The organism is Alteromonas portus, from assembly GCF_005117025.1.
Taxonomy (GTDB): Bacteria; Pseudomonadota; Gammaproteobacteria; order Enterobacterales; family Alteromonadaceae; genus Alteromonas; species Alteromonas portus.
The window spans coordinates 461,372-519,042 of record NZ_SWCO01000005.1 but is presented as its reverse complement, the minus strand read 5'-3'; the positions used below and the strand labels follow the sequence as shown (position 1 = coordinate 519,042).

At 42.7% G+C, this 57,671-nt stretch carries 53 protein-coding genes (1 of these 53 cut by a window edge); 24 read left to right on the top strand and 29 right to left on the bottom strand.

The genetic code is table 11. From position 1 onward, the window contains the following. Nucleotides 1-540 carry the 5' portion of a TonB-dependent receptor gene (locus tag E5672_RS10210; RefSeq protein ID WP_240692206.1) on the bottom strand. The gene continues 1,542 nt to the left of window position 1, outside the view, so only the first 540 of its 2,082 coding nucleotides appear in the window; its start codon is at nucleotides 538-540; its stop codon lies off the left edge, out of view. A gap of 129 nt (nucleotides 541-669) precedes the next feature. After that, nucleotides 670-3,924 carry a VPS10 domain-containing protein gene (locus E5672_RS10205; RefSeq protein WP_136782097.1) on the bottom strand — a complete coding sequence of 1,085 codons (3,255 nt, stop codon included), beginning with the start codon at nucleotides 3,922-3,924 and terminating at the stop codon, nucleotides 670-672. 427 nt (nucleotides 3,925-4,351) lie between these two features. Between E5672_RS10205 and E5672_RS10200 the strand changes: the two genes are divergently transcribed. After that, on the top strand, nucleotides 4,352-6,334 hold the full coding sequence (locus tag E5672_RS10200) for a tetratricopeptide repeat-containing diguanylate cyclase (protein ID WP_161569387.1): 1,983 nt from the start codon (nucleotides 4,352-4,354) through the stop codon (nucleotides 6,332-6,334). Between the two features lie 87 nt (nucleotides 6,335-6,421). Here E5672_RS10200 and E5672_RS10195 read toward each other — a convergent pair whose 3' ends face one another. From E5672_RS10195 to E5672_RS10185, 3 genes are all read right to left on the bottom strand, one after another. Beyond that, nucleotides 6,422-7,309 (bottom strand): SDR family NAD(P)-dependent oxidoreductase, encoded by an 888-nt coding sequence (locus tag E5672_RS10195; RefSeq protein ID WP_136782095.1) that lies wholly within the window; start codon nucleotides 7,307-7,309, stop codon nucleotides 6,422-6,424. A 464-nt stretch (nucleotides 7,310-7,773) separates the two neighbouring features. After that, complete coding sequence (locus E5672_RS10190; protein WP_136782094.1) at nucleotides 7,774-8,160, bottom strand: hypothetical protein; 387 nt, start codon at nucleotides 8,158-8,160, stop codon at nucleotides 7,774-7,776. After that, nucleotides 8,099-8,482 (bottom strand): hypothetical protein, encoded by a 384-nt coding sequence (locus E5672_RS10185; protein ID WP_136782093.1) that lies wholly within the window; start codon nucleotides 8,480-8,482, stop codon nucleotides 8,099-8,101. The genes E5672_RS10190 and E5672_RS10185 overlap by 62 nt, the downstream gene beginning before the upstream one ends. Before the next feature lie 14 nt (nucleotides 8,483-8,496). Here E5672_RS10185 and E5672_RS10180 point away from each other — a divergent pair, with 14 nt between their 5' ends. The 8 genes from E5672_RS10180 (at nucleotide 8,497) to E5672_RS10150 (ending at nucleotide 15,276) form a co-directional block, all read left to right on the top strand. Beyond that, a complete protein-coding gene (locus E5672_RS10180) occupies nucleotides 8,497-8,922 on the top strand; it encodes a hypothetical protein (protein WP_136782092.1) in 426 nt (141 codons plus the stop codon). 307 nt (nucleotides 8,923-9,229) lie between these two features. Beyond that, nucleotides 9,230-9,547, top strand: coding sequence for a hypothetical protein (locus tag E5672_RS10175; protein WP_136782091.1), 318 nt, complete (start codon nucleotides 9,230-9,232; stop codon nucleotides 9,545-9,547). 141 nt (nucleotides 9,548-9,688) lie between these two features. Next, nucleotides 9,689-10,159: a hypothetical protein gene (locus E5672_RS10170; RefSeq protein WP_136782090.1), complete on the top strand. Its 471-nt coding sequence runs from the start codon at nucleotides 9,689-9,691 to the stop codon at nucleotides 10,157-10,159. Nucleotides 10,160-10,331: 172 nt separating this feature from the next. Next, nucleotides 10,332-11,285, top strand: a complete 954-nt coding sequence (locus E5672_RS10165; protein WP_136782089.1) for a YihY/virulence factor BrkB family protein — start codon at nucleotides 10,332-10,334, stop codon at nucleotides 11,283-11,285. 177 nt (nucleotides 11,286-11,462) lie between these two features. After that, the gene (locus E5672_RS19865; RefSeq protein ID WP_167483135.1) at nucleotides 11,463-11,690 is read left to right on the top strand and encodes a hypothetical protein; all 228 of its coding nucleotides are present in this window, start codon (nucleotides 11,463-11,465) and stop codon (nucleotides 11,688-11,690) included. A 40-nt stretch (nucleotides 11,691-11,730) separates the two neighbouring features. Continuing rightward, the gene (locus tag E5672_RS10160; protein ID WP_136782088.1) at nucleotides 11,731-11,949 is read left to right on the top strand and encodes a hypothetical protein; all 219 of its coding nucleotides are present in this window, start codon (nucleotides 11,731-11,733) and stop codon (nucleotides 11,947-11,949) included. Nucleotides 11,950-12,209: 260 nt separating this feature from the next. Next, a complete protein-coding gene (locus E5672_RS10155) occupies nucleotides 12,210-14,720 on the top strand; it encodes a marine proteobacterial sortase target protein (RefSeq protein ID WP_136782087.1) in 2,511 nt (836 codons plus the stop codon). Continuing rightward, nucleotides 14,713-15,276 carry a class GN sortase gene (locus E5672_RS10150; RefSeq protein ID WP_136782086.1) on the top strand — a complete coding sequence of 188 codons (564 nt, stop codon included), beginning with the start codon at nucleotides 14,713-14,715 and terminating at the stop codon, nucleotides 15,274-15,276. The genes E5672_RS10155 and E5672_RS10150 overlap by 8 nt, the downstream gene beginning before the upstream one ends. A 25-nt stretch (nucleotides 15,277-15,301) precedes the next feature. On the opposite strand, the gene add is transcribed toward E5672_RS10150, so the two are convergent. After that, nucleotides 15,302-16,303 carry an adenosine deaminase gene (gene add / locus E5672_RS10145; RefSeq protein ID WP_136782085.1) on the bottom strand — a complete coding sequence of 334 codons (1,002 nt, stop codon included), beginning with the start codon at nucleotides 16,301-16,303 and terminating at the stop codon, nucleotides 15,302-15,304. A 304-nt stretch (nucleotides 16,304-16,607) separates the two neighbouring features. Between add and E5672_RS10140 the strand changes: the two genes are divergently transcribed. After that, entirely contained in the window at nucleotides 16,608-17,510 is a 903-nt protein-coding gene (locus E5672_RS10140) for a hypothetical protein (protein ID WP_136782084.1), read from the top strand. Nucleotides 17,511-17,713: 203 nt separating this feature from the next. Here the strand turns inward: E5672_RS10140 and E5672_RS10135 are convergent, their stop codons facing one another. Next, nucleotides 17,714-18,355, bottom strand: a complete 642-nt coding sequence (locus E5672_RS10135; protein WP_136782083.1) for a peroxiredoxin-like family protein — start codon at nucleotides 18,353-18,355, stop codon at nucleotides 17,714-17,716. A gap of 265 nt (nucleotides 18,356-18,620) precedes the next feature. Between E5672_RS10135 and E5672_RS10130 the strand changes: the two genes are divergently transcribed. The 3 genes from E5672_RS10130 (at nucleotide 18,621) to E5672_RS10120 (ending at nucleotide 20,154) form a co-directional block, all read left to right on the top strand. Next, entirely contained in the window at nucleotides 18,621-19,169 is a 549-nt protein-coding gene (locus E5672_RS10130) for a YaeQ family protein (RefSeq protein ID WP_136782082.1), read from the top strand. Beyond that, nucleotides 19,169-19,477 (top strand): hypothetical protein, encoded by a 309-nt coding sequence (locus E5672_RS10125; protein WP_136782081.1) that lies wholly within the window; start codon nucleotides 19,169-19,171, stop codon nucleotides 19,475-19,477. The genes E5672_RS10130 and E5672_RS10125 overlap by 1 nt, the downstream gene beginning before the upstream one ends. 266 nt (nucleotides 19,478-19,743) lie before the next feature. Next, on the top strand, nucleotides 19,744-20,154 hold the full coding sequence (locus E5672_RS10120) for a hypothetical protein (protein WP_136782080.1): 411 nt from the start codon (nucleotides 19,744-19,746) through the stop codon (nucleotides 20,152-20,154). A gap of 90 nt (nucleotides 20,155-20,244) precedes the next feature. Here the strand turns inward: E5672_RS10120 and E5672_RS10115 are convergent, their stop codons facing one another. After that, nucleotides 20,245-20,703 carry a retropepsin-like aspartic protease gene (locus E5672_RS10115; protein WP_136782079.1) on the bottom strand — a complete coding sequence of 153 codons (459 nt, stop codon included), beginning with the start codon at nucleotides 20,701-20,703 and terminating at the stop codon, nucleotides 20,245-20,247. 333 nt (nucleotides 20,704-21,036) lie between these two features. Here E5672_RS10115 and E5672_RS10110 point away from each other — a divergent pair, with 333 nt between their 5' ends. The 3 genes from E5672_RS10110 (at nucleotide 21,037) to E5672_RS10100 (ending at nucleotide 23,623) form a co-directional block, all read left to right on the top strand. Then, nucleotides 21,037-21,405 (top strand): hypothetical protein, encoded by a 369-nt coding sequence (locus E5672_RS10110; RefSeq protein WP_136782078.1) that lies wholly within the window; start codon nucleotides 21,037-21,039, stop codon nucleotides 21,403-21,405. A 167-nt stretch (nucleotides 21,406-21,572) separates the two neighbouring features. Beyond that, nucleotides 21,573-22,247 carry a nitroreductase family protein gene (locus E5672_RS10105; protein WP_136782077.1) on the top strand — a complete coding sequence of 225 codons (675 nt, stop codon included), beginning with the start codon at nucleotides 21,573-21,575 and terminating at the stop codon, nucleotides 22,245-22,247. A 203-nt stretch (nucleotides 22,248-22,450) separates the two neighbouring features. Beyond that, nucleotides 22,451-23,623, top strand: a complete 1,173-nt coding sequence (locus E5672_RS10100; RefSeq protein ID WP_136782076.1) for a sugar efflux transporter — start codon at nucleotides 22,451-22,453, stop codon at nucleotides 23,621-23,623. Nucleotides 23,624-23,632: 9 nt separating this feature from the next. On the opposite strand, the gene nei is transcribed toward E5672_RS10100, so the two are convergent. Continuing rightward, entirely contained in the window at nucleotides 23,633-24,454 is an 822-nt protein-coding gene (gene nei, locus E5672_RS10095; RefSeq protein ID WP_136782075.1) for an endonuclease VIII, read from the bottom strand. Nucleotides 24,455-24,657: 203 nt separating this feature from the next. Then, the gene (locus tag E5672_RS10090; RefSeq protein WP_136782074.1) at nucleotides 24,658-25,782 is read right to left on the bottom strand and encodes a zinc-binding dehydrogenase; all 1,125 of its coding nucleotides are present in this window, start codon (nucleotides 25,780-25,782) and stop codon (nucleotides 24,658-24,660) included. 576 nt (nucleotides 25,783-26,358) lie between these two features. Between E5672_RS10090 and E5672_RS10085 the strand changes: the two genes are divergently transcribed. Then, nucleotides 26,359-26,952: a hypothetical protein gene (locus E5672_RS10085; RefSeq protein WP_136782073.1), complete on the top strand. Its 594-nt coding sequence runs from the start codon at nucleotides 26,359-26,361 to the stop codon at nucleotides 26,950-26,952. Nucleotides 26,953-26,957: 5 nt separating this feature from the next. Here the strand turns inward: E5672_RS10085 and E5672_RS19800 are convergent, their stop codons facing one another. Further along, nucleotides 26,958-27,119 (bottom strand): hypothetical protein, encoded by a 162-nt coding sequence (locus E5672_RS19800; RefSeq protein ID WP_161569386.1) that lies wholly within the window; start codon nucleotides 27,117-27,119, stop codon nucleotides 26,958-26,960. On the opposite strand from E5672_RS19800, the gene E5672_RS10080 reads away from it, so the two are divergent. The 5 genes from E5672_RS10080 (at nucleotide 27,113) to E5672_RS10060 (ending at nucleotide 34,555) form a co-directional block, all read left to right on the top strand. Further along, nucleotides 27,113-27,838, top strand: a complete 726-nt coding sequence (locus E5672_RS10080) for a transposase (RefSeq protein WP_136782072.1) — start codon at nucleotides 27,113-27,115, stop codon at nucleotides 27,836-27,838. The genes E5672_RS19800 and E5672_RS10080 overlap by 7 nt on opposite strands. 141 nt (nucleotides 27,839-27,979) lie before the next feature. Further along, nucleotides 27,980-29,974: a RecQ family ATP-dependent DNA helicase gene (locus E5672_RS10075; RefSeq protein WP_136782071.1), complete on the top strand. Its 1,995-nt coding sequence runs from the start codon at nucleotides 27,980-27,982 to the stop codon at nucleotides 29,972-29,974. 308 nt (nucleotides 29,975-30,282) lie between these two features. Then, on the top strand, nucleotides 30,283-31,110 hold the full coding sequence (locus E5672_RS10070; RefSeq protein ID WP_136782070.1) for an SAM-dependent methyltransferase: 828 nt from the start codon (nucleotides 30,283-30,285) through the stop codon (nucleotides 31,108-31,110). A gap of 14 nt (nucleotides 31,111-31,124) precedes the next feature. After that, nucleotides 31,125-31,328, top strand: coding sequence for a hypothetical protein (locus tag E5672_RS10065; protein ID WP_136782069.1), 204 nt, complete (start codon nucleotides 31,125-31,127; stop codon nucleotides 31,326-31,328). 17 nt (nucleotides 31,329-31,345) lie between these two features. Next, on the top strand, nucleotides 31,346-34,555 hold the full coding sequence (locus E5672_RS10060; RefSeq protein ID WP_136782068.1) for a tetratricopeptide repeat-containing hybrid sensor histidine kinase/response regulator: 3,210 nt from the start codon (nucleotides 31,346-31,348) through the stop codon (nucleotides 34,553-34,555). 62 nt (nucleotides 34,556-34,617) lie between these two features. On the opposite strand, the gene E5672_RS10055 is transcribed toward E5672_RS10060, so the two are convergent. From E5672_RS10055 to E5672_RS10040, 4 genes are all read right to left on the bottom strand, one after another. After that, nucleotides 34,618-35,313, bottom strand: a complete 696-nt coding sequence (locus tag E5672_RS10055; RefSeq protein WP_136782067.1) for a GGDEF domain-containing protein — start codon at nucleotides 35,311-35,313, stop codon at nucleotides 34,618-34,620. Further along, nucleotides 35,310-35,846, bottom strand: a complete 537-nt coding sequence (locus E5672_RS10050; protein WP_136782066.1) for a hypothetical protein — start codon at nucleotides 35,844-35,846, stop codon at nucleotides 35,310-35,312. Before E5672_RS10050 ends, E5672_RS10055 begins: the two co-directional genes overlap by 4 nt. A gap of 146 nt (nucleotides 35,847-35,992) precedes the next feature. After that, nucleotides 35,993-36,445 carry a DUF3010 family protein gene (locus E5672_RS10045; protein WP_136782065.1) on the bottom strand — a complete coding sequence of 151 codons (453 nt, stop codon included), beginning with the start codon at nucleotides 36,443-36,445 and terminating at the stop codon, nucleotides 35,993-35,995. 130 nt (nucleotides 36,446-36,575) lie between these two features. After that, complete coding sequence (locus E5672_RS10040) at nucleotides 36,576-37,766, bottom strand: PQQ-dependent sugar dehydrogenase (protein ID WP_136782064.1); 1,191 nt, start codon at nucleotides 37,764-37,766, stop codon at nucleotides 36,576-36,578. A 511-nt stretch (nucleotides 37,767-38,277) separates the two neighbouring features. Here E5672_RS10040 and E5672_RS10035 point away from each other — a divergent pair. Together E5672_RS10035 and E5672_RS10030 are read left to right on the top strand one after the other, a co-directional pair. Next, nucleotides 38,278-39,456 (top strand): alpha/beta hydrolase-fold protein, encoded by a 1,179-nt coding sequence (locus E5672_RS10035; protein WP_136782063.1) that lies wholly within the window; start codon nucleotides 38,278-38,280, stop codon nucleotides 39,454-39,456. A 92-nt stretch (nucleotides 39,457-39,548) separates the two neighbouring features. After that, nucleotides 39,549-41,057 (top strand): serine hydrolase domain-containing protein, encoded by a 1,509-nt coding sequence (locus E5672_RS10030; RefSeq protein ID WP_136782062.1) that lies wholly within the window; start codon nucleotides 39,549-39,551, stop codon nucleotides 41,055-41,057. A gap of 68 nt (nucleotides 41,058-41,125) precedes the next feature. Here E5672_RS10030 and E5672_RS10025 read toward each other — a convergent pair whose 3' ends face one another. The 14 genes from E5672_RS10025 to gcvT all read right to left on the bottom strand — a co-directional run bounded on the left by E5672_RS10025 (nucleotide 41,126) and on the right by gcvT (nucleotide 57,589). Then, nucleotides 41,126-42,652 (bottom strand): aryl-sulfate sulfotransferase, encoded by a 1,527-nt coding sequence (locus E5672_RS10025; RefSeq protein ID WP_136782061.1) that lies wholly within the window; start codon nucleotides 42,650-42,652, stop codon nucleotides 41,126-41,128. Nucleotides 42,653-42,997: 345 nt separating this feature from the next. Beyond that, nucleotides 42,998-43,237: a HipA N-terminal domain-containing protein gene (locus tag E5672_RS19995; protein ID WP_240692205.1), complete on the bottom strand. Its 240-nt coding sequence runs from the start codon at nucleotides 43,235-43,237 to the stop codon at nucleotides 42,998-43,000. A 130-nt stretch (nucleotides 43,238-43,367) separates the two neighbouring features. Next, nucleotides 43,368-43,691, bottom strand: coding sequence for a helix-turn-helix transcriptional regulator (locus tag E5672_RS10015; protein WP_136782060.1), 324 nt, complete (start codon nucleotides 43,689-43,691; stop codon nucleotides 43,368-43,370). 517 nt (nucleotides 43,692-44,208) lie between these two features. Next, the gene (locus E5672_RS10010) at nucleotides 44,209-44,556 is read right to left on the bottom strand and encodes a hypothetical protein (protein ID WP_136782059.1); all 348 of its coding nucleotides are present in this window, start codon (nucleotides 44,554-44,556) and stop codon (nucleotides 44,209-44,211) included. Nucleotides 44,557-44,565: 9 nt separating this feature from the next. Further along, nucleotides 44,566-45,486, bottom strand: coding sequence for a viperin family antiviral radical SAM protein (locus E5672_RS10005; protein WP_136782058.1), 921 nt, complete (start codon nucleotides 45,484-45,486; stop codon nucleotides 44,566-44,568). 11 nt (nucleotides 45,487-45,497) lie between these two features. Next, nucleotides 45,498-45,716: a ParE family toxin-like protein gene (locus tag E5672_RS20130; RefSeq protein ID WP_420809572.1), complete on the bottom strand. Its 219-nt coding sequence runs from the start codon at nucleotides 45,714-45,716 to the stop codon at nucleotides 45,498-45,500. Between the two features lie 191 nt (nucleotides 45,717-45,907). Next, nucleotides 45,908-46,483: a hypothetical protein gene (locus tag E5672_RS10000; protein ID WP_136782057.1), complete on the bottom strand. Its 576-nt coding sequence runs from the start codon at nucleotides 46,481-46,483 to the stop codon at nucleotides 45,908-45,910. Continuing rightward, nucleotides 46,480-47,400 (bottom strand): hypothetical protein, encoded by a 921-nt coding sequence (locus E5672_RS09995; RefSeq protein WP_136782056.1) that lies wholly within the window; start codon nucleotides 47,398-47,400, stop codon nucleotides 46,480-46,482. Before E5672_RS09995 ends, E5672_RS10000 begins: the two co-directional genes overlap by 4 nt. Next, a complete protein-coding gene (locus E5672_RS09990; protein WP_136782055.1) occupies nucleotides 47,390-50,107 on the bottom strand; it encodes a CHAT domain-containing protein in 2,718 nt (905 codons plus the stop codon). Before E5672_RS09990 ends, E5672_RS09995 begins: the two co-directional genes overlap by 11 nt. 840 nt (nucleotides 50,108-50,947) lie before the next feature. After that, a complete protein-coding gene (gene thyX, locus E5672_RS09985) occupies nucleotides 50,948-51,673 on the bottom strand; it encodes an FAD-dependent thymidylate synthase (protein ID WP_232367992.1) in 726 nt (241 codons plus the stop codon). Nucleotides 51,674-51,698: 25 nt separating this feature from the next. Next, on the bottom strand, nucleotides 51,699-52,616 hold the full coding sequence (locus E5672_RS09980) for a dCTP deaminase domain-containing protein (RefSeq protein ID WP_136782053.1): 918 nt from the start codon (nucleotides 52,614-52,616) through the stop codon (nucleotides 51,699-51,701). A 423-nt stretch (nucleotides 52,617-53,039) separates the two neighbouring features. Next, a complete protein-coding gene (gcvP, locus tag E5672_RS09975) occupies nucleotides 53,040-55,949 on the bottom strand; it encodes an aminomethyl-transferring glycine dehydrogenase (RefSeq protein WP_136782052.1) in 2,910 nt (969 codons plus the stop codon). Nucleotides 55,950-56,068: 119 nt separating this feature from the next. Next, a complete protein-coding gene (gcvH, locus tag E5672_RS09970; RefSeq protein WP_014950360.1) occupies nucleotides 56,069-56,458 on the bottom strand; it encodes a glycine cleavage system protein GcvH in 390 nt (129 codons plus the stop codon). Nucleotides 56,459-56,509: 51 nt separating this feature from the next. Continuing rightward, complete coding sequence (gcvT, locus tag E5672_RS09965; RefSeq protein WP_136782051.1) at nucleotides 56,510-57,589, bottom strand: glycine cleavage system aminomethyltransferase GcvT; 1,080 nt, start codon at nucleotides 57,587-57,589, stop codon at nucleotides 56,510-56,512. Between the last annotated feature and the right edge of the window lie 82 nt (nucleotides 57,590-57,671).

Genomic DNA, 57,671 nt, shown 5'->3' with positions numbered 1-57,671 from the left:
TTCAATGTGTAAATTAACTGCACCACCAATCGCCCCGGAACCTAGGTAAGTGGAAGCGGCGCCCGGTAATACGGATGCTGACGCAATAAAATCAGGTGGAACAAAGCCAATACTTGAGCCTGCCCGCCTGTCGCTCACAATAGGTACGCCATCTAACAGAGTTTGAATTCGCCACCGAGAATACCCTCGAATACTGATACTTTGTATTTGCCCTCCCTGCCCATTTAACGACACAGAAGGGGACTGAAGCAGAACGTCATTGGTGTGCAAAGGCGATACTAAACTGCGCTTATCAAACTCATATTGTGGGAAAATGCGCGAAAGCGTTTCGTCATAGTAGGGGCGTATGGCTGTTACGGTGTAGCGCTCAAGTTCATTATTCGGTTCACTTTGTGCAAAGCTTGGTACAGACAAAAGGGATAACGAAAGCGCCGACCAAACCTGCGACAAACGGAAAATTGGAAGAGTAGTAGATACAGGTTTGCCTGATGGGCGTTTAACAAAAGCTGAAGAATTTGATGCAAACAAAAAAGAAAACAATGACGGTCTCGCTACGCGATACATACAAGGAAAAATCGATATGTACCGAAAAGTTGGTAAAAACAAAAAGTGAAAAGCGCGGCAGTAAATCTACTGCCGCGTGTTAGGTACAATGCTCCCCAGTGACCGCTATTTCGCGATTACAGGCAGACCAGCAGTCCATGGACCACCCGCATCAAGCACTGCCTGCTGCAGCTTCGGTACAGCGGTGTTTTGCAAAGTGCCGATGCGCGTTACTACGCCATCTAAACTGTCTTTTGCATAGCCAAGCTGATCCTTGTGCTGCTGTGTCGGACCGTAAGAAGAGCCTAATGCCGAACGCGCATAGCGCAAGCGACTCATAATGTTCGCCGGCTTAATCCCCATTTTGTCGCGAGATTTCAGACCGAAGAATGCTCTATTTACGGCATTAATTTCTTCTTGAATAGCAGCAAATTGCGCCTCTAGTTTAGCAACATCATTAGGCGTGCGGTCAATAGCGGTACGCAATAAGCCCATTGTATCTTCAAGCTGCGTTAACACTGTCGTTGAAGAGAGTGCACGTTTTTGAGCACTGCTTACGTCATTTGAATAAGCAGCTATTTCCTCATAAGTCGCACCCTCAAGCGCGCCCTGATAGATAGGCTGTAGTTCAAACGAAACAGCTTCAGAAAGTGGCGTTACCTTAGCATCAACGCGCTTAAATAAAGTAGCGGTATAGGTGCCTGGCAGTGCCATTAAACCTCTGTCCTTACTTTCTTTATCAGTAAGCGGCGTTGTTGACGTATGCTTCATATCCCAGGTGATGCGATGTAAGCCTTTCTTCACTTTACCCTCTACACGCTTTATAACGTCGCCTTCGCTGTCTTTTATTTCAACGTAAATAGCGGGTGCCGCTTCTTGATTTTCTGCCTCAACGGCCTCCCAGCTTGGATATTTAGGGTATTTCTTGTCTTCAATTAGCTTTTTCTCTGCTTCCTGGCGTTTTTCTTTTGCCGTAAGCAAGCTGTCTTTCAGATAATAAGTAAACGTTGCACCGTGCTCAGGGTTCTCGGCCACAAAGCGATCGTCACCGTCGGAGTCTGTGTGATTGTCATCTAATTGGAACCACTTAACCGGACGGCTCGGGGCAAACAAAATAGCCTCTTGCTGCATCGACTTTTCAGTTAACGAACGCAGTGGCGCGTAGTCATCAAGAATGTATATCCCACGACCAAACGTGCCTGCAACTAAATCGTTCTCACGACGCTGAATTTTCACGTCTCGGGTTGAAATGGTCGGCATACCACCGTCTAACTCAACCCAGTCTTTGCCTCCATCTACCGAGAAAAACACACCGAACTCAGTACCGATAAACAATAAGTCTTTGTTTACGTGGTCTTGCACAATGCGCCACACCAGGTGCTTTTCAGGTAAGTCATCGGCCAATGAAGTCCAACTTTTGCCTAGGTTAGTCGACTTGATCAGATAAGGCTTGTAGTCACCATATTTATGATTATCAAGCGCCACGTATACCGTATTGGGGTCAAACAAATCTGCGCGAATATCGTTCACATAAGAATTGGCTGGAATGCCCTTAATGTCATCTAGCTCAATCTTTTTCCAAGATTTACCACCGTTTGTGGTTACTTGAATAATACCGTCGTCGGTACCCGCCCACAGTATATTTTCGTCAACCGGGCTTTCAGCAAAGTTAGCAATGGTGTGAAATTCGGTCATGGCGTACAGATCCCAACCGGCTTCCACTGACCACGTACGCCCCATTAGCGGCGAATGCATGCGATTGCCATTTTTAGTCAGATCGCCCGACACCGCCGTCCAGCTATCACCGCGGTCATCGCTTCGCCAAACCCGCTGTGAAGCAAAGTAAATACGCGCCGGATCATGAGCTGAAACATTTATCGGTGCATCCCAGTTGTATCGTTCTGCCGGGTCTCCAGGCAGCGGTTGAGGCTTGATATAAACCCCCTCGCGAGTCTTCATATCAATGCGAGTTAAATTACCCTGCTGCCATTGCGAATACATAATATCCGGGTTGCCGGGCTCTGTCGCAGGGCCATGCCCGTCGCCACCTAGGGTTAAGAACCAGTCTTTGTTCTTTATTCCTTCCTCTCGCATGGTGCGCGAAGGACCGCCTTGGGTAGAGTTATCCTGTGCGCCTGCATAAACCTTATAAAACGGCTTAGAATCGTCTGGCGCTACTTTATAAAATTGCGTAAGTGGTAAGTTCGCCATAAAGCGCCAGTTCGCCATTCTGTCGTGAGACATATAGATACCACCGTCAGACCCCATCAATACAAAATCTGGGTCTGTAGGATGGAACGCCATGGCGTGATCGTCTACATGCTTGCGCTTCGTATTAATAGGCGTCCACGTTTTACCGCCATCATCCGACACTTTACTGTAGTTACTGGCAATATAAACACGGTCAAACTGATGTTGGTCAGCGAAGATTTCCTGATAGTAATGAGGGCCCGTTCCACCGCCTACTTCATCTGACAATTTAGTCCAGCTAGCACCTTGGTCGGCTGAACGGTAGAAGCCACCACCGCGATTATCGGTTTCAATGGTGGCATAAATCACATCTGGGTTCATGGGTGATATGGCCATACCAATTTTACCCATGTTGCCTTGCGGTAAACCTGTTTTAAGCTCGGTCCAGGTTTCGCCGCCATCGTTAGAAGTATGAATACCAGCGCCTTCGTTAGTGCCCACATAAGCGCCAATTGAACGCTGGCGTGCCCAGGTTGCAGCATATAGTTTGTCGGGGTTACGCGGGTCTATAAGTAATGACGTTACTCCGGTCCATTTATCAGCTGGCTTTAGTACCTGCTTCCAAATTTCGCCACCATCGGTGGTTTTATACAAACCGCGCTCGCCGCCGCCACTCCATAGTGGACCTTGGGCAGACACCCATACAATATCTGGGTTAGTTGGATGGATAATAATATCTGAGACATGCTCTGACTTCTTCAGCCCCATATTTTTCCAGGTTTGACCGCCATCTAACGACTTATATACCCCGTCGCCAAAGCTGATGTGACGACCGCCGTTATTTTCGCCCGTTCCCACCCAAATAATATTTGAGTTGCTTGGCGCAATGGTTACGTCACCAATAGAATAAACCGGTTGATCGTCAAAAATAGGCTTCCACGTTGTGCCCGCGTTAGTGGTTTTCCAAACCCCACCCGAGCCGACCGCAGTGTACCAAGTAGACGGGTTGTTCTGGTCAATTGCAATATCGGCAATACGGCCCGACATGTAAGCAGGCCCAATGTTTCTAAGCTCCATGGCTTTAAACGTTGAACTGCTAAAAATACCGCCTTTATCGTCTTTGTCTGCGTAGGTGGGTGAGCATGAAAGAGCAATTGATACCGCAACTGCCGCTTTAAGAAGCTTCTTCATTATTATTATCCAATGTGTGTTGGTAGAGCATCGTGCTCTGTTTAATTTATAGTAATACCAGTTATAGCATTACTAACAAATGCTTGAAGTTACAATGTAACGCACGACCAACAGCACAATACGAAAGTTAAATACATGCAGCGCGTAACTTACAGCAATCACCACTTTGTCAATAAACAGCGTAACTCATAAGAATTTGAGATAAACGCAATATTAATGAACTGGGAAATTGATACTTGTATTTAGACTTTTTTATTTTTTAGTATGAAAAAACACTGACTGTTGTTTTCAACATTAAACAATTCAAAATATGCACAAGAAGGGCAGTGTTAGAAATTATTTGCTGATACACTGTATGCTTCGCGAGCATTATCCTATAGTTAGTGCACGTTATATCCAGTTAGATAATGGTAGTGATATAGTTTCCGTGAGATTGGTTTCAAACCGCTTTTTTTTCCTAATATTTATGCTGTTACTCGGTGTACCGCTAGAGGTGGGCGCATCCCTTCCTGCGCCAGAAAAACAGCGCAATACCACTTATTCCAACGCTGTTAGCATTGAATCACTTAGAGAACGAGCTTTAGCCTTGTATAAGAAGGGCGACTACAAACAAGCCATCTCAACCTTTCTTGCGATTTCTAAAATATTAGAAGACCAAGCTCAAGAGGCCGATTTATCAACCCTAGGCAGAACATATACTTACATTGCTCAATCTTATAAAAGACTTAAGCTGCGCGAGGAAACAGCGGCTTTTTATAGAAAAGCCTTGGCCACCTACAAACGTATTGATAGTAAACGTAATATTGCACGCACCCTAAATACCTTGGCGGAAGCTGAGCGCTACCTTGGTAATTTGGATACTTCATTGAATTTAGTCATGGAAAGCTTACGTATACATGGAACTATTGACGATGAAGAAGGCAAAGCCAAAGCGCATATGGGCGCGTCGATTATTTTGCGTCACATAGAAAATTACGAATTGTCGCTTGAGCATTTGAAGCTGGCTTATGCCTATTTCAAGCGCGAAAATAATGCCGTAGGAACTGCGAAAACAGCGAACGAAATAGCTCACCTTTATGGACGTTTAGCTTCTTTTGAAGAAGCAAAGTCGTTTTATGAGGTCGCCCTGCAATATCCCGCAGATCAACTTCCTCCCGCTACCATAGCGACAGCTTTGCGAGAGTTGGCAGAAATTGAAGTAATAGCCTCGAACTTTCAAAAGGCTCGTAGCTACGCAAAGCGTGCCATGGCTATTTACGAGACGTTAAACGCCCCCGAAAAGAAAACCGCTGTTTTTAGGATCATTGGTGATTCTTATCAAGGTGAAGATAACCTCAACCAGGCTATTTACAATTATCAGGCTAGTTTGGATATTGCTAATCAACTTGATAACGACTTGTTTAGAGTGAAGGCGCTTTTGCCAGTGGGTAACGTTTACTTAAAGCAAGACTTAGTTAAGAGTGAACGTGCTTTCAAAACCGCGCTGACGTTTTCTAAAGATTTAAAAAATAAGACATATCGCTTGGCTGCATTGAAAGGGCTACGCGAGGTATATACTGCCACAGGTCAATTCCAAGATGCCCTTGAGTTTGCTGAAAAAGAGCTGGCATTAACCGAGCAAATACAATCTGAAAACAGTGATAAACTTCTTGAAATAGCCAAAGCGAAATTGCTGTCATTCAAGCTCGAAAATGAAGTAGAAGCGTTGAAGGAGCAGACTCGTTTAGACGAGTTAGAAATTGCCAGGAAAAACAACGAAATTGAAATCTCGCGAAAAGAACAACAAATAGCCAACCTTCAGCTTTCAAAAGAGCGATACGCTAAAATTATGTTATCGCTTATAGTCATTGTTCTGGTAACCATTGCTCTGGCTTTATATCGAAGCTACGTAACGTCACGACGTAAAAATGAGAAGCTTCATTACCTTGCCACACATGACTCACTTACCGAATGTTTTAACCGACGCTACCTGTTTGACTCATTAAGAAGTCTTTTCGCACAAGCACCTGCCTCACACTCTGGCTGCCTTGTGATGATAGATATTGATCACTTTAAAAAAATAAATGATGACTTCGGTCATAACGTAGGAGACGACGCTCTTAGAGGCGTTGCGCACGTACTGCGCCAGAACATTTCCGACGGCGATGTTTTGGCTCGTTTCGGCGGCGAAGAGTTCTGTATGGTATTGCACAACACTTCGCTAGAAGACGCCATGGCCGTGAGTGAAAAAGTGCGTGCACAAATGGAAAACCATACCTTCGGAAAGATAAAACTAACCTGCAGTATTGGTGTTACTTCTCTAGCATTTGGCGCTTCATCTCCCACAGAACTTATAGAGCAGGCAGATAAAGCGCTTTTCTTTTCAAAAGCAAACGGACGCAACCAAGTTAATGCTTATAGCGCTACTTAGGCAACTTTCATCGGCACTGCTTAAGCAGCCTGCCCCCACACTCCACCATTATTATCATCAAGGTGGTTAAATTAACAAACAAACCTCTTAAAACGTAACAATGTCGTCGTCTTTTAAATGTCCTACCACGGTGCTTGACTCTGCATCTTTAAATGCTTCATCAATGGCTTTAAATCTAGCCGTAGTCACCTTGCGATAGTTTGGGTGGGTATAAATATATGTTTGTTTTGATTTCAGCGCCTCTATTACACGCTCTGCTAGCATCGAGGCAGCAATACCCGACTCTACCGCTTTAGTTGCTGCTTGGGCGCCAGCTTTAAGCTTCTCTTTATCAATGCGCTTTTCCGCCGCCAAAGCATATTTTTGTTGCCTGTTTCTATACGACTCATGAATACGGGTTTTAACGAATGCTGGGCATAGTACTGCGGTATGAATACCGAAGGGTTTTAGTTCCGGCACCCAGCTTTCTGTCATCGACACGACCGCCGCTTTTGATGCACAGTAAGCTCCCGCATATGGCATGCCCATCATACCTGCCATTGACGCCACGTTTAGTACCCATCCACCCTCTCCGTGTTCTTTTAGCGCGGGTACGCAAGCTTGAGCACCATAAAGTACGCCCATTACGTTAACGTCCATCACCCAGCGCCAAGTTTCATGCTCTGAATCTTCCACTTTACCCGGCGTGCCGCCCACACCAGCATTATTGATAACCATATGTACCTTGCCAAATTTCTCTTTGGCATTTGTTACTATGTCCTCCCACTGAGAGTAATCAGTAACATCTAGGGCACAAGTCAGTACTTCAAAACCTTGTTCGCGTAAACCCTTGCTAGACTCGGTTAAAGCCACGTTATCAATATCACCCATAACAATATTCATGCCCTGCTTCGCAAGCACTTCTGCCAACGCTAGCCCTATGCCACCAGCGGCACCAGAAATGATGGCGGTTTTACCCGCAAATTCATTAGACATCCTACTCTCCTATTATTGTTGTAACGCCGCAGGCTTGTTGCGTAGAGCTTCTAAACAAACCAAAAAGAAAGATTCTTTCGTCTAGTTAACTGACACCTACGTCAGCAATACAGCGCTTGTAGTCACAAATAGATTAGGGGGAAACCAACGGGGAACATACTTTATTTGGCTAATTTAGAATGCTTCACGAAATTGATAGGTGGTTTGACGATAATAGTAGTAACCAACAGATATAAAAATGTATGAAGATATCGATTTAAGTTGCAGTATGGAAAGCTGGCGACGATAAAGGGCAGCGTGTTCACCGCCCTCTATCTGGGTAAAAAAATTTGAGACCTTTTTATTTCGCAGGCATCACATAAACTTCTCGAACACATGCCAATTCATCTGCGTTTACGTGAACTAGCTAAGAAGAATCTAGCTCAAATCTAATCTGGCAGCGGCACCTAAAAAACGGGTAACTGTCAGATCAATGGTGGGAAATCATCAAAAGCATGGACAGTGGTGTGCTCCGGTAAGTGAAGTACACCTTCTCGTAATGCCTCAATGACTATCGGTATAGCCATTTGCTCACAGACAACACCTTTAGTTCGTTGTCTGTATTCATTCAACCATTTTTTAAATAACGCTGACTCTCGTGAGTCTGGGGATAAATTAACTTCAGATTGCTCCCACAACAGCATATGGCGGTATGCGCTTGTGACATCGTTAGCTAATTCAGTTGGTGGCATTAAAGTTTGTAGCTCTTCATAATTTCGAATGATATCGACCCAGTGTAAAGACGCTTTTTCAGTAGAAGTAAGAACATGGTTTAAAGCAGGGGGGATAGCCGTTACTTTGAGCCTGTTCATATAGTTGCTCAATGAACGTCGAAAGAGAAAGTACTTCTGGCGCATCGACGACGAAAGTACCTTTTTCTCTCATAGCGGCCAGTACAAGTGATTCAGACCTCTCTTTAGCTAGTCGATTGTTGGGGTGATTATCGCGCTCATTCTTATTCCTCGATATAAATAGAAATTCTATGAGGTGAAAGTGACAGTTGGGATAAGCCAAGCAAAAAACGCCTTTAGTCACCCAGTCGTTTTGCAAGTTGAGCGTAAGCTTTGTAAGCATTCCGTAAATGGCAATGTAGTTATCGTACTGCTGTGCAATATTTGTACTGGAATTGTTCACTATAGGGAATCATTATGAATCGTTTTTTAATCTTATTTATCTTATTGTCTGGCTGCTTAGCGACTTGTTCAGTGTATGCTTGCTCATCAAACTGTGTTGATGTTCAGATGTCGGGTAATATTATGACTGTTACTGGTTATAATGCGAAAGGTGAGGCTGTTTACATCAAAACTGTATCGATTGCTGCCACCGATAGTTCAAGTATTAATGCGCTGTCAACGAGTGATGAGTTGGCAAGTTCAACATCTACTGGGTCTGATTCATCTTCTTCAACGACCATGTTAGCAAATGGTGGTAAAGTAGTGGCTACCACCTATTCATTCACAACAACCACAAGTATTGTAATAGTAACATTTACTGCAATATATGATGCAAGCGGAAATTTGCTGTCACTTGATGTAGATAGAAAAGAATACTCCAGATTTGAAATGGCACGCTAAGTCGAGTTGTGAAGTTACTCTAGAAAATCAGTGAGGCCTGTTTTTAAGCATTCTACATCAACCTCACTTTTAAGCTTCACAATTAATTACCAAAGAAAAGAGCCGAAATTAGAGTCCTGAGTTTGGTTTTTTTTCGTTAATACTATTTGCTGCTCAATCAGAATGCAGACTAAGTATTCTGATGATTTCTTCTAGGTATTCGGCGAGAAGCACTAATCATCCGATTCTATTAAATGATTTGTATGATGTGCCAATACCGATTCAAAAATTTCGGTAATAAAATTCTGGCCTAGTTGGTGCGGAGACATTGGAAGAAGCCTTAGATTTCCTACTGTCACCTAACTGCCGCGACTATGAATATGACGTAGAACAAGCCAAAGAGAAGTTAGCTAACGATAATTTCAATAGCACTGAGGTGATAATTCAAAGTTTCGCTAAACGTTTCAAAAATTACGACCGGGAACGTTTGTTACTCATTGTCGAACTGGCGTTTAATGAAGGGTGGGAGTCAGCAAAAAAATCAAAAAAACGAACAGGCAGCCCACGTAAAGAAGCACTTAACCAGTCTGATTTATATAATAGGTTACTGCCCTTACCTGGCGAGAATCAGCTAGACAATGAATAGAGATGTAAAGAGCTTGTATGTTGCATCCAAAAGACATCTACAGATAGTGTTAAAGTAAAAAATTCAAATTCACACATGATAAGTATAATTATCATGCGTGAATATAAGCAGTGAATTATTGTTGATAAAGAGAAATCATTAATGAAGAAAGTAATATTTAGACGAACACTCTTTAACTCAAATCTAGTTGTGCTGTTAATTACATCAGTAATAGGTGTTTTTTTCTATGCTTTAAGTAATGAAATACCCGAAGAGTTAATATTTAAAGTATGGGTCGTTATCTGGGCGACACCATTTATTTGGGTTTATGTTATTTTTGAAATTTATACGGTCTCGAAATATCCTCGAGAAGTATCTATTGATGCGAAGCAAGAGTCATTACTTTTTGGGGATGATATTGCCCTTTTTCAGTCTAATATTTCTTTTGGCTTGATAAAGCAGACAATGGGCAATTATTCGTTGTACATTGAAGTGGTATCCGGCCAGAAATATAACTACAAGCCCTATTATAGTGCGGTAATCAATTCAATAGAGTTACAAGAAATTCTTAAACATTTTCCAAAAATTAAAGTAGTAACTGGTGAATCGACCACCCTCTTACAAAAAACATAAACCACTGTTTTAGATACACTTAATAAAATATGAACGAGCTAATCTTTATCGAATAACACAAAGATTATTTGCACTATCCATGAACGATTTACAAAGAGGGTTAAGCCGTCTTCTTCATTTTTATGTATGAAAGAATACAGACGCGTACTTGTCGAGAAAGATTCGAGGAATTATGAGCAAGGGACGATTCAGCCACGCAAAATCTGCATTCGAGCTTTCACTGAGAAGCTGGTGGAGCATAATAAAGCGTATATTCACTAGCCTTCAAAAAGATAACATTCCCCTTATTGCTGCGGGCGTTGCTTTCTACTGTCTATTGGCAATATTTCCGTTACTAGGTGCAACAATCGCGCTTTATGGGCTTATGGTTTCACCGCAAGAATTACAAAATCATATGTCGTTGCTTGTTAACGTAGTACCCGCCGATAGCCGGTATATTATTGAAGAGCAGCTTACCAATTTAACCGAAAAATCCAGCTCGGCCCTTGGCTGGGGCTTTCTATTCACGCTTTTGCTCTCACTTTGGAGCAGCAGCAAAGGCGCTAATGCACTCATAAAAGCCTGTAACATAACCTACAGTGAATCGGAGGGGAGAAGCTTTTTAAAAGGGATATTGGCTCGTGTGACCTGTACAGTATTTATGATTTTAACGGTTATTGTTGCCTTAGCCTGTATAACCATTTTACCTGAAACGATAGTTTGGATTACGGCAAGGGCTATTAACATAGAGCAAGCTACATGGATAACTTGGCCTATAATGCTTGGCTTGTTCAATTTAGCCTTATCGGCGTTGTACCGCTATGCTCCACATCGGCGCGAAGCCCAATGGCGCTGGGTTACGCCGGGCTCACTGTTTGCCACCTTATTGTGGCTAGTTGCATCTTATGGCTTTTCTATCTATCTGAATGAGTTTGCAAGTTACAACAAAACCTACGGCTCAGTAGGGGGCATCATTATTTTACTGATGTGGCTATACATTAGTGCCTACATTATCCTGATCGGCGCAGAGGTAAATTCGGCAACAGAGCTACAGACAACAGCAGACAGCACCAAAGGCGAAGATAAGCCAATGGGTGAACGAAATGCTTTTGTTGCTGATCATACCCCAGATGATCTGAAACGTTAGTGACTTTTAAACCACGCCTCGCGCTTTGATATAAATAGCTAACTCTACAGACATTTAGAAAGCCGCAAAATAAGGACTTTTTACAAAACTATACCTATATTCAGTTATATTCAGTTAATGCTTTGTATATCTTTTCTCTTACCCAATGTTGGGTCAATTCATAAAAGGAATTATACAATGCAAGAATTAAGTTTTACTGAAATCGAGAATGTTTCTGGCGGCTGTGAAGAGCACTGCTGGGGTGACTTTAGTTTTGCGGGCTTTATGGCTTCTGTAGGTGCAGGTGCACTCGGTGGTATGGGTGCAGGCTGGGCTGGCGCAGCTTTGGGCGGTTTATCTGGCGGCCTAGGTTACGCTGGAGGCAAAATAGGCGACAAAATGTCAGAACGCACAACTGAAGAATAAAAAAACGGAGGCATAACGCCTCCGACTTTGGAGTTTTCTAATGGATATCTCAATGGTGCAAGTAGCTAAATATATTGCCTACATGCTATCAATAATTGTAGTAAGCGTATTTGCGATAAATACATTCTCGCCTTTTTTCCATTTTCATGAGCATGCTGAAATGGCCATTACATCGACCATAATTTTCGTCATAACGTTGCTGTGTACTATGGGAGCGAAAAAGCTAAATGTATTCCCTAAGCTAAATATAAAGCGCTAGCCCTTAAACAGTCTCACCTGCATGCAAGGTATTTTTAGGGCTAACGCTTTCTAAACTTCGTTTCGCCTGGCGTTTTTTTGCGTGGCTAACGCGTCTGCTTAAAGCGTATATCTTTGTCGCACTTTTCGAATACGTTTGCGGATAAGCGAAAAACATCCTTTTGCCATTTTTCTTCTCAACCTCGCCATAATCACTGTTCATAATTCGCCCTATTCTGGGCGTTTAATAATAAGCACCGTCAAATAAAGCGAGCTTATTCCATGCTATTTTCCAAGACACCTAAGCGCGACTATTTTAACCCTAGTAACACACACAAGCCCTGGTTTCGCGAACGGCAGCACTTACCAAAACATCGCAATCATACATTGTTCATACTTGTATCAATCCTTTGTTTTTTGCTTGGAGTGGTGGTAAGCCCACTGAGCCACGCTGAGTCTGGTGAACTCATAATGCAAGGCGAGGATGGAGGAGCCACACCAGCCTTCTTGCATTCAACAGACGTTGATCTACAAGTTAATGGCATGATTGCTCACGTCACCTATTCTCAATCGTTTATTAATAATAGCGATGAATGGAAGCACGGAGTGTATACCTTTCCACTAAATGAAAATGCGGCGATAAATAGCATGGAAATGCTTATTGGCGATAGGGTTATCCGCGGAAAAATAAAGCGAAAAACAGAAGCTAAAAAAGCATTTGATGAAGCAAAAAAAGCGGGAAAGAGAGCCAGTTTAACGCAGCAACAGCGCCCCAACTTGTTCACTCAACATCTAGCGAATATAGCGCCAGGTGAAAAAATCACGGTCACGCTGCAGTACATACAGCAAGTTAATTATGACAACGGAGAGTTTAGTTTTCACTTACCTACCACCCTCACCCCGCGTTACATCCCCGGTATTCCTGTAAAAAAATTGAGCGATACAGCTTTTTCTTCACACGCTCACACTAGCGACAGCGTAGCAATAAACCATAAAGTACTGAGCACTTATAATGAAAGCCCCAGAAAGTCGAATACAGGAAAAGAAAGTCACACCGTAAAACACAGTGACGAAACTAAAAATAAAAGCGAGCAAGAGCCTCAACACTTAAGCCACGATAGTGAACGTTTAAGCGACAGTAACACATTTATTTCAGGCTGGGCGCTACCCACAAATGAAGTTCGTGACGCCGATAAAATAACACCATTTATGCTACCCAACCAGTTCGCTAGCAGCACAAATCAGCTTTCTTTTAGTGCAACTATACACGCAGGGGTGCCGCTTGATTCTATCAATAGCTCTAGCCATCAACTTAACTGGCATGCTATTGAAAACGCTCAATATCAATACCGCGCTTGGATTGATAGTAAACAGGTTACTATGGATAAAGATGTGTGGTTACACTGGCGCCCATCAAGTAATGCTACCCCACAAGCGGCTTATTTTGCTGAAAATATCGATTCAGATCACTATGCGCTAGTTATGTTAACACCGCCTCAAGTTAACCCTGACGATCTTCAAGATTTTCCACGCGATGTTACTTTTATCATAGATACGTCGGGTTCAATGGGAGGACGCCCCATAGAAGATGCTAAGGCGGCGTTGAAACTAGCTGTTGGAAGGCTAGATTCAAAAGACAGGTTTAATATCGTGGCATTTAATTCAAACTACACAAAACTATTCAGCCAGCCCACTAATACTAAGCCACATAATATAAAAACTGCGCTGTCTTTTATCTCAGAACTGCACGCCAACGGTGGTACTGAAATGGCGGCGGCCCTTAATGAAGCGCTAAGCGCACAGCCAAAAGAAAACTACGTTAAACAAGTTGTATTTATCACTGATGGCGCTGTTGGGAATGAAACGGCACTTTTCTCATTAATTCAACAAAAGCTAGGAAGCGCAAGGCTTTTCACAGTAGGCATAGGCAGCGCACCTAATAGCTACTTTATGACTCGCGCAGCGCAATTCGGCCGGGGAAGTTATGTGTTTATCGACAATCAAAATAACATACAAAAAGAAATGCAGCGTTTGTTTACTAAGCTTGAAAGCCCCGTTTTAAGTAACCTTTCTTTAACACTTCCTAAGGATATGCGACATAGCAATAAGGTTGAAGTTTACCCTAAACGTCTGCCCGACTTGTACGCTGGCGAGCCACTTCTCATCAATTTAAAAGCTTCTGATCTTGCCTCTGTAGCATATGGCGATGGTAATGATAAAAATGAGCAGACCGCAGATAATAGCCTGATACTAAGTGGAACCTTAACCGACAAGCACGGTAATATTCATCAGTGGCAGCGCAGCATTCAGGCGCAATACTCGTTAGATGAACACAATAATAACGCAGGCGATTATCCTGCGAATGCAAAACCATCTCACTCAACTCAAAACAAAGGTATAGCTACTGCATGGGCACGCAAAAAAATTGCGGCGTTAATGGATGAAAAAGCCCTTGGTAGGGATGAAGAGGAGGTCAAAAACGAGATTGTTAATGTGGCTATACCGCACAACCTTATTACAGCATATACCAGCTTTGTTGCTATTGAAGAAGTAGTATCCAGGCCTCAATCATCCAACGTTCAATCGCAAAATATAATGAACCTCATGCCGCAGGGCACACAAATGCGCGCCGTTAGCTACCCGCAAACTTCTGCTGGAATTACTTTTTACCTCGCTATTGGCGTTATTTCACTTATTGTACTGCTGCTGTTTCACTCAAAAGAGCTCCAACGTTTTCTATTAAAGCATTGCCGTGTACTTAAAAAAGACGAAAGAGTAACTCAACATGTTTAAGCCTAAAGTACTCATAAGTTTATTACTTATTGCGGCTGCGACTGTTGGGTTTAGTAATGCAGCGTGGATAACGCTTAAGGCTGAGTTGGCGCAAGTGCTGATAAAAAAAGCGTGGTCAGAAACCTTGCAATCGGGGGCAGAGGTTAAGCCTTGGCAGTGGGCAGATACTTGGCCTGTAGGGCGAATAATGCACCCAGACAGCAATACCGACCTATACATACTAGAAGGTGCCCAGGGTAATGCGTTGGCCTTTGGACCTGGAAGACATATCAATGCAGGAGAGTTAGGCAGTGAAACCAGCGTTATTGGCGGGCACAAAGACACCCATTTTGCGTTTCTAAAGAAGGTCAATATTGGTGATGCGCTGCAACTTCAAACCCGAGATGGTGTTTGGCATCCCTATCGAATTTCAGCAAAGCGGGTAGTAGATACACACAAACAAGCCTTGAATGTGCAACTAAATCAGAAAAGACTGTATCTAGTCACCTGCTACCCATTTCATACTATCGCCCAAGACAATCATTTAAGGCTTGTTGTAGAACTCAAACCTTCATGACATCGAGTTAATGGGGTCAGAGTCGTTACTCTGACCCCATTTTATTGATAAGCGCAGCTTTTTCGCTGTCACTTAAAAACGCTATTGCTAATGCATTTTCCTGCGCTTGCTTGATATGAGACGGGGTAAGGCCCGCTTGCTTGGCTGCAACGGAGAATTCATACCCTAGCTCTACACCCTGAACGGCGGGATCGTCGGTATTTAAGCAAGCCAGTATGCCGTGTTCCAAAAACGTTTTTAACGGGTGCTCGGTTAACGATGTGACCGTATTTGTCAGTACGTTGCTGGTTAAACAGCTTTCAATTCCAATACGGTTATCGCGCAAATAGTCCATCAACTTAGCGTCATTTATGGCATTAACGCCGTGACCTATTCGCACCGCGCCTAAGTCATTAATGGCTTGCCAAATACTCTTTGGGCCCACGGCTTCTCCCGCGTGAACAGTGACAGGAAGCCCTTCACGGCGTACTTTTGTAAAATGCTCTATGAACAAATCCCCTGGGAAGCCTTTTTCATCGCCGGCTAAGTCAATAGCAGTAATGTGCGGCTTACAGGCCAAAATCGAATCTAACTCATGCAGGCATACTTTGGCGCCATAAGACCGCGACAAAATGCCAATCAGGTTTACTTTGACACCGTGTTCTTTCGTTGCGCTTTTTACACCGTCTATAACCGCCTCAACCACACCTTGTGTTGGTAGCCCGTGACTTTCAGCCATAAAATAAGGACTAAAACGCAGCTCTGTATAATCAATACCCTGCTTAGCCGCATCTTCAACATTCTCAATAGCTATCCGCTTGCAGGCGTCGAGATCGCCTAACACCTTCACTCCCCAAGTTAACTTAGTCAAAAATGACACCAAGTCCGGCGCTATCTTCATCACTTGAACATGCGGTCGCAACTCCTCTACCGAGTGAGCAGGTAGGTTAATGTTGAACTGCTGCCCAAGCTCTAGAATAGTTTGCAACCGCACATTGCCATCTAAGTGGCGGTGTAAATCTAATAGTGGAAAGGTTTTGTTTGTCATAGATTAAGCGATGAGTAAAGCGTAAGCCTTACTATATCACTTGGCCCGTTAAACCTCGCTTTTTTGCAGCAAATAACTTTTTTATAACGGGACAAAACAGATCTTTTTTTGAAACAGGATTTGTTTTATTTTCGCTTTAGGCACCTAACCGCATTCTATTGATGCTTTTTTCATTACTTTTCACAACTTTCGATAGCAAGAAGCCAGTTATTCGTTGGTCTACAACTTGGACAACAAGCTAGACACCGCCATAGGCCGGCTGGCCTTTTCACTCTTACCCAAAAACACCAACAGGAGCACACTCATGTGCGGAAAATGTATAGAAGGCAGCTATTTAGCTGGCTGGCATAATGGCGTATATTCGTTTGAACACATGCCAGAAGAACCCGATTTTATGGGGCCATGCGTAATGGCCGCCCATGGCTTGGTGGAAGTGGTATGCTCACCGGGCTCTTCGCTAAACGACCTTCACACCCAAGGCCTAGGCAGGTCGCCTCTCATGGCTTGGGCTGCCTGGGTGTATTCACAAAATCAATCGCATCCAAAAATCGATTTAACACACTATAGCAGCATCATCAAAAATCAGCGGGCCAAACGTTATTCAGTTCAAGGTCAGTGGGCTGCGTTGAACACTCTCTACCCGAACATCGCGACGTTTCTTGATAACCTAACGCTTCAAAACGTTGGTAATAATTTCAATGAAGCGCTTTTTGATGAAATAGAATCGTGCCTTCTGGACATTCATGGTAACGGGTATTACACATTTGAACTCGTAGAGTCCATGTTTGCCGCTGAAGGGCTTTTCCCAATTTTTGAACTTAGTAAAACGGCAAAACCGTCGCTATTTGTTGAGCATGCACTCGAAATATTCTTGCTAACCGAACACCTTTTGCACTTTCGCCCTATGTCTTGGGCGCTACCTATGGCATTAAGTGTTGACTTAACCTGTGATTTCGACAGCTACCATATGGCGTGGCGCCGTTACACCGCAAGCCGCGTTTTAAAGACGTTTTTAAAAAGTAACAACCTTGCAGTTGTGCAAGCGTTAGGTAGTTCGCTAGAACTCAACACCGTTCACGCTGTGTGTCAGCGAAACATAGGCGATAAACAACTGCTTGCTCAATTATTGAATATTGTGAACAACTGTAAAGGCGATACGTATATCGAACCTAAACGTCTAGCCACGCAAATCACCTCTTTGCTTTGAGAGTAAGTTTATGTTGGCTTAATCTTAATTAGGTCGAGATATGATACTTGCTCAATGGGATTGAACTACCTGATATAATAGCCAGATAACACTGAACTTCGCTTATTCGCTACTGACCTTGATGAGGTGTATTGCAGGTTATCATTAAGTGCGCTTAACACGCCTTATCAAGACTTTCATCTCGATAAGGCGTAAGAGTCACGTTACATTTCTTTTGTAAGTGTTTTGGCTACCGCTAACACTAAGTCAGCCGATGGGCGTACTTTGTAATCTGGGTTAACATAACTAAACAACACCTGCCCTTTTTTATCGAGCATAAAGATGCTGGGCGCTGGTAAAACACTGTTTCCGCTTTCATCTTTTGTTAAATTAATACCATAAGTTTTGTATTTTAGTTCGGTCATGGTATCTAAATAGAAACCAACGCCAAACTGGCGAATGGTGTCTAGTTTTTCGTCAGATAAAAGCGTAACCAAGAATTCAGTTTCAAGCTTTTGCTCTTGCAAGCGCTCTGGTGATTCTGGCGAAATTGCCAAAATCTGATAGCCCATGTCTACTAAATCTTTTTCTATATCCTTTAGCTGTGCAAGTTGTTCATTGCAGTATGGACACCACCCGCCTCGATAAAAAAGCACAATGCTGGGCTTTTGCATGGTGAGAGCTTGTAAGCTTACTGGTGAGCCGTCAGCCATTTTAAGCGTTGTTTTAGGCGCTAATTGACCATTAAGTAATGGCGTTACAGAGTTCGCATCTTCGGCAATAGTGCCGCGTTCCATTGCCTGCACGTTTGATGCACCTGCAATACAGGCGAATACTAACGCCGCCATAGCCACCAATTTTTTCATTAACCCCTCTCCGGTTTCATATTGTTGTTATACATAGTTTACTACGTTAATTGCTCGCGTTTAGCGCGATATCAAATTATGACCGAGTCGTTTCAATAAAAATTTCATTCTGCATTGGAATAAACACAAAACTCGCTATACCTGCCACTCATCTGCAGCGAAAAATGCATTTTACTGGTACTATAACGCCCGAAATTGCTATGCCACTATTTCACATAGCGCAGAAGGCTTATTACAGGCCTTGTTAGAACAAAACAGGAATACCATGGCTCTTAAAGCGACCATTTTTAAAGCTGACATATCGATTACGGATATGGATCGCAATTACTATAACGACCACAATCTTACTATTGCCCGTCATCCGTCTGAAAACGACGAGCGAATGATGCTGCGCGTGATTGCGTTTATTGTTAACGCTCATGAACGTTTACAGTTTACCAAAGGATTGTCTGATGACGACGTACCAGATTTATGGCAGAAGAGTTTTAGTGACGAAATTGAACTGTGGATTGAACTAGGCCAACCTTCTGAACAACGCATCAAAAAAGGCTGTAATCAAAGTCAACAAATGATGATTTACTCCTACGCTGACAATAGCTTTGAAGCGTGGTGGAAGAAAGAAAACAACAAGCTACAGGTTAGAAAGAATTTATCCGTGTTTACTTTACCTGAGTCGCTGGCTTCAACGTTGGCTAATGCGGTCCATCGCTCAATGCAAATACAAGTCACCATTCAAGACGGGCAAATATGGTTAACTATTGAAGGCGCCGATGTTACAGAAAGCGTTGAAGTGTCTATCGAGAAACATTTGTAATGAAAAAGCTTTCTGCCGTTCAACTTAAACAGCAAGCACTGGTTTTCAGTGTAGCCGATAGTCTTGAAGCGCAAGCGCTTGAGGCGCTTAAAGGCATGCAGCAATGTTGGTTTGACGTTCAGTATCACCAATTCCCTGGTTCACTATTGCTGCGCTTTCAATTTGAAAGTGAGGAAGCATTGTCAGCCGCCGAGCCCGAGTTAAAGAAATGGCAGCGGAAATTAAGCGCTGCGCTACTTAAAAAAGGGGTTGTGCTAAAGGACATGCGTCGACACCTCGTATTCACCACGTTGGGTCCAGATGATTAACGCTTACTCGGTGTAACGAAAACCCTCGTCATAGCGCAATAATTTTCTATAATTTGCTTAAATTTAGTTATAAACCTTTCATTTTTCCGCATAAAGTCTACTTACACTTTGCTATTTAAGTAGGCTAGACTGGACGAGTCGAATATTCAGATTGCCAACTATTTTGAGTAAATAGCCAGTAACGCATAGCGTTACACTGAATTTTCGCATATACCATGTTGACCGGTTACAACAATAACCATAATCCCAGCAAAAGGAGCTTCATAATGAAAACTAAAGCGATGGCGTTAGCACTGTTACTGTCTTTAATGGGCTGTACTGAATCTAGCGAAGAGACTAAAAGCGAAGTAAAGAAAGAGATGGAAAAAGCGGGCGAGACAACTTCTGAAGCTTACGAAGAAGCTAAAGAAAGCGCGGCAGATTCTTGGGATGAAACTAAAGACGCGACATCTGACGCTTACGAAGACGGTAAAAAAATGGCCTCTGACGCATACGAAGATGGCAAAGAAATGGCTTCGGATGCATATGAAGACGGTAAAGAAATGGCCTCTGACGCGTACGATGCGACTGCTGAAAAAGCAGGTGAGTTAAAAGACGCGGCAGCGAAAAAAGCACATGAAGCTTGTGTGAAAATGAAAGAGCAAATGGGCGGCGACGTCAGCGAGTGTGACGATTAATTTAATATTGAAGCCTAAACAGAATGTGAAAGCGAACCTTTGGGTTCGCTTTTTTATTGGCGTTTAAAAAACTGCCTTGTGTAGCTATGTCTATTCACAACCAGCCAGAATTACTGACTCTGACGTAATGGTTAACGGCGCGACACGCAACAAAGTATTAATACCTAAGATATTGTTACCTTTTGGGAGTACAGCCACTTCTACTGGCCCTACTTCACACGTATTACCTATACGAACCGAATTTAATTGATACTGAGATATCTTAACGATTTTTCCATTTGCCATTCTCGCTGCTGAGGTGCGTGTGGAAAGGAGCTTTTGATTTCGTGTTAAGGCGTCGAACGTTGCTTGGTTAAGAGTTAATAAACTTGAGCCTGTGTCTAATAGGAACGAGGCTTTAATGTCCGATTCTAGGGTTGCCTCTAGATATAGCGTCCCGCCTTTACTTTGTGAAAGTGGAATGTTTTGTTCTATCGCTGACACTGTGAAGGCACACACTATCAAAAGAATTAGCGAGGCAAATAAAGGGGCTCTCAATTTTAAACTCACCGCACGCACACCCACTGACGATTTTTATAAACAGGTGTAAACAGACAGCAAAATAAAGACCAAAGAGTAAATTATTGATTTTAGTAGAGCTTCACGAAACGATATCGCAACAAAGCATCACAATGGTGCAAACCACCTTCCACTCCGCACCATAATTAAACACGCTTTACTTTATTACATCATGTTGTTGGTCAATGATCTGCCATTGAGTTGATTACTCCAAACCTATATATGCCCATAGGTGATAGACAACAACTATCGCCAATCTCCATTGTTTAGAACATTTTTGGTCATACAATAGACTAAAGTAGCAGTTCAATATGAGGACACAACATGAAATTTCGCTATGTATTGAGTTCATTAGTTACCGCTCTGTCTCTTGGCTTTTCTGCAACCGCAGTGCACGCAATGGCGTCGTCAACTGATGAGACAGTTGACGTGCAAATTATTGATTATTCAGGAAAGCCACCATTTAAACGCAAAATAGTGAGCTTGTCGGTTAACGATGTAGCACAGTTGGAATCAGTGGGACAAGAAGCTATTGAATACGTGGAAGTAAAAGAAGTCATTATGCGCGGTAAGCCTCCATATCGCAGAGTGACAACTATGATGCCAGTGTATGACGTTGCCCAACTTGAAGTGTTAGATGAGAAAGCAGACACTCAAAAACGCGGCACTCGCCCACCGTTTAAACGCCAATAATACACTTTACGTTTACCAACCTAGCGCACCAAAGCGATTCACTTCTGCCTGAGTGAGTCGCTTTTTTAGTGCATTCGTATTTCTACACCACATTGTTTTACCCGTTTTTGTTTTTAATCACAGGTCATAAGCGATAAAGTAATAAAAAAACAAAAAAGAGATAATAAATGCAGCCTCACGACCATTCTCCGCTTAATGATTTTATTGAATACCCTGAAGAGCAAATGCTTTCGCGAAGCGAAGATTTTTTGAAAACCATGCAGCGCCGCCACAGTATTCGTCACTTCAGCGACAGACCCGTTGATAAAGCGGTAATTGAAAACTGTATTTTAACTGCTGGTACCGCGCCTAGTGGAGCAAATCATCAGCCTTGGCATTTTGCCGCTATTCATTCGCCCGAAGTGAAACAGCAGATACGCGAACAGGCTGAAGCCCATGAGCGCGGTTTTTATAATGGACGTGCGGGGCAACAGTGGCTAAATGACCTTAAGCCGTTAGGGACTGACGCAAGCAAACCTTATCTGGAAACAGCGCCTTGGTTAATTGCAGTTTTCAGTCAAAAATTTGGTGAAACAGAAACAGGTGAAAAAAGCCAAAACTACTATGTGCACGAATCGGTAGGTATCGCTGTAGGTATGCTCATCACCTCTCTCCACAACGCAGGTTTGGCCACTTTAACCCACACACCAAAACCAATGAACTTTTTAACCGAAGTTTGCCAGCGGCCAGATAACGAGCGCGCTTACATGCTTATAATTGCAGGCTATCCAGCAGATAGCGCCACAATTCCAGCACACGCCTTACAAAAAAAATCGCTTAGCGAAATTGCGAGCTTTCTTTAAATTTAAAACGCGCTATGGGCTTAAGCAAATGAACTGAACAAGGCATTAAAAACGGGATGTTAATACAGAATAGATAGTAAGTTCTTTGTCATAGACATGAGATACGCAGCACTTATAATGCGCCCTCGTTATTAAGGGCTGCGACCTTTTCTTTACGAATTTCGGTCTAACACGTTCAACAGTCCCTCGGAGCTAGTATCTTCATGTCATCGCGCTACACATTCTCTCCACAACTTCCCTTTTTATTATTAAGCCTATTAACAGGGCTAACATCGTCGTTCGTTACACCACTCATGAGCTACTTTCTTATTGACGAGATTAACGTTGAGCCCATTTTTATCAGTATTTATATGGTTTCCGTCACGCTTTCAGGGTTGGTGATCAGTCAGTATCTAGGGCACTTGGCAGACAAAGGCTTTAACGCAAATCGCCTTTATGGGCTAACCATGGTTTGCGTGGGTATAGCCATGGTCGCCTTTATCTTTAGCGAGCAGTTTTGGCACGTGTTTCTTGCTGGCGTGCTGTTTATGTCGGTGGGGGCTGGGGCCGTGTCTCAGATGCTAACCGTTTCGGGATTATGGGCAAAAAACCAAGATATCGATTTAGCCGCATTTAACTCAAAAGTTCGCGCCGCCATTTCTCTCGCTTGGGTGGTAGGTCCGCCGCTGGCATTTACGCTAGTTGCCAATTTTGGCTTTGCAGCGTCCTTCTCGGTAGCTATCGCGTGCGTGGTAGTTGCGACGCTTTTTGTAGTAAACGTTGTGCCTCCTCAAAAAGCCAGTCAACAGTCACTCAACACTTCGCTAAAAGGATCGCTTTCGCTGCCCTTCTGGCTAGTTGGGTTGGCCATACTTGCTGGTATGGCGGGCAATGTCATGTATTTATCATCCATGCCTTTGTACGTTATGAATGAACTAGGGTTGGCGGAAAATTTGCCGGGGTTGATGATGGGGGTAGTCGCAGCACTTGAAATTCCTACCATGCTGCTAGCAGCCAAATTAGCTCGACGCTTCCCACCTGCTGCTATTATGGCGGTGGCATTTATTTTCGGCTGTTGCTTTTATATTGGCGTGTACTTCTCTCAATCAAGTTGGGAGTTATTGACCCTTCAAGTTTTGAACGCCCTATTCTACGGTTTATATGCTGGCATTGGCTTGACCTTACTGCAAAAACAGGCGCCCGATTTAACAGGTTTTACTTCAGCGTTTTATTCAAACGCCACCCGCGTGGGCATGATGCTAGGCACTATTGGCGCGGGTACCGTGGCCCAATTCTTTAGTTTTAGAGATGCCACTATTGGGTCGTTGTGCATCGCCATATTTGGTTTGAACGTGATGTTAGTGTTCATGTTTGTAAAGCGCCGGGCACATAGCTAAAAACCTAGATCATTTCGCCTGGCACTGGCTACACCAATAAAGACGCCGCCCGTTATACGTGTTGCGGTTGATTGGTGTGGCACAGACTCTACAGGGCTGTTCTTCCCTGTCGAACACCATAAAACGCGTGCCTTCAAAGTTAACGCCTTTTGCTTCAAGCACTTCGCGTAGTTCTGTGTACACGGTATAGCCTCCGGTTTCGTAGCTGCGTTTGCATATTGCTAAGGTGTGATGTGCCAAGCTGCGTAGCTGCTCATCATCTAACTGCGACGGTTTAAGCGAGGGATGAACGCCTGCTGCAAACAGTATTTCGCTACGAAGGTAATTGCCGAGCCCCGCCATAAATCGCTGGTCCAGATATAAACCACTTAGCGCGCGGTTACGAAATGCTTTTGAACAAAGCCGTTCTAACACCTGCTCTTCTGTTACTAAATTGTTTAGTACGTCGGGCCCAACTCGTTGTAGAAACGGGTGTTCGTGAATAGTTTGCGTTGGCCAAATACTAATATCAGATGCGCTATATAAAATAGCACTGTGCGTTTCGGTGTGAAGCCCAACCCTAAGTTGACGAGTTGTATCAGTTAGTTCATTGCGTTTACAAGTATGCCATATGCCGTAAAGTTGATTATGTGAATACATTGAAAGGCCATTACTGAAATGGGTGATTAGCGCCTTTCCACGGGTTTCCATACGCAAGACTTTTTCGCTTTCTAACTGTTTTGCATAGGGCTTTAGTTGAGCTAAGCCAAACTCTACTTTTTCTAACGGAACATCTTTTATTACCGCTTCAACTTTGTCAGCAGCGCGTCGAATTTCTGGACCTTCAGGCATGTACTTTGAAAACCTTTATTTCTACATTCTTTTTTTAGTCACCTTTGGCGTACTTTTAGTATCATCTAATACAATATTTATGAATACGAAAAGGGCTCGGTGGCCTTTAATGTACCTTTAAACCGAAGTTTGTACATCAAAGATCAACGAGCCCTTTTACTTTAGCTTATTTGATTAAAGCATGAGGCTTCGAACCTGGGACATTAGTCGCCTTTATTTGGCACAATCAGATACTTAGTGCCTGTCTTTTTCGCGTTATACAAAGCCACATTTTCCGGCTGTAGCGCTTCCTCAAGACTTAACTCTTTACTATAAGACGACGCAAAAGTGGTGTTAATTTCCATTGCCACTTTCTTATAAAGCTCGCCTACACGCTTCTTATCAAGCTTGCCTAAGAACCGCATCAACAACCAACCACCTATGCTCCACGTCATGCCATAAGCGCGATTTAAAATAGTTGGAGAGAAGTCTAAACCACCGTAAATATACACTTGCTTATTGCTGTCAGAGCCATAGGTATTAAAGCCTTTTGCATCTTTACTACCCGACGCTTCCATCATGGTAAGAATGTCGCTAACTAGTTCACCACCACCAATGGCGTCGAAGGCAAGCGTAGCGCCAGTACTGTCGATGGCTTGATAAAGCTCGGCTTTAAAGTTTTCGCTGCTTGAATTAAGCACAATTTTCGCGCCGATACCTTTTAAAATATCCACTTGCTCTTGGCTACGTACAATATTGACTAACTCTACACCCTGCTCTAAACAAATCTTGTTAAGCATTTGCCCAAGATTAGACGCTGCGGCTGTGTGTACTAGCGCTTTGTGCCCCTCCATGCGCATGGTTTCAACCATGCCAAGCGCAGTAAGAGGGTTAACAAATGACGACGCTGCTTGTTGCGGCGTAGTGCTATCCATGTGAGGCAAACACGCCTGCACAGGTACACACGCATACTCGGTATACGCAGCGCCTGTAAGAATAGACACGGTTTTCCCCATTAATGCTTGTGCTTCTGGGCTATCTCCAGCTTTCACAACCGTTCCAGCACCTTCATTACCGATTGGCAGAGTTTGGTCTAAACGAGATTTAATACGACTTAATAAAGGCTTATGTACGGGGGCAACCAATGCTTTTTTATCTGGGTCAAACGTGGCTTTATCGAGACTTGCCGGGCCAAACATTGGCCACATGTCTGACGGGTTAATGGGAGAAGCCTCCATCCGTACAATCACTTCATGCGGCTTCGGCTCTGGAACATCCACCTCTTTTAGCGATACCTGAAGTTCACCCTCTGATGTTATTAGCGTAAATAGTTGTTTAGATTTATTCATGTATTTACTTTGCCCTGAAAATTAAACGCTGAATGATGCACTAACCTAACACGCCTCCACTATCAGTAATATTTATATTGCGAATACATATGCGTTTCCACCACTTATACACTCCAAAAAAATGGGGTCAGAGTACTTTTTTGCGAACATTCCCGCGTTGCTACCAAACGACTACACAAAGTAATACTGTAATTCACCCATCGCTCACAAAAATGGGGTCAGAGTACATTTTTGCGAGCATTCCCGCGTTGCAACCAAACGGCTACATCAAGTAATACTGTAATCCACCCATCGCTCACAAAAATGGGGTCAGAGTACATTTTTGCGAGCATTCTCGCGTTGCTACCAAACCGCTACATCAAGTAATACTGTAATCCACCCATCGCTCACAAAAATGGGGTCAGAGTACTTTTTTGCAAACATTCCCGCGTTGCAACCAAACGACTACACAAAGTAATACTTCAATTATCCCATCGCACAATGCGACATGGCATTCATCGATAAAGTACTCTGACCCCATTACTTAGATGGGTTACACTGCTAAGCCTGTATTAACTTGCTATGATGAATTAACGAATGAAAACGTTTTGTGTGTGTTTCTTATTTGGGCTTATTGGAATTAGCAATGCGGCATTTAGTAAAGGTGCGCCTTTGGTCTCCATTCCTACTCACGATGCGTTTTTTAATGCAATAAAAGCCCACTGCGGTAAAGCATTCCTTGGCAAGGTTAGCAAAGACAATGTAGGTAAAACGTTCGGAGATGAAAAACTTGTTATGCACGTAAGGAAGTGCACTGACTCGGAAATTCAAATCCCCTTTCACGTTGGTGACGACGCATCTCGCACTTGGATTTTAACGAAAACCGGCGCGGGCCTGATGCTGAAACACGATCACAGAAATGAAGATGGCAGCTACCATTCTTCAACAATGTATGGCGGCCACACCGTAGATGAAGGGTTCTTGCAAGTGCAGTCGTTCCCTGCAGATGCGTATTCAAAAAGACTGTTCGTAGAATCAGGCATTGCAGCATCTACAGACAATGTCTGGCAAATGATGATTTACCCAAGCCGCTTTAGCTACCGACTAATCCGCCCTGCGCGTGAAGTACAAGTAGACTTTGACCTCGAAAACCCCATATCACCGCCAAGCCCTCCATGGGGATATGAATAATGGGGTCAGAGTACATTCTCTGATTTAGGGCAGTCAGCTAAGCCATTCGTCCCCCCTTCCAACTTGCCCGTTAGACCAGTTTTAGCGGGTACAGGGTTGTAGCCTTTACTCAATTCACTCATTTTAGTAGAGAGAATATCGAAAGGAATTTGGTAAAAATATGGCAAGGAAACCTCGTTTGGCTCCCGCTGGCTATCCTCAACACGTTATCCAAAGAGGCAACAACCGCTCAATATGCTTTGAGTGTGAAAGTGACTACATCGCTTATATCAGCTGGCTCAAAAAGTTCTCTGTTAAGTTTGATGTAGGCATACATGCTTGGGTATTGATGACCAATCACGTTCATTTACTCTGCACACCTAAGCTTGATAACCTTGGCGTAAGCAAGATGATGCAAGCGCTTGGTCGCATGTACGTGAGGTACTTTAATCACAAATATGAACGCTCTGGAACATTGTGGGAAGGTAGATTTCATTCCAGCCTGGTCTCTAATGACGAGTATCTTCTTACGGTTTACAGATATATCGAGCTAAATCCTGTAAGAGCAAATATGGTCGAAACTCCAGTTGAATACAAATGGTCAAGTTACAGAATAAATGCGTTAGGTACAGCTTCGTCACTATGCAGCCCTCATCCTGTATACTTAGGTTTAAGCGCATCAGGAAGTAGGCGGCTTGCAGCTTACCGTGCTCTGTTCGAAGAGAAATTGCCCCAAGCTGTCATTGATAAAATTCAAAGCGGCACTCGAAGGGGATTGGTGCTGGGAAGCGATACCTTTAAACAGCGAATTGAAAGCCTAACTGGACACCGCTTGAAACAAGAAGCATTGGGTAGGCCGCGGCAAAAAAGTAAACAGCTAACCACTAAACATTCAGAATTAGCATAATGTACTCCGACCCCTTTATTTTTTTAAAAACATTGTTTTGATTCAACTAACTCAAACCTGCGGACACTGAGCCACAAACTGTTTGAGAATAAGTTAATGTACTCTGACCCCTTTTTGATCTCGTGAATTGGAAGCTTATTAATGTACTCTGACCCCAATATTTTGCAGCAATTGTTTGGTTTTTCCGCGTTTCGCGAGGGACAGAAAGAGGCGGTGGATTCGCTGTTGAGCGGACACTCGACCCTAGCAATCTTTGCTACTGGTTCGGGCAAGTCTTTGTGCTATCAGTTCGTTGCTACGCAATTGCCACATTTGACCTTAGTGGTGTCGCCACTACTAGCGCTGATGAAAGATCAGCTTGCGTTTTTACATAGCAAAGGCATCGCTGCGGCCAGTATCGACTCCACATTAACACCTGAGCAAAATAAACAAGTCATGAACGACGTGCGCTCAGGGCGGTGTAAAATCCTGATGGTGTCGGTGGAGCGCTTTAAGAACGAGCGTTTCCGGCAGTTCATTGAGTCGGTTCAGGTAAGTATGCTGGTAATAGATGAAGCACACTGTATATCTGAGTGGGGCCATAATTTTCGACCCGATTACCTTAAACTTCCCGCTTATCAAAAAGAGCTAAATATCCCTTTGGTATTACTGCTTACTGCAACAGCCACTAAAAAAGTAAAAGAAGATATGTCGGCTCGCTTTAACATCGCGCCTGCCAATATTATTCAAACAGGGTTCTATCGCCCCAACTTGAATTTGTATGTGCGCCCAGTCCTTGAACCGAACAAAAACCAAGCATTGCTTGAAGAAATTCAAAAGCAACAAGGTGCAGGCATTGTTTACGTTACGCTTCAAAATAGCGCAGAGGAAGTAGCCCAATTATTACAACAAAAAGGGGTTGCTGCGAAGGCGTATCACGCTGGCCTCGACAGTGACGTAAGACAAAATATTCAGCAAGATTTTATGAGCAACAAGCTTCAAGTTGTTGTGGCAACCATCGCATTTGGTATGGGCATAGATAAGTCGGATATTCGTTTTGTTATTCATTACGATCTGCCGAAATCTATCGAAAACTACAGCCAAGAAATTGGACGAGGTGGCCGAGACAGTGAAGCAGCAAACTGCACAGTACTCGCTAATCTAGATGGTATAGTCACCATAGAAAACTTTGTGTATGGCGACACACCAGACAAAAGCGCTATCGAGCGGGTAATTAGTGACATCAAGTCTCAGGCACCTACTAAGCAAGCTACAGCTAATCAAAATGATTCTCTCGTGAACTCAGAAAATAGCCATTACCAATGGGAAACACAGATAAATAGCTTATCAAGTACGAGTAATATTCGTCAGCTTCCGCTTAAAACCCTGTTAGTACAGCTTGAACTGGCTAACGTCATTCGACCTTTATATGCCTATTTCGCAGAATACAAATTCCGCTTCATATCAGATAAAGCCGCTATATTAAGCCTTTTTTCAGAAGAACGAGCGCGCTTTTTAGACGCTGTATTTACTCATTCAAATATGAAGAAAGTATGGGGGATTGTCGATTTTGACAGTATTTATCAACATTACGGTGCAGAGCGTTCAAGAGTCGTCGCAGCGTTAGAGTATTTGCACGAACACAATCATATTGAGCTTGCGTCGCGCTTAATTACTGATGTGTACCGTGTTAATAGTGAACTACTGCAAGATGGCGATCTGGCCAATAAACTAGCTTACTATTTTGCTGAGAACGAGCGTAAAGAAATCGAGCGCATCGCCGCACTTGTAAGCTTTTTCGAATACGACACTTGCTTAAGTCATAATTTGTCGGCGTATTTTGATGATACGCAAGCGCCACAAGCATGTGGGCATTGCAGTGTGTGTAAGGGCGATGTAGCCACGCTTAGCTATTCGTCACCTATTCCAACACCAGACAGCGAAAAAGTATTGGAGGCTATGACAGCGCTAAAAGCACATTTAAACGGTAAGTTTGACGGTCCAATCACCCCCTCCATTTTTTGTCGCTTTTTAACTGGCATGACTATGCCTTTGTTCAGCCGTTTAAAAATAAGGCAAGTGAAAGGATTTGGCAGCATGGAGCACTGCCGATATGCGGATGTTTTAAACGAAGTAAATGCATTATTGAGCCACTAATTGTATCTGCTCGCTTGGGTGAAAGAGTACTTTTTTCAATAACAGCATTACCATTGGCTATGTTTTTAGCGCGCAAAACAGAGTACTTCTGCATAAGGCTTGTTTATAGTTCGCTCTACATTAATTAAAACCACGCTAATAACCTGTTTGAGTTATTTTTACTGTCGATGTGTTTCGATAATAGCGTAAACCAGGTTAGAGTTTTTTAATAAGGCTTATGCCTCCACGGTTAGCCTGGGAATATAGCAAAAACCTTAATTCTATTTTATAGTGGATGAAATATCAGTGTCGCAAACGGTTTAGGAAGTATGGACACCACTAAAAAGGGATCGCTCATTGTTGTCGGCACAGGTATCAGCGTTGCGGGGCAAATGACCATTGCCGCTAAAAGCCACATTGAAAATGCCGACATCGTGTTTATGGGCATCATGAACAAAATTGGCGAACACGTGGTAACCAAACTTAATCCTAATAGCGTCTCGCTAGATGATCTTTACGAAGAAGGCAAATCCCGCGCCCTTACCTATTCTGAAATGACCGACCGCATTGTGCAATCTGTGGTAGAAGGCAATAAAGTATGCGTAGCTTTTTATGGTCACCCTGGTGTGTTTGTTACCCCATCGCATGAAGCGGTTCGTCGTGTAAGGCAGATGAATTTAGAGGCACAGATGTTGCCCGGCGTGTCAGCAGAAGATTGTTTAATAGCCGATTTAGGCCTAGACCCTTCACGTTATGGCTGCCAATCATATGAAGCGACGCAATTTCTATTTCGTGATTACCGAATTGACCCACACATGACACAAATTATCTGGCAAATCGGCCTAGCCGGAGAAGCAACATTAAGTGTGTTAGATGCAAATCATAGTCAATCGGGGTTGGCCATGCTGGCAGATATATTGGCTGAACATTATCCGACTGACCACGAACTCATTATTTATGAGGCCGCAACGCTGCCGCTTTGCGAGCCCAAAATAGAAAAAGTTCGGCTATGTGAGCTGGAATCCGCCAAACCCACATTAGTGTCGACACTCGTCGTACCTTCGCTGGGTTTGCCTGCATACCGACAAGACCGTCTTGCGAAGTTAGGACTGACAGAACAGCAAGTGATTGACTACAGAAACCCAACAATAAATTAGAAAGGAAAATAAAAATGGCAAAATCTATTGAAGATTTCTTGGTTGAGTTAGATACCAACAGCAAGCTAATGGAAGCCTATAAAAGCGACCCTGTTGCAACAGCTAAGAAATACGGCTTATCTTCCGAAGAAGTAAAAATCATTGCCGATCAAGACTGGGACGAGCTAACTAAGCGCTTTGACGATACCAGTAAAACCATTCGCGTTATTAGCTACTAACTTATAGTAAGCGAATTATGAAGCGCTTTGTCTTGTGCATTATTAGTGTCATTGCTTTAATGACACTACCTGCTCGCGCTTTCGCCGCACCGCAAGACAGCACTTCATCGCCCATAGTCCAACTAAATGGGCTTAAGACCCGTATCCAAGAAAACGATCCTTCAGTCCAAGACACATTTGCGGAATTACACGCGTTCTTGGCGGCTCACCCTAACGATTTCGAGCATGCGCGTTTTTTAAACATAAAGTCTTACTTTTATATTTTAAAACAAGACTATGTCCAAGCTTACGAAGCACTGCTTGAAGCAAGAAAATACGCCGAATCGGGAAGCAATTTACTGGGTCTTGCGGAGTCGTACCGTTTAGAAGGCTTAATTCTAGATTTATCTGGCGAACACGCCAACGCGCTTAAAGCTATGCACTATGCGCTAGACTTTTTCAATGAAGCTGAAAGTGACCGCGTTCTGTTGGTATATAGTGCCATGGGCAATGTTTATATGTCGCTAAAAGACTATGAACTCATGCTGACATTTGCTCACCAATACTTGTCTGCTGCACAACGTTTTAACAGTAAAGAAGGTGAAGGCACTGCTTATTTCTTTCAAGGGTATGCGCAAAGAGCACTTGGTAAGTATCAAGACGCAAAAGTTAGTCTGCTTTTGTCCGAAAGCCTGCTTCGAGAAGCTAACTACCCATTCATTGGCATTGTTTACAGTGCCATGTCCGAACTCCATATTGCGCAAGGCAATTTAAGCGAGGCGCTTAAAAAACTTAATCAGGCGGCTGAAGCTGACCGACAGGTTGGATTTCGTTATAACGAAGGTTCGCACCTTCTTCATTTAGTAGATATTTATAAGCAAAAGGGCGAGCTGGAACTTGCCATTGCTGAACTTGAGGCAGGGCTTGATAAAGACATCATAAAAAATGACAAAGCATTGGTCATTGATGTTTTAAATCAGCTTATAACGCTTTGTGAGCAAACCGGCGATTTAGCGGCTGCGCTTGAATACTCTAAACAGTATAGACAAGCATTTAAACAAAGCTTCAACGAACAGCAGTCGAAGCTAATGGCCCTTCACCGCGTACGTCTAGCCATTTCAGAAAAAGAAGAAACAATAAAGCTGCTTGAAAAAGACAACCAGTTAAAAGAGCAGCGCAACCTCATTCAAAAGAAAAAAAATACTCAGCAACTGTACTTTATCGGCTTTGTCATTCTTTCGCTGGGCTTAGTTGTTGGTTTATGGCTTAGAACTCGGCAGCAGAGAAAAACCCTTGATACATTAACGCAAGATTTGCGCAAAGCGACGAAAGCGAAATCAGATTTTCTCGCTCGTATGAGCCATGAAATTCGCACGCCCCTAAATGCTATCATTGGTTTGACCAAGCTTTCACAACGTGCCGCTGAAGACAAAGAACAACAAACAAACTTAATACAAATTGAAGGTGCATCTCAAACGCTGCTGAGTATCATTAATGACATACTCGACTTCTCTAAAATTGAGGCTGGCAAGCTCGATATCGAATCGACGCAATTCAATTTAGATGCGCTCGTTAACCAAACCATCAGGTTGCACCTTGCACGAGCACAAGAAAAGCACATTGAACTTATTCAACATATCTCACGCGATGTACCGCTAAACTTAATTGGCGATCCACTACGCATTCAGCAGGTGCTGAACAACCTGTTAAGCAACGCCCTTAAATTTACCGAAGACGGGCTTATTTCGGTGAGCGTTAGATGCCAACAAACCACTGACGATATTATGCTTGAATTTGAAGTGAAGGATTCTGGCGTTGGGCTGACTACCGCTCATCAAGCTCAGCTGTTTCAACCCTTTAATCAAGGTGATGAATCTATCTCGCGTCGCTACGGTGGTACAGGATTAGGTTTAGCAATCTGTAAGCAGCTTACGTCATTAATGGGGGGTGAAATTTGGGTAGAAAGCCAGTTGGGGAAAGGGTCTATATTCCACTTTACGGTAAAAGTTAAACCCGACGCAACCCAGCAAATCATTTCGCCATCTAATCAGCTTTCTGCGTTGAAAGTGCTTATCGCCGACGATATTGAAGCGTCTAGAAACGCCATTTTAGAGGCCCTTTCTGTGGCTAACATTCAAGCCGACATTGCCACTGGCGGAAAAGATGCGGTTGTTAAAATGCGTACGGCGTTAGCGACATCATCACCTTATGATCTGCTAATTTTAGATTGGAATATGCCAGATATTGACGGCTTGGAAGTGGCCGCAATAATGAATCAAGAGTTTTCAATCAAGCAGCCAAAAGTAATTATGCTTTACGCTTTTGAATCGCCACGCATGCGCGAGCAAGCGAGTCAGTTGGGTATTCGCAACTTTATTAAAAAACCATTTAGTACCAGTGAGCTAGTAGATAAATTACAAGAACTGTGCCTAAACGTAAAAGCAAAAACGTTACCCAAAGACACGCCAGCCGTACCTAACCTAAAAGGCACCCGCATTCTTTTTGCAGAAGACAATGCACTAAACCAAAAAGTAACCCTTGGCCTGTTAAACGACACCCAAGCTACTATTGAAGTTGCTAACAATGGTTTAGAAGCAGTTAGCATATTACGTAAGGACAGCGCATTTGACGTGGTATTGATGGATATTCAAATGCCTGTAATGGATGGATTAACCGCGGCCAAACATATCAGAAAAGAGCTGAAGTTAACTTTGCCTATCATTGCCACAACCGCTCATGCTATGCAACAAGACATCGATAAGAGCCTAGCGGCGGGCATGGATGGTCATATTAATAAACCTGTAGACCCTAACCGCTTTTTTGACGTACTTGTTGAAGTGCTAGATAAAAGGCAGTCTTCGGCTACTTCAGAAGTAACGAATGAAACAACCATAGCAAACTCATCACTTACATTCATCGACAAACCTAAAGCACTTGAAACACTGCTGGGCGACGAAGCACTGTATAAAGAGCTACTTAAAGACTTTATCGCCTTGGAAGATGAACTCAATGCCTTACACAAAGCCATTGAAACCCAAGATTACCCGTCCATCGAACGCATAGCGCATATATTCACTACAGCACTTCGATATATAGGCGCCTTTACCCTTGCTGAATTAGCTAGCACGATAGAGCTAACCATAAAGCGCAACGAGCATAAAACAACCGACATATTCGATAACCAGTTAAAAGCTCTTCACGCAGCTTTGTTGGAATTAAATGATAAAGTTAAGGGGATGCTGAGGTAAATAATCAACCGCTATGGGAATGTTTCTACTCTTACTTTTAACTGTTAGTCATACTCTCGTGCTTACACACAAGGAGATAACGAAACAGCAAACTGATTTTTACCCTGTTTTTTAGCTTCATAAAGAGAGATGTCCGCTTTTTCGTATGCTGACTCATAGTGTGTATAAAAGTCGTTAAGTTGTGCCGCGCCAACGCTTATCGTGACCTGAATGTTTATATCAATATCTAAATGAAAAAGCTTGCTTGCTACGCTTTTAACTAACCTATCGGCCAACTCTTCCACCTCCTCTTCAGAACATATAAATAATACGAACTCTTCTCCTCCCAGCCTTGCTAATACATCTTCACTTCTGACGACATTTGATAGGCGAGTTGAAATTTCTTTAAGAACTTTATCCCCGTGAGAGTGACCATAAGTGTCGTTAATCTGTTTAAAATCATCAATATCAACAATCAGGAGAAAGCCTTTTACGCCCTCTTTTTTCTTCATAGCAGCTTCAAAGCCTCTCCGATTGAGTAGTGCGGTAAGCGGATCATAATTCGCAGACGTCTCCGCCGCTTCTAAGGCAGCTCCTTTTTTTCTACTCAAAAAGCCAGCTATCGTTAAAAGTGAAAAGAAAAACAGTAGATTTATAGCCAGTACAATAGCAAGCATAATGGCATTCGCTGCAACTTCTTGATACTCAAAAACTGCGTCTGATAACGCGTCTACCGCAGAGGAGAAAACCAAAATAGCTGAGATAAATAGTTTTTTCACAGGCTTTCTTTTCCTTTGAGAAAGTAAATTGCTTCAACGATAAAACAAGGAATACTAAAATACAGGACAGACATTAATCCAACAGCTACAACGGGACCTGTGAGTAATACTGGCAGCGATGAGAGTAACACAAGCTTCGCTACTAAAAGGTGTGTCCACCCCATGACAAAAAGCATTACTCCACAATAGCGAAGGGATAATCTCATCATAGAGCGGTGAAAAATTAATAATCCCATGCAGAAAATGCATAACGATATAGCAGCGTAGGCGTTTGCCATAGTGCCTAGATTTGCCACTAAATTACCTAACGTCAAATCACTGAAGTTCCAAAATTCAGGCAACAAAGCTAACTGAAAAAATTCTAAATTTGTGAATAGGTTTATGAACTCAGACAATGGAATCGATAACTTGTCTTCATCAATGTCTAAAAGAAATATGGCTCTTACGACAAAGCAAATTGAAAAAATAGATAGGATCAGTGTTGTGAGATTCAGCTGCTGTGACAGCTTAGAAGAGAAAACGACTTTCAACATTCCTTGTTCTCAAAGTAACGACGTCTAGCCCAAGTCTGCCATATCTAAGCTAAAAATCAATCTCGAAGGGCATAACCAGTAGGGGTGGAGCCCGCACAATAAATGCAGGCACAAGAAAGTTCTCCGTCTGAGCAGCAAACTTATGTTTATCCTTGTTCAGACTCTTGTGACGCATACTCATTTTTCATAAGCCATGCATAAGCGGTGGTGAAGGCGGTTTCTTGGAACTGCTTTAAACCAGTGTCGGAAAAAGGCACTGCAAGTGGGTTTCTACGCAGCGACTCTTTAATATCCGTAGGGCTAAATACAACAACCTCTAACCCATCAATCAATTCGATAGCCGCTTCTAGCTTAAAGCCAATTGCACTTCCCGCAAACTTACCTTTGCTTTGACGCTGACGTATGATCACAGCATCAATTTTGTAGTCTTCTACCAGTTTAGCAAAAGTACTTTGAAAGCTTTTTAGCCCCTTCGCACTGGTATCGGCCAGGGTTAGACGACGAGTACGGCAGTCTGGTAAATGAAACAGACCGTCAGCCAGCGATACTAAACTAACAATTGCCTCGTTACCTTTTAAATCTACACCACAAACTTTCATATTAATTCCTAATAACTTTTGCCCGTTATTATAACGTGATTTGGTGCAGATAATTACCTGCTCGTAGTTTTCTTTATGTATTTAGATGCACTAATTAAACGCGGCAAAAAATACGCCGATTAGGTTAGCCCTACTTGGCTGAAACCAGTTTAATCAGTCGACCGCCTTCCTTGTCTTCAAGCACATAAATGTTGCCCATGCTGTCTTGTTCAACTTCGCGTACTCGCTTGCCCCATTCGTAGCGCTCCGCTTCTTCAACTTTCCATTTACCTTTATCGTCTTTATTAAAGGCAACACGAACCAGCGCTTTTGAAGACAAACCGCCGATGAAACCATTACCTTTCCAGTCGCTAAACTTATCGCCTTTGTAAATGATAAAGCCGGCGGGGCTAATAGCAGGCACCCACGCTAATTCAGGTGACTTAAAAATAGGAATGTCTTCATGATTTGGAATTTTAACACCTGAATAATGGTCGCCTTGCGATACCGTTGGGTAACCATAATTGCGAGCTTTTTCGATAAGGTTAAGTTCATCGCCATGGCGCGGCCCCATTTCATGAGCCCATAAATTACCTTTCTCATCAAAATCGATGCCTAGCGGATTGCGGTGACCTAACGTCCAGATTTGTTCGTTTACACTGCCCTGGCCGTAAAACGGATTATCTTCAGGTGCGCTACCGTCGTCATTTAAGCGCAGCACCTTACCTAAGTTCATTGCCATGTTTTGAGCTGGCGTGAATTTTTGGCGCTCGCCCGAGGTAATAAACAAATAGCCATCAGGTGAAAACGCCATGCGGTGAGAATAATGACCATTCCCGGTCACCTTCGGCGACTGACGCCAAATAAGCTCTCTATCAGACAGCTTCGCTCCACTATCATCAACACTAAGCGTGGCTCGCTCAATTACTGCACCGCTAAACGCATCGTCTTTTTCATCCCGTTCAATATAGGAAATATAAATGGTGTTATTAGACGCAAAGTCAGGATGAATAATAACGTCCCCCAAACCGCCCTGCCCGCGTGCAGTAACGCTTGGCACATTACTTACCGCAAAACGCTTCTGCTGATTTTCATCAAGCAACCACAGAGTGCCAGCCTTTTCCGTTACCAAGCTGTGCCCATCTGGCAAAAACGTCATGGCCCACGGGCTATCGAAGGATGCCAATACATTACCCGTTACAGAAGTGCCCTTACTGCCCTTCATTTCGACTTGTTCAGATGAGTTTGATTGAGCAAGGGTAAAGAAAGAGGTGGCAAAAAGGGTAACCAGTAGTGCGGCTTTCCCACTCTCGCTGGTTTTATGCGTGTTTGTTATTTGCATTGTAGTTCTAGCCTTTTTTAGGGTTTGCGTACTGCTGGGTGCACGTTAAAGCATTAATACCATGTAAACGGGCGGCGCAAAGGGTTTCAGTTAGCATTGATTACGTAGATTTAATTGAACAGGTTTATATTATCGATTTGGTTTCGTTATTCGTATTTTGGAATGGTGTGTACTGCCCTAAACTTTCTTTAATGAAGCCATGCTTTACTTAAGCCTCGCCTATGTTATTTTCAATTTAGTTTTAGCAACGAAGATGAGGAGGTGATCATATGTCTAGAGTTAAGGTATTTGAACAGGCAGCTATGAGTGAGGGTCGTTCTAGCTAACCCCTTTTACGCAATTGCTCTATAAGGCTGCCTTGTCAGCCCAGCTCGGAAAGCCGCATCACGTTGCTGATTGCGGCTTTTTTCTTTTTAACTGGCTATTTTTTGACAAGTAAGAGCGACTATGACAGCGTAGGATAAACAAACTATAGAAAACTCGCGCCTGATAGCGAGAAAGGGAATTTCATATGTATCAGAAGCTTGTCTGTGTTTTTATCGCCGCCTTACTTGCTCTTAGTTTTAGCTTTCACGTAAACGCCAAAGTGCGTGGCGAAGCCGTAGTTACAACAATAAAATCAGAGGTTTTGAATGAGTCGCGAGAACTGCTTATTCACTTACCTAATAACTATTCACGCTACAAAGACACCACTTACCCTGTTTTATATTTGCTAGATGGTCAGCGCAATTTTGCCCATACCGTAGGCACGCTTGACCTGTTAAATCAGTCTGGAATGGCGCAGGAAATGATTGTTATCGGTATTACCAACACCGAGCGCACGCGAGACTTCACACCTTCCTATGATGAAAGCTACAACCAGTGGGGAATATCTGGTGGTGCTGACAACTTTTTAGACTTTCTAGAAAAAGAACTAAAGCCCTACGTAAAGGCAAACTATCGTACCAATAACTACGCGATTATTTCCGGGCATTCATTAAGCGCCCTTTTTACCTTATATGCACTGCAAGAGCGACCTGAACTGTTTCAAGCTTACTTCGCATTCAGCCCAAGTTTGTGGTGGCACGAAGAAGTGATATTTCCAGAGGCAAAAGCGTTCTTTGCATCAAATAGCGACCTTAACAAATACCTTTATATCAACATGGGTAACGAAGATGGAAACATGCTAAGCGCATACGAACGTTACGTTGAACTGCTAAATAGCAGCGAACGAAAAGGGTTTACCTTTGATACCGGGCTAGACACATCTGAAAGCCACAATACGACTGCACTTGCAGGTATGAGCTTGGCGCTTCAAAAGCAGCTAAATTCGTTACGCCCAACAGGTGCGATAATACAAGAAGGTATTCCTGCGGTAGAGCAATACTATAAAGACCTTTCTGCAAAATACGCTTTTGAAGCAAAGCCAGAATATAAAGCCGTAAACCACGCGGGTTATGCGGCACTAAACAAACAAGACTTTGACTCTGCCATTGCAATTTTTAAGAAAAATACAGCTCGCTTCCCTAACAAGTCTGATGCCTACGACAGCCTGGCAGACGGTTATGAAGCTAACGGCGATTTAGCCATGGCACTTGAAATGCGAGAGAAAGCGCTAGCAATGAGCTATGAAGAAAACGTTGAGAACGGCTCTTATAAAACGCGGTTGGCGAATTTGCGAAAGAAGATTGCCGAAGGTACAGGCGACTAGCTATCAAGTGCCTGAACTAGAAAATCGTCAGCATTGGCCGAATAATAGTAGGAACGTACTCTGGTACGTTCACTCGTAATGGAATACACATAATGAAAACAAACAAGATCTTCGCCTCTTTAACACTTTCGCTTTGTTTAGCGTCGTTATTGGGCTGTACAGAGTCTGAAACCCTGCCCGCCTCTGCCTCAGCTGCCGCAGAGTCAAAAGAAGCCAACCTTTTAAAATCTGGGCTTACTGAACGCATTCGAATTGAAGGGCAAGAGGTTGATTACCAATCTTTGGAGCAAAGACAAGCGCATTATGATGTACCTGGTGTGTCTGTCGCGTTTATGAAAAATGGGCAACTAGCTTGGACCATGCAAAGCGGCGTTAAAGATTTAGCCACTGAATTGGCTATTGATGAAAACACGGTGTTCCAAGCAGGCAGTATTTCTAAACCCGCATTTGCGGCAGTATTGATGAAATATCGCCAAGATAACCCGATAGATTTAGATGCAGATGTTAATACCTTACTCACCAGCTGGCAGTTGCCTGAACATGAATGGACTGGGCAAGACGTTGTTTCTTTACGCAGATTATTAAGCCACACGGCAGGCACCACAGTACATGGCTTTCCTGGTTACGCGGCGGGCGAACCAGTACCTACTTTGCAGCAGGTGCTAGAAGGTGCATTTCCCGCCAATACCGATGCTGTTGTTGTTGATATTCAACCTGGCACGCAAATGCGTTATTCCGGTGGCGGCACTACGCTTGCTCAACTTACCTTGCAAGACGTAGCTAATGAGCCCTTGCCAACCATGTCGCAACGGCTTTTGTTTAAACCTATAGGCATGACACGTTCTGGCTTCGAACAACCCATATCGACCAACTTATCAAATAATATGGCTACTCCGTATGACGGCGACGGTGCGCCAATTAAAGGTGGCGCCCATACCTACGCCACATTAGCAGCGGCAGGCATGTGGAGCACGCCATCAGACATGTTGAAGTTGGCAAGCGGCGTGCGAAGTGCGTTTTTAGGGCAGAAAACCGACTGGATATCGCAAGCCACCGCGCAAGAAATGTTAACCAACAATACGCCAACCAATGAAGCACCTAATGTTGGCATCGGCTTTTTCATCAATATGGATGATAACGGTGAAGTTTTAGGCTTTGGCCACGGCGGCGCAGATGCTGGGTTTATGTCGCAGCTATATATTGAGCTAGATTCAGGCAACGGCTACGCCATTATGACGAACGGCAATAATGGTATGCAGTTAATTAGTGAGCTAGAGATACGTTTAAAAGAAGCGTTAGACGTAGGTTACTCGGAAGCTGAAGTTAGGAAGTTAGTACCTATAAGCCAAAAGGAACTGAGTAAATACATTGGAACCTACGTGGTAACTAACCCTGTTAGTGTTGATGTGGTGCTAGAAAAAACAGCCCATGGATTTGTGCTTAATGCCTTACCTTATGTTGAAAATGAAGAGTATTTTCATGAGGGCGGCGGTCGATTTTTTGCTAAGAATGGGAGTAGTGTTCGTTTTGAGAATGACGATGAAAGCGGGTTGGTTAAGATGCTTGTGATGGATGAGAATATTCGCGGTATTAAGAATTAAGCAACCACCAGAATTTACAAAGGTATTTGGTGGTTGCTATTACAGCATTAATTGGAAAAAATGCAGTTTTACTCAAAAAGCTCGCAAGTATAGTCTGAACCATCTTCAATGGTACCGTTGGCTTCCAAGCTATAATAGGAAAGTCCAATGAAGTCAGGTGTATACTTATTAATTCTGAAAACAAAGTTGTTTTGCGGCGAATCACCCTGCGTAAGTGCGCCATTCTGATCTATCGGTGTAATGTATTTCCACACCACCTCACCTTCAGAAGTGACTTCAAAAAATGTGCCTGTGGTACCTTCATCAATGATCGTATTACCATTCGGTAATCGCTGGGCACCTGAAATATTGGTAGCGTAAAAATCGGTTGGGTTATCTGCGGTGTATGTCCACGTAAATTCAGTAGGGCCATAAGTGCCATCGTCATTGATAGTGTAGTCGCCAGCATCACTGACCTCAGTATCTATGACATCAATGGTAGAGTAATCAGTGTTTCCATAAAAATTTGGCTGATTGTTAAACACCATGATTTGACCGGCGTGAGTGTAGCCCTCGTCAATCCAGTAAGCATCGTGTTGTAAATACAGTTTCTGATCGTCTTCATCGCCCATGTCATAGGCTTGTGGGTTACCCCATCGAAACAGAATATCGCCTCCTTTACCTCGAGTTCCACCACTGTGTGAGGCTGCTTCTTCGGTTGTTGTTGAGTGATCGATTATCCAAAATTCACTAAAATTTCGGCTATTAATAACGATTTGATCCAGTTCTTCGTTGTAATCCACCGAATTCATGTGAATAGGATCGGCTTCATATTCAACATCAATTCCTTCGAAATTAATGTTTATAAGTTGCGGGTTTTCTGAGATTACGCCGTAATTATCCAGAGAGTAGTCAGCATCCTGAACCATGTGGTCCCATGAGTCCCATTGCCAAATAATGGCATCATCGGCGCTGTCAGCTGTTGGATCGAGTTCAATAATTTGCTCACTCCATAACGCGTGTCCACCAGTATACCCAGCCGCAGCGGCTTCTTCAGCAGAGTGCTTATTCCACACCATGACTAAAACCGTGCCTGTGCTCTCTATATACTCAACATCATGGTGCATGAACTGGGTGTCTGTATTAACTTCGTAATACCACTCTAGTTCATTCTGTTCATTGATGATTTCTATTCGGCCTGAATCACCACCTGCCTCTAAGAACTCTGAATTCACTGCACTTTCAAAGCGAGCGGTATGCAGCAAGTTACCATTTTCAAGTAAATATGCAGACATGGTGCTGTAATCTGAATCCCAGCTTTGAACCACTTCCCCGCAATTATCAATTAAATAGGTTTGATTAAAACGCAGGCCCCCAAAAAGGGTATAGCCATTTTGCGCATCGGCAGAGTTTAGTAACAGGCCAATAGTATTTGACGTTTCATATTCTGTCACCACCGTATCTGATGTATCAGTATCATCATCGGTTGACGAGTCTGACGTTGTTACTTCTGCTGTGGAAGACGACGAAGAATCGGAATTACACCCCACCAGCGCTAAAGCACTTAGTCCCACTATGGTTAAATATCGTAAAAAAAACGATGTATTTAAAAGCATTCGCTTACCCTTTTTACACAATCAAAAGACTTGAAATAGTACTTGGCAACAGAACAAAGCATGAGTCCACGTTTAACGTTTTCCACTCAAGCACCTTCGTTCACAAGTAGGGAAAGTGTGAGTGAAAAACACTTTTGTGCAATGGCCTTTAAATAAAATTTACCTATGTTAATCCCCTGCTCTAAAAATAAAAAAGCGCCTGTAAATAGGCGCTTCATTCTTAATTAATATAGCGAAAAAATAGCTTTTACCGATTTCAAAGGACTTAAGTGAATAACACATCTGAACTTACTAAATATCGAGCCGCAAGTTTTCCTGTATCTCGTCTATCAGTGTTTGAAGCATTTAAACTTCGTAACTTTGTAGCAGGCGCATACTCAAGAGCCCCATGCCTCGCTTTCCCATATATTGAAGGCGTTGCAGTGGGGTAATATCACTCGGAGAACGACCTTGACCTGCAACCCATGCGTTGAGAACTGCGTTACCAAAATCATCAGGTAAGGAGTCAGCTATTAAACCTGGTAGGCCTTTAAAGGTATTGAAAACCAGTTCGGGAAAGCTGTAAATGCGATTCGATAATGGCATTTTGATCGGGGACAGCTCGATGCTTTTTTTATGAAGCCTGGATCATATTCAAATGACCCAAGCCCCTTTTCAATGTCAAAGCTCACAGCACCAACAACATCGTCTTGGTATGTTATTGTAATGACTTCCATTACCATTCTGATGATTCCTCATCTTTGTTGCTGCGCTGGCCAGAGGCTCTCTGCCTTTTCTTTCCCTGCAGTTTGGCCAGCTGTAAGGGAGAAATTTCTTGTTTCGGGAGAAATAGATCAATCTGCTGAGTAAGGTCTAATGCCATTAATATAGCAATCATGATGTTGAGCTGAACTTTTCCCTTTTCTGCATTTAAAACCGTTTTGCGGGCAACGCCAGCAAGCTCTGCAACTTCTGATTGTGTTAAGTCTCGATTTAGTCGAGCTTGTTTCAATCTGTCGCCGACCTCTTCTGCTAATGCTGTAGCTGTCAAACTCTTCACCATAAAGTCCCGTTTTGGTTACATGAAACGCATTTTAACCATTTAGAGTAACCAATTTGGGACTTTATGGGATATTTTGGAAGTATTATCTATATCAGATGAAAGCGATAATCGGGGGTGAGCATATACATAATGGGGAAAAAGCTGTTACCCCATTCAATTACATCGAAATCGTTAAAGCTAAAATCCGCTGATGGCACAAAGCAGCAGTCAGTTTTAGGGAACCTGATCATCCGCTCCTTGCCTTGAGTTCGATGGAAGAAGGCCCTGAGCAGCCATTCAAATACTAGAACTAAAAGATACAAAAAAGCGAACCAAAAGGTTCGCCTTTCAAATCGCTCAAACTCTAACGGCCACGCTGCTAAACCAGCACCAGTGGTTACATACAATTAAATTTGTGAATAGCGGTTCTTAAAATTCAATCTGTTACAAAACCGGTTTCAACAATTAAAATTGTGAATACCTTACTTACAAATAAGTGCATATTCTAAGTATCACTTTATTGGTCATATTAAAGCTAACTCTTGGTCAAATGCCAACCATTACCATATTTGCATTTATAGACTCGTAAGATTACACCTTGTTCGTCGTAGATAATGTTTGCTCTTTTACGGGCCTCCAGTTTGGTGCGATAGGATTCCTTTTCAACGCCATAGCCCCCAATGCAGCGACTGCATTTTTGACTCGGAGTCTGTCTACTTTTAGGCGATAAGTGCCACAAGTCGCATTTGGCACATTGGTACGGAATTAAGTCATTATCATAATGTTCTTTGCAGTAATCAGCGGCTCCCTGCGCCTCTGCTTCGTCATAATATTGTGTTAATGGCTTACCGGAGACTTTTCCAAAACAAGTTTCACTTTTCACATTGGCCTCCTAAGACTCAGTAACAGTGATGTCAATTGGGCGATATCTTGATAAAAATGTTTTAGGATTAAAGGCTATCTGTGCAAGCGTACTTTCTACACCACACTGATTGATTCTGTCACTGTACTTGTAACCACTAGCACTTGCTGAGTTTTGATAAAAACGACCTAATGGGTCGACCATCAAATATGACTCGGTCATCGTTGAATTCGATTCAGCAAATATTGGGAGTCCTAAGCCACTATGACGTTCAACAAACTGGCTAAACTTTTCATCTGAAATCATTAAGTCGTCATCTCCATAGGGCATCACTTGTAAGACTTTCCATTTATAAGGTGTTAACTCACCAATCAGTGATGAAAAGTCCTCCTTATAATTTAAGCTATTCACAACCGTATTGATCTTGGTTCTTATGCCTGTTTGAGTTTTTACTAAAGCCTTTAATGCCATTTTTAAATCCTCAGCACTAAGCGAATTACCTTTACGGTCAACTCGGCCGATTTTTTTTCGTGTGAGCAAATCCTGGCTGTCAAAGCTGATACCAACCATGTCCAGCACATTTTTTGGAAAATCTAAGCGGCTATTTACTAGATAATGCCCATTGGTAATAACTGAAGTTTTAAAGCCTTTTTGTTTCGCCAGCATCAGTACGATAAAAAACGTACTGCCAAGCATCATTGGCTCTCCGCCAGCTAAATTAAGGCGCACAGTGTCGTAACCAATTTCATTTTTTAACGCAGAATCGCCGTTAATAAAATATGAAGCCAAGTTATTAAGCAGTTTTTCAATTTCCTCAAGAGAACGATGCAACTCTTTAGGACGGCCCCACTTTGCAAAACAGTATTTGCAGTCATAATTGCACACTTCAGTGATGTGCCAGTTAATGACGAGTTCATTGATCTTTTTATTGTCTTCGTTAATAGATTTCATGACTCAGCCCCTTAACATTCAACGGTTAATGAACTGAACTTCTTATTGAAGTTTCGCTCATAATTTTGACGGTTAAACAGCTGTAAAACGAAACTCTTTGAAGTCCGTATTAAGATAAGACGATGATTTCGCCCTATACGAAAACGAACAAGAGATTTGTTACATTTGACCTTTCGCCCCCCTAAAAGTGGATAAGATTTACCTGATGCAATCTCATTAATCAGGCTCATTGTTTGAACCTGTTGATTAGAGGATAAACTTTGCCACACTCTTGCGTTTATGCGACACACTAGCGACGCAACCGCATTCGGTTGAGCAGACTGATTAGTGAAGGGGTGAATACATTGTTTTGTTGACATATTGAAGCACCTTTTTTATATGGGTGCTTCTATACGCGGGTGGATTGATTTTTTTTCGCTTTTTATTTTGACGGCAGCAGTACAACACTCCCAACCGACTCTGCATTGTTTATCATCGACTCTAAATCAACGCTTAAATGCTCACCTTCAAAAAAAGTAAGTAATACGGCGCCTTCTTCAAGCTTGAAATCCCATGAGTCATCTATCCCAATTACTCCATCACCACTAGAAAAGGAGTAATAAACATTAATATTTCTGCCCCCATTGAATTGAATAAGCATATTCCTCTCTAGCGATACTATTTGGTGCTCTCCCCATATAACCTCTATTGAAAAGGTTTGATTTTCATCAGATGTACCATTTAATGCAGCATTAAATGGTTGGAAGTTAGTGCTAAAAAGAGTAATTGATGAGGCATTGAAACTTTTTTTTGTGTATTTTTTTAATTTTTTATATTGATGAACTATTGCAGGCCATCTTGCCGCGAATCGACTGAACCCATTCAAACTTTCTCGACGCTTAACAGCTTCAGCCCAAACGCTTTCAGCCGCTGGATGTTTCAACAACTCAACCCAGTTTTCATCTGCGCTATCTGCACCTTGGACCATTTCATCGAGCGATAACTTACCCAATTTCATGATATCTGCTCCAATATTGTTGATGGCTTATTTTTTAGTTGTTTCAGCTTGAGAGCGCAATCTAAATAGAATGGCTGATTCTTATTTATTTCATACACATCAAGCACCACTTTCTTAGCAATGCCTTCAAACAGAGCACGAGTGATAACATCATTAGCAGGTGTCTCTGCATAGATCGCATGAAATCGATTAATTATTTGCTTAATTGTTAGCCTAACTTGGTGTTTAGCATGATGAGTTTCTGATTGTGCTGCCACATATTGAGGACGATTTAAGCCTTTAACAAAATATTTCTTTTCATAGAGCTCAACATTATCTATGTGTTCCACAATATTAAGGAAAAAATACAAGTACCTAAAAGAAGCGTCCGCCTTGTAGCGTGATTTTTGAGGATCTGACACATCATTTTCTATCTCGAAATCTCGCGGAAACTCGCCCGTCCCGGACAATTCTTTTAAAAGTTTTTTATTAGCATCTAACCAATAACCAATCAAGTCAGGTGCTACATAATTATTTAGTTTTCGTAGGTTTCTTGCTAATTTTTGTACTTGTGAATCCATGCCTGCCTCAATATGCATGGATTGTTCATAATTGGGCTCAACTAAGCTTTGCTTAGAGGAGCCACTAACCTTTCCCGCCGTTTTGTATTTAATCCAAAATGACAACTGGGTAAACAGTGTAATATCTTTCGGAATAGCTGTAGGCAACTTTTCAACACTAAAATGGCTAAGCAAAAATAAGTCTATAATATTAACTACAGCATTATTTTGATTACCAAAAGTAATAGAAATATTTACTTCATCAAAATCTTCTAGTGCTTGCTCAATAATCAGCTCTATAGCCTGTCGATTTATATCAACATACTCTCGCCGTCCAACTTCAGACCAATCGGTAATGGGTAAAGTGTCATCTCTCATTTTTTATAAAGCCTGACTGTAAGTTCATATTCAAAACCAAATCACTTATTTCCTGCTTTTCAGCCGATGACAGCTCTACTCTGGAAATCAAAACATTTTGTTGCTCACTTAAACCACAAAAACGCATACCAGACCATGCCGAGGGATGTTTAAATGCCTCCTCCAAAACGCTCGTATCAAGATTAGCTCTATGAGCACTGCCTGCAAAAACTGGCCCCATAAGCGCTTCCATTGCTTGTTTGTTTGCGTAATGGCAACCATGCGTTCTTAGGTACTCTTCTCGACCAAACATTGTGATTTTTAGCAACTCTTCATCTGCGCCACTCTCAACCCACCAACGCTGAGCATTAAGTAATGCTTCAGACGCTCCTAAACCATTTGTAACAAGTTTATCGTATTTTGCTTTTATGTGTGCAGTGACTAACTCAGGGACCGCCCACAGCGAACCGATAGCAGTTTTAGCACCATACTCTAGCATCCTCATATCCATACCGAAGGCTTCATTGACTTGGCTGGGTAAAATATGCAACGGGATGTTTGAACCGCTTTGGCACGCCCACAACTCTACCCGCTCTGCTCCCCGTACATTATGAAGCATATCAACATCTCTAATAACATAGCCTTTGAATAATAACGAAGGTCGTTCAGGGTGTTTATGTTCACAGTGGCCATAAAAGCTAAAAACACTCGACTGATTCAATTGATTAATAACCTCATCCATAGACTGAGTAATATTAGTTTCACTATGAGCTCCAACTGCGAGTTTCTCAAATAAAGTCTCTCCGCCACATATACTAGTATGCAAGCTTTTTTCATCTGAATATTTTACCTGTTCATTTAAATACATCAGTGAAGGTAGCCAGTTGATCTCGCCAGCTAATTGATAGAGTTTTTCGCCTGTTTTACCTGTTGCTATCCAAGGTATATGCGAGGCAAAAAATGAAGGAAATAGCGAAATTTTATCCAAGTGTTTCGGAAGTATCGTTTTCCAATCGATAAATTCTAAATCCCAATTTGTACTAGCCTTTTTGTTATTAGCAACAAAAGCTGCAACATTATTGATAAGATTTTTAGGAAGATTGAAAGAATAACTTTTAGCAATTATTTCGTTATTTTGCAGATAAGCAACAATAATCAAAACATCATCATAGTGATCTTCAATATCTATCTTAACAAGCACTTGCTCGGGGTGAGCATGAATGGCATCGGTTAAGTCGTCAAAAGTAATTTGTTGAGTTCGCAATCTAGCCTGAAGGTAATCAGGGTCTAACCTATCTATATATTCACCTAATATTTTAAAATCGTCTAAACATAGCTTTGCTCGTACTTTTAAAAAATTAATAGGGTCATTAGCTCGACTCGCTTTTTCGACGATACTTGCATATTGTTTCTCATCGAAGACACATTCATCAATACTAGAAAGTTTTGGTGAAACTTGTGCTTTAAGCAAATTGGCACTTTTAAAAAGGAATTGGTGTAATTTATCTTTGGCCTCAAAACCAGATATAAATGCAAGTTCATTCAAACCATAGTAGGCACTACCCAGCTTTCTATGTGTATTCAATAACACTTGAGCGACAGGATCTTTAGCTTGCAACCAGCACAAACTAGCACTTTCGCAAAATCGCATTCCACTGGCATTTTCAAGTGTTATATATGCTCGTAAATAGTCTTCTTTTTGTATTAATATTCGAGCTAAACCAGAACTTGCCTGCTGAATTAGTACACTCAATCTATCAGATTCTTGGTCTGTTTCGGTAGACTGCCTACTTAGCATCAATGAATGTATTTTATTCGCTAGTTTATCGATATTACCATTGGTAGAGTTTCTATTAGCTTCATGTACTATTTGCTGAATTTCAAAAATGGGATTTGATATATCTTTGAATGGATTAATTCTCATGATATCAAAGATATCTAGGTCGAACGTCAATGATAGTTCTAACACCGCGTCACAGAGATTTTTATGCACATTGCTTTTGGAAAAATAACTCAATCGAGCAAAAGTAATAGGCAATATTTGCTCTGGCTTTAAGGACATGAAACCACCTGAAACAAGATAAGGGCTGTAAGATTTGGCCCACTCGACGGCATCCTTAAAGCAATAAAAAGCTTTAGCTTGAGCCTCACAAGCTTCAGTTATATCTTCTAAGTCGAACAACGTTGAAGCTAAATTGAAATAAACAATAGAAAGTTGGTTGAGCCGAATAAAAATAGGTATATCACGATCTAACACCTTTAAAGCAGCCTCATGCAGCTGACGGGATTTCATTAGACTTTCCGGCTTACTTAAGTGCCACAGATGTTCATTAGCACCTCTTCTGTATGTTGCCCCTAACTGTGACAAACTAGAAGCGTACTTATCTGGAAATTTTTGTCGCTGCTTACTTTCAAGTGCACGTGAAAAGTATGAAACTGCTTTATTTAAGTTTGCATGAGGCGCACCAGGCAGATGTGCAAAGTGAGTAAAATAAAACACTCCTAGCTCATGACATGCAGATGCTTTGGTGTATTCATTTTTAGTCGTTAACGCTAGAGCTTTTTCGAAGTATCGTAATGCTTTTTTCAATGAGTCTTTATCATCGTTAACGGTAAGCCGTCTGCCCTCAGAATTATATTTTTGGTAACTAGCTTTTACTTTATGACTAGCGATGTCATTTTGTAGTCCAGTGTAATAGAAAAAATCCATTTTATCTTTCATATCCATTTTTGGTGCAAGGTGATGTTCGCTTCGCCATTACGACAAATTATAGCTTACGCAAATTCAAAGCTATAGGGTGTTTTTTCGCAAGGATATTACTGCAGCTCTCTTGCGTTGATGAGCACCTGCAAAGTACTTCTTGCAGTAGCTCTAATGCACAATGAACCACTGTTTGCTGTAAAAAATCAGAACTCCAAACAACTACTATCCACTACGTCTATTTGTGGTACACCAATATCAATATCGTCCCCCCCATCAGGGACTACGCCTGTCTTCATCGCATATGATCCTAAGTCAATCTTAGTGAACGTCAATGCTATTTCAGTTCCCGGGATTTTCTGTCTTAAAGAGCAAGAGACAACTCGTTAATGAGCAAGTCGCGTTTGTCCCTTAATGTTTTGTTTTCATCACATATCCCAAGCTTTATCGTGTTGTGAAATGTAGTAAATTCTTTTTGTAAATTTGACATGATTATTCTCTTTCAGTGATGGCAAGAATACATCAACATTTACTACAACAGATGTCAGAAATGCCAATAAATGTACATTTTTCGCGCTTTACACACCCTGATTGTTCTATGGAGATTTATACAGTACATTTCAATAGCTTTAAGCTAAAAATTTTGTAGAGACATATATTTACGAATAAAAAATATGTCATCAATAATAGATAAATAATGTAACGGAGTTATTTGGAAGTTGATACAAGCTAGGATACTTGCGACCAAGCTGTAATGTTCGATAGAAACTGAAGCCACCACTTGAGTACGAATAATAAGTAGTTTATTACTCGCACCACCACACCTTTATTATTTGGACTCGAAGATGAAAATTTGTACTCTCTATTTCATTTCTTTTCCAGTTTAAAACTACCATCGGACATTTCTATTTTCTGAAAGTCGTAAAACAGAGATGGAGCATCGCAATACACCAAATCAAATATTGCACAAGCTACTTTTCTCATCTCCCAATCACCTTCAATGCATCCTCTAACATCAAAAAAATGTCTTAAAGCACGAGCATTAACTGTTATCACTATTTTACTTTCCGTAGCATTGGGCAGTGTTGACCTGGCAGCAGTTCTCAGCTCCCTCAATGACTCTTTGTCTGATAACTTGTTATTTTTTATTGTTTTAATGATTTTTCTATATGTGGTAAGGCTTTTATAGATATCGTCAGCCCATTGTATAAAAAGTTCTCTATCTTTTTCTATAGAGGGTGGCACTACAAATAAGGCTTCTGACTCATCATGGTATTGCTGAGAAAGTTGGCTATATGCAAACCCAACTCGATGACGAACGAGTTGATGAGTAAACCCCCTAGAAACTCCTGATAACAAAATAGTCCAATTAACATGTTCTAAAACACTTTCATGACCTTGAGAAATCAGATTAGCTATATAGGCGCTATTATCTCTGGGAGATTGCCTATTTTTCCCGAACGACAGGTAGCACATTCTTCCTGAGACCTCTACAATCTCTTCAGCTGGAGTTCCACCAGTCCTAACCCAACATAGACCATGGTTTTGCAGAAAATTGATTAATGCCTTGTCATCGAAGCTTGGTCGACTCATTACCGCTGCATTAAACTTCGCACATTTAATTTTCAACTTTCTCGACTCCGTGTCCTTTGATATTTACTGGGGCTTCTTTGTTATTCAACATTATGAACAGTCTATCAACATCGTATAGAAGGTTTTGAATTTGAGAATCTTTTTCACTAAGCTTGGAACGCAGGTCGTCCAGCTGTTGTGTTTTTTCTTCTAAATCTTTTTGTAATGTTACTAATTCTTTTTGCTGTTCATTGCTGACCCTTACTAGTGGCTCAACATGTTCCAGTTGAAAAGCATCAATAATTTTATTCGTAAATATTTGCTCACTTAATATAGGTATCAATGTAAAAGATAATGCTACAACACTTACAGCTAGGCTCGCCCAAATTATCGCTTGTTTTCTGATGACTGAATTGAGCAATTTTGGCATTCTAGTATCTAGACTCGCAAAATCTTTGCTTAAAGTTAACACTTGTTCTTTGCTAACTCCTCGGCCAGTTATATTTCCCTCACCTGTAGTTCCATTAATATGAAATAACAAAAGAGTAGCGACCTTATCCTCTCTCTTAAGTCTCACTGAAGATTTACCCATATTGACCAAATAAACGCTTATATATCCCTTAAAAAGAGGATCAATATGACCGGGGTTAGTCATAATAATTCCAGATTTAGACATAGAATTAGGGGGAAAAATAATCCCTCCTATTGTTGAGGGTAGAGCAAACTTTTCAGCTACCTGAATTACTACCGTTTGCCCAGGTTCTAAATCGATCAAATCCAAACCCGCACTGCAAATATCAACTTTTGATTTGGATATATTTTTGTCTGCTACGTAAATAGATTTAATTGTTAGATCTACAGATGAAGCCTGAGTTCGATTTTTGATATCTTCGGATGAACAGTCGTCAAGGCTCAAAATATTATTATCATCTACTAGCTTTATAATTTCACTGCGTCCTAACACATTTTCTCCAAATTCATTAAAGCCTTAACCATCTACGCATTATGCAGCTATTTGAGTGATACTCAATAATCGACACAAGCTTCTATTAGTAGAACCAGTCAGCCAAATGGGAACTATCATTGCAGGCTGTCCCATCATTCTTCATAGACAAACTTTTATGATTACCTATTTGATGCCCAAATGCTACCAGACTGAGTTGTTAAAGCATGTGTAACAAATGATGTCGTCTGACTCATATCTGTCAAAAAAGGCGAACCATCTCTGATTCGCCTTTTCCTATCTACGTATTCACGATTTTAATTGCAGTTAGTCAATTGATACACTTAGAAATTATGCCGAGCAGTAAAAATAAGGGATACTCAGCTCAGTTAACCATCTTCATTAAATCGTTAACCAACTTCATTCCATGCCCTCAAAACCACCCTACTCCTCAACATAGCTCTCTATGCTAGGGCAAGAACAGATCAGGTTACGGTCGCCATACACGTCATCAATACGGTTAACCGTTGGCCAGAACTTATTTCTGTGTACTTCTGGTGCTGGGTACGCCGCTAGCATGCGGTCGTAGCTGCGGTTCCAATCGCTGTCACAGATATCTGCTAGTGTGTGCGGTGCATTGTGTAGCGGGTTGTCAGTGGCATCCCACTCGCCGCTTTCTACTTTGGCAATTTCTTGGCGAATGCTAACCATGGCGTTAATGAAACGGTCTAGTTCGTACTTCGCTTCCGACTCGGTTGGCTCAATCATAAGCGTACCCGCTACTGGGAAGCTCATGGTTGGCGCGTGGAAGCCGTAGTCGTTTAGGCGCTTCGCGATATCTAGCTCGGTAACACCGCTTGCTTCTTTAAGCGGGCGAAGATCAATAATACATTCGTGCGCTACGCGGCCATTGTTGCCTTTATAAAGCACTGGGAAGTGCCCTTCTAGCTTCTTAGCCACATAGTTAGCGTTAAGAATAGCTACTTCGGTTGCACGTCGAAGGCCAGCGCTACCCATCATTTTGATGTACATGTAGCTGATAGGCAGAATTGATGCACTGCCCCATGGTGCTGCCGATACCGCACCACAGTCTTTACCTGCCGTTTCTACGTTAACAACCGTGTGGTTTGGTAGGAATGGCGCAAGGTGCGATTTAACACCAATAGGTCCCATACCAGGGCCGCCACCACCGTGTGGAATACAGAAGGTTTTGTGTAGATTAAGGTGCGACACGTCTGAACCAATGAAGCCAGGTGACGTAATGCCTACCTGCGCGTTCATGTTCGCGCCGTCCATGTAAACCTGACCGCCGTATTGATGAACAATGTCACAAATCTCGCGCACGGTTTCTTCATATACACCGTGGGTAGACGGATACGTGATCATGGCGCACGATAGGTTATCGCCCACTTCTTCCGCTTTCTTGCGAAGATCGTTAAGATCTACGTTACCTTTGCTATCACACGCTACTACTACCACTTTAAGGCTAACCATTTGCGCAGATGCAGGGTTAGTACCGTGGGCAGAGCTTGGAATTAAGCACACGTTTCTGTGACCTTCGCCACGGCTTTCGTGGTAACGCTGAATAGCCAATAGGCCCGCGTATTCACCTTGCGCACCCGAGTTAGGCTGCATTGAAAGCGCGTCGTAACCTGTTACGTTAATTAGCCACTCGCTAAGCTCGGCAATCATTTCTTGATAGCCTGCAGCTTGGTCTAGTGGTGCAAACGGGTGAAGCTGACCGAATTCAGCCCATGTTACAGGGATCATTTCAGCCGTTGCGTTTAGCTTCATGGTGCACGAGCCCAATGAAATCATTGAGTGGTTAAGCGCCAAGTCTTTATTTTCAAGGCTCTTGATGTAACGAAGCATCTCTGTTTCAGAGTGATACTTGTTAAACACTTCGTGGGTTAGGAAGTCGCTAGTACGTACTAAACCTTCTGGAATAGATTTTACGTCTTGCGTGGATACTTCTGCATCTAGACCTTCCACTGTTAAGCCGTGCTCTTCACCAAGAAGTACGTCGAATAGCGCAACAATGTCTTCACGTGTGGTAGTTTCGTCTAGCGACACACCTACCGCACCTTCAAGGTCTGCGCGCAGGTTCATGCCTTTTGCATAGGCTTTCTCTAATACGTCTTCTTTGTTGCTTACCATTACGGTTAGCGTGTCGAAGTACGTGCTATGTTTAAGAGCTACACCTTTTTCCGCACCTTTCTGGTTTAAACCAGTAGCAAGAATGTCGGCGAAGCGGTGAATACGCTCAGCTATAGTTTTAAGGCCTTGTGGGCCGTGGTATACCGCGTAGAAGCTTGCCATGTTGGCTAACAGCACCTGCGCTGTACAGATGTTCGAGTTCGCTTTTTCACGGCGAATGTGTTGTTCACGGGTTTGTAGCGCCATGCGAAGTGCTGGGCGTCCACGGGTGTCTTTACTTACACCGATAATACGGCCAGGTAGTGAACGCTTGTAGCTGTCGCGTGTAGCAAAGAATGCCGCATGCGGGCCACCGTAGCCCATAGGTACACCAAAGCGCTGTGCACTACCAAGTGCCACGTCTGCACCTAGCTCGCCAGGCGACTTAAGCATTACTAAGCTCATTAGGTCAGCGGCTACTGCCACAATACCTTTTTTCGCTTGTACTGCAGCAATGATGTCGCTGATGTCTTTTACTTCACCGGTAGAGGTTGGATATTGAAGTAGCGCACCGAATACGTCGTGTTCTGCTGCTTCTTCTGCCGCACCTTTGATGATTTCAAAACCGAACATTTCAGCGCGAGTTTCAACCACGTCAACGGTTTGCGGGTGAACGTCGTTAGCAATAAAGAACGCATTCGCTTTTTTGTTCTTAGACACACGCTTGGCAAGGCCCATGGCTTCTGCTGCCGCTGTACCTTCATCTAGTAACGATGCTGACGCTAGCTCTAAGCCAGTTAGGTCAATGGTTACTTGTTGGAAGTTAAGAATAGCTTCCAAACGACCTTGGGCAATTTCTGGCTGGTAAGGCGTGTACGCTGTGTACCAACCTGGGTTTTCCAGTACGTTGCGAAGAATAACGTTTGGTACGTGCGTATCGTAGTAACCCATACCAATGAAAGAACGGTTAATTTTGTTCTTTTGTGCAACGGCTTTAAGTTCACCTAATGCTTCAACTTCTGTCGCCCCTTCACCACATTTTAGTGGCTCTGGTAGCGCAATACCTGCCGGTACAGTTTGCTCAATTAAATCGTCTAGTGAGCTTGCACCAATGGCAGACAGCATTTCTTCAATTTCGCCTTTACCCGGGCCAATGTGACGGCGGATAAATGTATCTTTTTGCTCTAGTTGAGCTAATGTAGGGGAAGTATTCGACATAACGTTGTTAAGCACTCGTAATGGTTGCCGCAAGGGCGCGTTAAATCTTTAAGTTAAAAAGGGGCTGAATTATCTTCATGCCCCTTTCAAATTATGTTTTTTTAAAACTGCGTAACGAATTACTCTTCGTCGATGCTGTTTTCGTAGCCTTCAGCGTCTAGTAGACCTTCTACTTCTGCCGCATCGTCAGCTTTAATTTTGAATAGCCAACCGTCGCCGTACGGGTCAGAGTTAACTAATTCTGGTGAATCTTCTAGGTCTTCGTTAATCGCTACAATTTCACCTGAAATTGGCGCGTAAACGTCAGACGCTGCTTTTACCGATTCAGCAACACATACGTCGTCGCCAGTGCTTACTGCGTCGCCAACATCTGGCAAATCAACGAAAACCATGTCGCCAAGTAAGCCTTGTGCGTGCTCAGAAATACCTACAGTGAAAACACCGTCACCTTCAGGGCGAACCCATTCGTGCGTAGCGGCATAGCGTAAATCAGTTGGGATGTTGCTCATAATCGTTCCTGTTATTCTCTGTTAACTTTCGGGGCCTAGAAGCTTTTGGCCTTACAAAACACTTTTTCCATTGCGAACAAAGGAGGGCTTAACCACTTTTACTGTAACCCACTTTTTGCGCATTTCCACTTCTACTGTTTCACCAACATCACTTGGTACTCGTGCCATCGCAATCGAGTGACCTAGAGTTGGAGAGAACGTACCTGAAGTGATAACGCCTTCGCCGCTTTCTGTTTTCACTTTAAGACCGTGACGCAGCACGCCTTTTTCAGTCATCACCAAGCCTACTAGCTTGTCGGTACCCGCTTCGCGCTGCGCTTCTAGTGCTTTACGCCCTACGAAGTCACGTTCTGCCGGTTCCCATGTAATTGTCCAGCCCATGTTAGCCGCTAGTGGCGATACGGTTTCATCCATATCTTGGCCGTACAAGTTCATGCCTGCTTCTAGGCGAAGGGTGTCGCGAGCACCTAGGCCGCATGGCTTAACGCCCGCGTCTAGTAGTGCTTGCCAGAAGCTTTCCGCTTGCTCAGCTGGCACCATAATTTCATAGCCTGCTTCACCGGTGTAACCTGTAGTAGCGATGAACAAGTCTTCTGCTTGTACACCGAAGAATGGCTTCATGCCTGCTACCGCTTCTTTTTGCGCTGCGCTGAACAAAGTGGCTGCTTTTTCTTTTGCGTTAGGGCCTTGTACGGCAATCATGGCAAATTCAGGGCGCTCGGTGATGGTTACGTCAAAGCCTTCTGCTTTGCTCATTAACCAGTTCATGTCTTTTTCGCGCGTTGCTGAGTTAACTACCAGGCGATAGTTAGTTTCGTCGAAGTGATAAACGATAAGGTCGTCTACAACACCGCCTTCTTCGTTAAGCATGCCGCTGTATAGCGCTTTGCCTTTGTCTTTTAGTTTTGCCACGTCGTTGGCTAAAAGGTATTGAAGATACGCTTTGGCTTGTGCGCCTTTTACGTCAACAATGGTCATGTGAGACACATCGAACATACCGGCGTCTTGGCGCACAGCGTGATGCTCTTCAATTTGTGAACCATAGTTAATTGGCATATCCCAGCCGAAGAAATCGACCATTTTCGCACCGGCTTCTAGGTGCTTTGCGTGTAGGGCGGTGGTACTAGACATTCCACTTACTCTTTTTAATTTGAAAGGTAGAAAACGAAATTGAGTATAGTGAGCTAACGTTTGTGCAACAAATTGGAAATTT

Excerpts from the sequence above, each read along its gene's own strand:
- E5672_RS10205 (WP_136782097.1), bottom strand. The coding sequence starts at position 3,924 with ATGAAGAAGCTTCTTAAAGCGGCAGTTGCGGTATCAATTGCTCTTTCA.
- E5672_RS10195 (WP_136782095.1), bottom strand. The coding sequence starts at position 7,309 with ATGTCTAATGAATTTGCGGGTAAAACCGCCATCATTTCTGGTGCCGCT.
- E5672_RS10190 (WP_136782094.1), bottom strand. The coding sequence starts at position 8,160 with ATGAACAGGCTCAAAGTAACGGCTATCCCCCCTGCTTTAAACCATGTT.
- E5672_RS10180 (WP_136782092.1), top strand. The coding sequence starts at position 8,497 with ATGAATCGTTTTTTAATCTTATTTATCTTATTGTCTGGCTGCTTAGCG.
- E5672_RS10170 (WP_136782090.1), top strand. The coding sequence starts at position 9,689 with ATGAAGAAAGTAATATTTAGACGAACACTCTTTAACTCAAATCTAGTT.
- E5672_RS10165 (WP_136782089.1), top strand. The coding sequence starts at position 10,332 with ATGAGCAAGGGACGATTCAGCCACGCAAAATCTGCATTCGAGCTTTCA.
- E5672_RS19865 (WP_167483135.1), top strand. The coding sequence starts at position 11,463 with ATGCAAGAATTAAGTTTTACTGAAATCGAGAATGTTTCTGGCGGCTGT.
- E5672_RS10160 (WP_136782088.1), top strand. The coding sequence starts at position 11,731 with ATGGATATCTCAATGGTGCAAGTAGCTAAATATATTGCCTACATGCTA.
- E5672_RS10155 (WP_136782087.1), top strand. The coding sequence starts at position 12,210 with ATGCTATTTTCCAAGACACCTAAGCGCGACTATTTTAACCCTAGTAAC.
- E5672_RS10150 (WP_136782086.1), top strand. The coding sequence starts at position 14,713 with ATGTTTAAGCCTAAAGTACTCATAAGTTTATTACTTATTGCGGCTGCG.
- add (WP_136782085.1), bottom strand. The coding sequence starts at position 16,303 with ATGACAAACAAAACCTTTCCACTATTAGATTTACACCGCCACTTAGAT.
- E5672_RS10140 (WP_136782084.1), top strand. The coding sequence starts at position 16,608 with ATGTGCGGAAAATGTATAGAAGGCAGCTATTTAGCTGGCTGGCATAAT.
- E5672_RS10135 (WP_136782083.1), bottom strand. The coding sequence starts at position 18,355 with ATGAAAAAATTGGTGGCTATGGCGGCGTTAGTATTCGCCTGTATTGCA.
- E5672_RS10130 (WP_136782082.1), top strand. The coding sequence starts at position 18,621 with ATGGCTCTTAAAGCGACCATTTTTAAAGCTGACATATCGATTACGGAT.
- E5672_RS10125 (WP_136782081.1), top strand. The coding sequence starts at position 19,169 with ATGAAAAAGCTTTCTGCCGTTCAACTTAAACAGCAAGCACTGGTTTTC.
- E5672_RS10120 (WP_136782080.1), top strand. The coding sequence starts at position 19,744 with ATGAAAACTAAAGCGATGGCGTTAGCACTGTTACTGTCTTTAATGGGC.
- E5672_RS10110 (WP_136782078.1), top strand. The coding sequence starts at position 21,037 with ATGAAATTTCGCTATGTATTGAGTTCATTAGTTACCGCTCTGTCTCTT.
- E5672_RS10105 (WP_136782077.1), top strand. The coding sequence starts at position 21,573 with ATGCAGCCTCACGACCATTCTCCGCTTAATGATTTTATTGAATACCCT.
- E5672_RS10100 (WP_136782076.1), top strand. The coding sequence starts at position 22,451 with ATGTCATCGCGCTACACATTCTCTCCACAACTTCCCTTTTTATTATTA.
- nei (WP_136782075.1), bottom strand. The coding sequence starts at position 24,454 with ATGCCTGAAGGTCCAGAAATTCGACGCGCTGCTGACAAAGTTGAAGCG.
- E5672_RS10090 (WP_136782074.1), bottom strand. The coding sequence starts at position 25,782 with ATGAATAAATCTAAACAACTATTTACGCTAATAACATCAGAGGGTGAA.
- E5672_RS10085 (WP_136782073.1), top strand. The coding sequence starts at position 26,359 with ATGAAAACGTTTTGTGTGTGTTTCTTATTTGGGCTTATTGGAATTAGC.
- E5672_RS10080 (WP_136782072.1), top strand. The coding sequence starts at position 27,113 with ATGGCAAGGAAACCTCGTTTGGCTCCCGCTGGCTATCCTCAACACGTT.
- E5672_RS10075 (WP_136782071.1), top strand. The coding sequence starts at position 27,980 with ATGTACTCTGACCCCAATATTTTGCAGCAATTGTTTGGTTTTTCCGCG.
- E5672_RS10070 (WP_136782070.1), top strand. The coding sequence starts at position 30,283 with ATGGACACCACTAAAAAGGGATCGCTCATTGTTGTCGGCACAGGTATC.
- E5672_RS10065 (WP_136782069.1), top strand. The coding sequence starts at position 31,125 with ATGGCAAAATCTATTGAAGATTTCTTGGTTGAGTTAGATACCAACAGC.
- E5672_RS10060 (WP_136782068.1), top strand. The coding sequence starts at position 31,346 with ATGAAGCGCTTTGTCTTGTGCATTATTAGTGTCATTGCTTTAATGACA.
- E5672_RS10050 (WP_136782066.1), bottom strand. The coding sequence starts at position 35,846 with ATGTTGAAAGTCGTTTTCTCTTCTAAGCTGTCACAGCAGCTGAATCTC.
- E5672_RS10045 (WP_136782065.1), bottom strand. The coding sequence starts at position 36,445 with ATGAAAGTTTGTGGTGTAGATTTAAAAGGTAACGAGGCAATTGTTAGT.
- E5672_RS10040 (WP_136782064.1), bottom strand. The coding sequence starts at position 37,766 with ATGCAAATAACAAACACGCATAAAACCAGCGAGAGTGGGAAAGCCGCA.
- E5672_RS10035 (WP_136782063.1), top strand. The coding sequence starts at position 38,278 with ATGTATCAGAAGCTTGTCTGTGTTTTTATCGCCGCCTTACTTGCTCTT.
- E5672_RS10030 (WP_136782062.1), top strand. The coding sequence starts at position 39,549 with ATGAAAACAAACAAGATCTTCGCCTCTTTAACACTTTCGCTTTGTTTA.
- E5672_RS10025 (WP_136782061.1), bottom strand. The coding sequence starts at position 42,652 with ATGCTTTTAAATACATCGTTTTTTTTACGATATTTAACCATAGTGGGA.
- E5672_RS19995 (WP_240692205.1), bottom strand. The coding sequence starts at position 43,237 with ATGCCATTATCGAATCGCATTTACAGCTTTCCCGAACTGGTTTTCAAT.
- E5672_RS10005 (WP_136782058.1), bottom strand. The coding sequence starts at position 45,486 with ATGAAATCTATTAACGAAGACAATAAAAAGATCAATGAACTCGTCATT.
- E5672_RS20130 (WP_420809572.1), bottom strand. The coding sequence starts at position 45,716 with ATGAGCCTGATTAATGAGATTGCATCAGGTAAATCTTATCCACTTTTA.
- E5672_RS10000 (WP_136782057.1), bottom strand. The coding sequence starts at position 46,483 with ATGAAATTGGGTAAGTTATCGCTCGATGAAATGGTCCAAGGTGCAGAT.
- E5672_RS09995 (WP_136782056.1), bottom strand. The coding sequence starts at position 47,400 with ATGAGAGATGACACTTTACCCATTACCGATTGGTCTGAAGTTGGACGG.
- E5672_RS09990 (WP_136782055.1), bottom strand. The coding sequence starts at position 50,107 with ATGGATATGAAAGATAAAATGGATTTTTTCTATTACACTGGACTACAA.
- thyX (WP_232367992.1), bottom strand. The coding sequence starts at position 51,673 with ATGAGTCGACCAAGCTTCGATGACAAGGCATTAATCAATTTTCTGCAA.
- gcvP (WP_136782052.1), bottom strand. The coding sequence starts at position 55,949 with ATGTCGAATACTTCCCCTACATTAGCTCAACTAGAGCAAAAAGATACA.
- gcvH (WP_014950360.1), bottom strand. The coding sequence starts at position 56,458 with ATGAGCAACATCCCAACTGATTTACGCTATGCCGCTACGCACGAATGG.
- gcvT (WP_136782051.1), bottom strand. The coding sequence starts at position 57,589 with ATGTCTAGTACCACCGCCCTACACGCAAAGCACCTAGAAGCCGGTGCG.